The organism is Curtobacterium sp. MCBD17_034, assembly GCF_003234515.1.
Lineage (GTDB): Bacteria > Actinomycetota > Actinomycetes > Actinomycetales > Microbacteriaceae > Curtobacterium.
Map to the genome: position 1 here is coordinate 572,761 of NZ_QKTN01000001.1, position 55,879 is coordinate 628,639.

Here is a 55,879-nt window from a genome sequence, read left to right on the forward strand (position 1 = left end):
GACCCGCGCCCGACCTCAGGCGACCCGCTGGGTCACGTCGGCGAACCCCGACCTCAGTGCGCGGATCGGCGCTTGGCCTGCTCGACCGCGCTCCGGATGCCCCGGCGCCACTGGGGGCCGTGCCCGGGGAGCACGATCCGTGCCTCGGTGTCGACGAGCCGGTCGAGCGACTCCAGGGCGGCGCCGCTGTCCGCGGTGGCCGACCCGGCGACGATCTGCGGCCCGATCCCACCGGTGTACGGGTCGAGCGTGACGATCGCGTCGCCGGCGATGAGGGCGTCGCGGTCGGCGAAGTACAGCGCGACGTGGCCGTCGGTGTGCCCGGGCGTCTCGATGATCCACGGGGAGGCCTGCACGGCGTCCCGCTCGTCGAGCGGCTTCGTGTCGGTCACACCCTCGACCATGAGCGCTCCCGCGACCACCATCCGCGCGAGCTTCGGGAGGCCGGCGGGGTGTGTCAGCGGGTACACGAGCCGGTTCCGCTCCGTCCGGTACCGGTAGGGGTGAGCGGCCAGCTCCGCGTCCCGCGGGTGCACGAGCACGGGCACGTCCCACTCCCGACGCGCACGGGCCGCGGTGCCGACGTGGTCGAAGTGCCCGTGCGTGAGCGCGATGCCCTCGACGGCATCGGGGGTGTACCCGAGCTCGGCGATCGCGACGAGCAGGTGCGGCCACGCGGCGGGCAGACCGCTGTCGACGACGAGCAGTTGGTCGCCGGTCTCGACGAGGTAGAGGTTCGTGTGGGCGATCTCGAGGCGGTGGATCCCCTCGGCGACGTCTCGGAACAGCATGGCCGCAGGCTACTCGTCGGCGCCCGCGCGGGCCGTCGGGCGGCACGACGGTGTGCGCGACCGGGGGACGGCCGACGTCGGCGCCTGGGAGACCGGTGCGAGCCGCATGAGCGTCCACTCGACTCCGAGTAGGCACGGCGGTGGACGACTCCACACGAGAGGACCACCATGAAGAGACTGCTGTTCATCGCCGGCATCGCGCTGGGGTACGTGCTCGGAGCCCGAGCCGGACGCTCCTCGTACGAGCGCATCCGCACCCGGGCGCAGGGCGTGTGGTCGGACCCGAAGGTGCAGAAGGGCCTCCACGACGCCGAGGGCTTCGTCAAGGACAAGGCACCGGTCGTCGCGAGCAAGGTCAAGGACGCGGCGACGAGTGCCGCCGGCGCCGTGCAGAGCAAGGTGAAGTCGTCGGGCGACACCGACACCGACGCCTCGAGCACCGACACCGTGGCCGGCGGACCCGGAACCGCGGGTCCGAGCGCTGCGGGCAAGCCGGAGGCGCCGAGCGCCGCCACGTCGAGCGAGACCGACACGACCGGTACGGCAGGCACGCCGTCGCCGGACGCGGTGTAGGCCCGGTATGGCCGACAGCGGATCGCGCGACAGCATCCCGCAACTCGAACTCCAGAACGTGCGGACGCGCGAGGACCTGCGCCACACCGTGAACGAGGTCGTGCGGCGCTCGGACGTCCCCGCACAGTGGCGCTTGGCGGTCGCGAAGGCGCGTCAGCAGTTGCACCGGGACCCGACGCCCCTCGTGGCCATGGCCGTCACGGCCGGTGCGGGACTCGTGGCGATCGTCGGCGGCGTGGTCATCGGTCGGACGGACGCGGGGCGCCTCGACGCCGCGCGGGAGCCGATGCTGCTGCCCGTCTACAAGCCCGGCAAGACCAAGAAGAGCGGCAAGCGGAAGAAGGCCGCCTTCGCCCGCAAGCCCGACAAGCTGAACCCCGTCCAGAAGCGTCGCGACGCCGACGACCGGTGAGTCGCCACCCCGCGACCCGCTGACGACGTCGACCACAGGAGGAGCCACCGATGGCAAGGAACACCGCACCGGACCCGGACGACCCCCGCAAGCCGGACGACCCGACCGACCTGACGAAGCCCTCGTGGCAGTACACGCTCAAGAAGACGCTCCGCGAGTTCTCGAGTGACCAGTGCACCGACCTGGCAGCCGGCCTGACGTACCACGCCGTCCTGGCGGTGTTCCCGGCGATCCTCGCGATCGTCTCGATCCTCGGCCTGTTCGGCGAGGGGCAGGCGACGGTCGACCAGGTCATGAAGGTGCTCGGCAACGTCGGTTCGAACCAGGTCGTCGACCTGCTCAAGGGCCCGATCAACGGTCTCGTCCGGTCGCCCGCGGCCCCGCTCGCGTTCATCGTCGGTGTGCTCGGCGCGCTGTGGTCCGCGTCCGGGTACGTCGGGTCGTTCGGCCGTGCGATGAACCGCATCTACGGCATCCGTGAGGGGCGTCCGATCTGGAAGCTCCGCCCGACGATGCTCGGTGTGACGGTGTTCACGGTCGTCCTGCTCGTCATCGGCGCGCTCATGCTCGTGCTCTCCGGCCCGGTGGCCGAGGCGGTCGGCAACGCGATCGGACTCGGTTCCGTCGCGGTGACCGTGTGGGACTACGCCAAGCTCCCGATCCTCGCGGCGATCGCGGTCGTGATCATCGCGATCCTCTACTACTGGTCACCGAACGTCCGGCAGCCGAAGTTCCGCTGGATGAGCCTGGGCGCGCTCCTGGCGCTCCTCATCTGGATCATCGCCTCGATCGCGTTCGCGTTCTACGTCGCGAACTTCTCGCACTACAACAAGACGTACGGGTCGCTCGGCGGCGTGATCGTGTTCCTCCTGTGGATCTGGATCACGAACTGCGCTCTGCTGTTCGGCGCCGAGTTCGACGCCGAGGTCGAGCGCGGCCGCGAACTCCAGGCCGGCATCCACGCCGAGGAGGACATCCAGCTCCCCGAGCGCGACACCCGCCAGATCGACAAGCAGGACGAGAAGCACGCGAAGGACGTCCTCTCCGGCATCGAGATCCGCGAGAGCGCCGGTCGAGAGAAGTGAGCAGGGGCCTCCCGTCCGTCGCGCCGCGCGCGTCGCGGCCGGGAGGCCCGACTCGGCCCGGCACCGCAGCCGCGTTCCGTAGGCTGACACGGTGACCGACACCGTGCCTCCCGTCCGACCGACCGCACTCGTGACCGGGGCGACCCGGGGGATCGGACGCGCGATCGCGGCCGACCTCGGCCGCACACACCACGTGCTCGTCGGTGGGCGGTCCGCCGCTGCCGTCGCCGCCGTCGTCGACGCGCTGCCGTCCGCCGAGCCGTTCGTGGCCGACCTCGTCGCGGGCCCGCTGCCACCGCTGCCGGACCGGCTCGACGTGCTCGTGCACTCCGCCGGCATCGAGGAGGGCGGCCGCGTCGCCGACACCCCCCGCGAGGTGTGGGAGCGCGTCCTCGCCACGAACGTCGTCGCGGTCGCGGAACTCACCCGGCTGGCGCTGCCCGCGCTCCGGTCCGTCCGCGGCCTCGTCGTCACGATCAACAGCGGCTCGGGGTTCGTGAGCGGGCCCGGCGGCGGCGTCTACGGTGCGTCGAAGTTCGCCCTGCGGGCCTTCGCCGATGCCCTCCGCGAGGAGGAGCGCGAGCACGGGGTCCGCGTGTCCGGCGTCCACCCGGGGCGCGTCGACACCGACATGCAGGTCGCCCTCGCCACGAAGCTCGGCGAGGACTACGACACCCGCTACTACCTGGCGCCCGAGGACGTCGCCGCCGCGGTGCGGACCGTGGTCGACCTGCCGGAGCGCGGCACCGTCGAGCTGCTCAGCGTGCGGCCCACCCGCAAGCGCTGACCCCGGGGTACACCGCGGAGCGCCAGGCACGGAGGTGCGCGGCGCAGGATCGGGACATGGCCGACGACGAGCAGCAGACCCGCGAGGACTTCCACCGTGCCGTGAACATGACGGCGACCGAGCTGCGCCACTGGCTCGACACCGACGACTCGAAGGCCGTGGGGCAGAAGCCCGACGGCGGCGGCGAGTCCACCGGGCACGAGAGCGGCCGGCACATCGTCCGGATCCTCGAGGAGCGACAGGGCGAGTACACGGACGACGACTACGCGCACATGCGCAAGGTGGTCGGCTACGTCGCCCGGCACTCCGCGCAGCGCCCATCGGGCGACGACACGCACACGCGCTGGCGGTACTCCCTCATGAACTGGGGCCACGACCCCGAGAAGTGACCGGGCGCCTGCTCAGCGCAGGAGCACGGGACCCGCGTCGATCCGGAAGCGGAACAGCGAGTACGGGTACACGCGGAGGTCCTCGCCGCCCTGGTAGTCCGCCTGACGGTGCAGCTGGTTCGCGGTGACGTAGAGGTAGCCGTCCGTCGCGACGGACATCGTGTCGGTCCACAGCAGGCGCGGGTCGTGCACGAGGGTCTGGATCTCGCCGGTCGGCAGCCGCCGGGTGATCGACTCGTGCTCCCAGTTCGTGGCGTACAGGCGGCCCTGGTCGTCGGACTCCAGGCCGTCCGCGCCCCCGCCCTTGTCGCCCTCGTCGACGACGGTCCCAGCGACGGTCTCCTCCGAGATCGCCCGGTCGACGAGCGCCCCCACCGACACGCTGTACCAGCGGCGGCTGATGAGCGGGCAGTACCAGAGCCGCTCGCCGTCCGCCGAGATCGCGATGCCGTCCGCGCCCATCGTCACCGGTTTCGGGGCCGCACCCGGGGCGCGCTGTGCGAGCACCCGTCCCTCGGCCATCGGGACCATGTCCTGCGGCGGGCAGGCCTTGGTGGACGGATGGTCCTCGAGCCGCCGCCACGCCTCGCCGGTGGCGAGGTCCACGACGATGATCGCGTTCGGGCCCTCGGACGCCGAGTCCGTGACGAACGCGAACCCGGCCTCGCCGCGGCGGAGGTCGAACCGCACGTCGTTGAGGTACGTCGTCTCGTACGCGACGCTGCGCGGGAGGACGATCGTCTGCACGACGCGGTCCGTGCCGAGGTCGACGCACACGAGCTTCGGGCCGCCCTCCTTGGTCGGACCCATCATCGGGCTGCCCGTGTCGAGGATCCACAGGCGGTCGTCTGGCGCGACGACGATGCTCTGCACGCTGACGAGCCGCTCGGCGTCGTCGATCGACCGCGCCTGGTTGATCTCGACCGACGGGTAGGGCACCGCCTGCCCGTCCACGAGTTCGACGACCGTGGCCGGGACGTCGTCGCCCCACTTCGGGAAGTTCACGAACACCCGGCCGCCGCGGGAGACGCTCACGCCCGTGGGCATCGGGCCGTCGGTGAACTCGTGGACCACCTCGAGGTCGCCGCGTGGTTCGTCTTCGGGGGCGGTCGGGGCGGCGTGGTCGGCGTCGAAGTCGCTCATGCGGTGGACGGTAGGCGCGGGGCCTGGGGGTCGCCGGTGCGCGTCCCCCGGCGTCTGGCCGCGCATGTCGTCGTCGCGCGGACCGCGTCGGCCGTGCTGTCACGGTGCGCCGTGCGAGGCTGGTGCGTATGACCGACAACCTCCTCGGCGTGCCCGAGACCCGCCTGACCGATGACCCGGACGTCACCGCCGCCCTCGCCGCGGGCACTCCCGTGGCCGACGTCGCGACGGCACACCCGTCATCGAGCCTGGCGTGGGCGCTCCTCGCCGACGAGGCCTGGGACCGCGGCGCCGCGCTCGAGTCGTACGCCTACGCCCGCGTGGGGTACCACCGTGGCCTCGATGCCCTCCGGAAGGCCGGCTGGCGCGGGCAGGGCCCGATCCCGTGGGCGCACGAGCCGAACCGGGGCGTGCTCCGCTCGCTGTTCGCGCTGCGCCGGGCGGCCGACGGCATCGGCGAGGAGCCGGAGGTCGAGCGCCTGTCGACGTTCCTCCACGACGCCGACCCCGCCGCCGCGGAGGCGATCGCCGCCGAGCAGCGCTGACGCCGCCGGGGGCCCGTCGCGAGGTGCACCGCCTCCGTCCCGTCGAACACCCGGATCGCGGGGTTCGAACGGAAGGAACCGGTGCGACGCCGGCAGGCCCGGGTGCCCTACCCGAGCAGCACCTCCCACGCCCGCGCCGCCGGCCACAGCTGGTGCTCCGGCAGGACGTCGAGCCCGCACGCGCGCGACCCGAGCCCGTGCTGCGCCTCGTCGAGGTACAGGTACAGCGCGTCCGAGGCCGGCAGCTCGTGCGGGTGCCCGGCCGCGGTGATCTGCTGCGCGGTCCAGCGCGACAGCGTGAACCCCGCGCGGTGACCCGCGTGCGCGCCGTGCCCGGATCCCGCCGCGGGCACGGTCGTCACGCGGAGCGGCCCGAGCTCGAGCCACCGCAGGTCCGGCCGGTGCCCGGTCTCCTGGGGCCGTGAGTACCGGACGGACAGGTCGTCGACCTCGGCGGTGAACCGACCGACGCGGACGGCGTGGGACGAGTCGGCGTAGGACTCGTCGGGCCCCGTCCCGAGCCAGGTCACGTCCGAGTCGGCCAGCGAACCGGGCAGGCCGAACCGGACGCCGACCCGCGGCCAGGTGCAGTCCCACGCGCCGAAGGGGACGGCCTCGGTGCGGAGCAGCACGCCCTCGGCGGTCGCGGTCCACCGGTGCACGACGTCGACCCCGGCGCCGCTGTTCGCCGCGGACACCCGGACCCGCTGGACGAGCCCGTGCTCGGTGCGCTCGACGGCGACCAGCCGGTGCGTCAGGCGGTGCAGCCCGTGGGCCTCCCACCGCACGGCCGAGGCGGGAGCGATGCCGCCGACGCCCAGGGTGAGCGCGGGGTCGGCGACCTCGTACGAGCCCTGGGACGCACCGCGGTCGTTGTCGGTGGGCGCGCGCCAGAGCTCGAGGCGCGGCCCGGCGACGGGCAGGCCGTGCCACGTCGCCAGGTCGCCTCGGGCGTCGAACGTCGCGATCCCCAGGGCGTCGCCCTGCCACGACGGCCGGGAGGCCCGGTGCGTGCCCACCCCGCGAGCGTCGGTCGCCCGGCCGGTGGCGTCCGCCACGACGGGGACGGGCACCTGCGTGCGGGCGATGACGTGCCCGGTGTCGGCCCACGTGGTCGGCCCGGCGAGTTCGGCCGTCACGTCGAGGAACAACTCGCCCGCGACGCCCTCGGCGGCGACCGCGAGGACCTCGGGCGGGACCGGCACCGTGGCGGAGGCGCCGGCCGCGACCAGGCCCGGGGCGAGCCTCCCGGCCGCGACCGCGACGCCGTCGCGCTCGAGCGTCCAACAGAAGCGCAGTCCGGCGGTCGACGCGGAGTGGTACCGGTTCTCGACGAGCACCGTGCCCCCGGCGACCGTCGTGGAGACGCTGATCCGGATCGGCGCGACGACCGCGGCGAACTCGGCGAGTCCGGGCGTCGGGGTGTCGTCGGGCAGGACCAGACCGTCCATCACGAAGTTGCCGTCGTGCACGACCTCGCGGAAGTCGCCGCCGTACGCGTGGTAGGGGGTGCCGTCGGCCGTGTGGCTGAGCAGGCCGTGGTCGCGCCACTCCCACACGAACCCGCCGTGGAGGCGCGGGTACCGGTCCACGAGGGCCTCGTACTCCGCGATCTGGCCCGGTCCGTTGCCCATCGCGTGCACGTACTCGCAGTGCAGGAACGGCTTCGACCGCTGGCGTGCCGCCTCGGCCGGACCGCACCCGAGGAGCGGGGTCACGACGGGGCCGCCGCCGATCGACTCGGTCTCGACGAGCGAGGGGTACATGCGCGAGTAGACGTCCGTGTAGGAGCCCGTGTAGTCGCCCTCGTAGTGGACCGGGCGCGAGCGGTCACGGCGGTGGACCCAGTGCGACATCGCCGCGAGGTTCCGGCCCGTGCCGGACTCGTTGCCGAGGGACCACAGGACGATCGACGGGTGGTTCTTGTCCCGCTCCACGGTCCGGGCGATGCGGTCGAGGTATGCGTCCTGCCACGCCGGGTCGTCCGACGGGTTGCCGGCCCAGCCCAGGTGCTCGAACCCGTGCGTCTCGAGGTCGCACTCGAGGACCACCCAGAACCCGAGCTCGTCGGCGAGGTCGAGCACGCGGGGGTGCGGCGGGTAGTGCGAGGTTCGGATGGCGTTGACGTTCGCGCGCTTCATCATCGCCATGTCCGCGCGCGCGTGGGCCTCGTCGAACACGCGGCCCCGCTCCGGGTGCGTCTCGTGCCGGTTGACACCGTGGAACACGACGCGCTCGCCGTTGACGAGGAACCGGTCGCCGCGGATCTCGACCGTGCGGAACCCGAGTCGCAGCGTCACGGTCTCGCCAGCGCCCGTCCCGCCCGCGGCCGTCCCCGACGTCAGGGTCGCCTCGTACCGGCGGGGGACCTCGGCGCTCCAGGGCTCGACGGCCGGCAGCGTGACGGGCTGGACGTCCGCGGCGGTCGCCCACCGTTCCTCCAGGCCGAGCTCCGGGATCCGGAACACCACCGGGAACACGGCGTCGAGCTCGACCGTGACGGTACCGACGCCGGTGGCGGGGGCGCCGGACGCAGCGGTGCCGGCGGCGGCGGCCGACGCGAGCAGCGGAGCCCAGTCGGCGCGGACGAAGGCGTCCTCGATCGCGGCGACCGGGCGCGCGAGCAGCGTGACGTCGCGGAAGACCCCGGGCAACCACCACTGGTCCTGGTCCTCGAGGTAACTCGCGGCGGACCACTGGTGCACCCGGACCGCGACCGTGTTCGGGCCCGGGCGGAGCAGCGCCGTGACGTCGAACTCGGTCACGAGGCGCGACCCCGTCGACCAGCCGACCTCGACGCCGTTGAGCCAGACGCGGAAGTGCGACTCGACCCCGTCGAACCGCAGGACGACCCGGTCTGCGTCCGCGAACGACGCCGGGAGCTCGAACGTGCGGCGGTGGTCGCCCGTCGGGTTCTCCTCCGGCGGGTGCGGTGCGTCGATCGGGAACGGGTACTGCACGTTCGTGTAGATCGGCGCGCCGTGCCCGTGCAGCACCCAGTGCGACGGGACGGGCAGGGTCTGCCAGTCGGCGTCGTCGAACGTGTCGGCCGCGAAGTCCTCGGCGACCTCGGCGACGGGCGACCAGCGGAACCTCCAGTCCCCGTCGAGCGACAGCGACGGTGCGTCGGTGTGCAGGTGGGCGCGGGGGCGACGGCGCGAGGCCGAGCCGGGAGCGGTCGAGTGGAGGTCCGAGATCGCCCGGGGAGCGGGCGCGGTGGCGATGTCCGTCATTGGGTGCTGTCCTCGACCGCGAGGGTCGTCGTCGATCCTGGTCCGCCGGCCGGCGGGTGCCTCAACCCTAGCGAGCGTCCCCTGCGGCCCGGGCGTCCCGTCGGTACGGGGCGCCCGCCGGACGGGAGGCGCGGGACCGGCCCGCCCCGGCCCTCCCGACCTCGACGTCCGCCGTGAGCTGCGGACACACGCAGGCGCGGCCGCCGACCATGGCGGGACCGACGGAAGGAGATCGACATGATCGAACGGGGCAACACCACCCACAGCCCGGAGGTCGACGAGCAGATGGCGCACGAGGCGCAGAGCATCGTCCAGGGGCACGGCAGTTCGTCCCACGTGGAGGAGTTCCGGCAATCGGAACCCGTCACCGACGACACCGACGCCCCCGAGACCCTCGCGGCGTCCGGCTACGACGGCGAGTTCGTCGACGACGCGACGCACGCGCTGCCCGAGGACGACGCCGACGGCATCGACACGACCGTGTACACGACCGAGACGGACCAGGTCTCGGAGGGGAAGGTGGTGGACCATGGCGCCGACGACCGCTGAGCAGGTCTCGGAGGAACACCGGGGGCTCGCTGCCCTCCTCGCGCAGCCCGGCACCTGGTCGTGGGCCTACGTCGACGTCTCGGGCGACCGGGAGGACCCGCAGCACCTCGCCGCGCTCCAGGTCCGCGCCGCCCGCGACCAGCTCATGGCGCAGGGGGCACCGTCCGCCGACGTCGAGGCGATCGAACGCGAACTCGGTGAGGCACCCGGCGTGCCGGCCCCGGTCGCTCGGTTCGTCCTGGCGCGCGACGGCGAGCTCGTCGTCAGCGAGGTCCTGCCCGGGCACATGCACGGACCCGAGAGCGTCGGGTACGGCGCCGTCCCGGACCTCGTGCCGCTGCTCGCCCACCGGCCGCTCGACGTGCCGTTCCTCGTGGTCGAGGTCGGACGCGAGGGCGGCGGCTACCGCGCCTACCGGCTCGGGCACGCCGAGCCGAGCGGGCAGCAGGAGGAGGAGTACGTCGAGGGGCGTACGGACACCCTCCACAAGTTCCAGGGCGGCGGCTGGGCGCACCTGCGCTGGCAGCACCACACCGAGGAGATCTGGCGCGAGAACGAGGCACAGGTCGTCGAGGCCGTCGAACAGGCGGTCGACCGGCTGCGGCCGCGGCTCGTGGTCGTCGCCGGGGACATCCGCGCGCGCCAGCTGTTCATCGACCAGCTGAGCACCGCGACCCGGCCACTCGTGTCCGAGGTGCCGGTCGACACCCGGGCACCGGACGCATCCGAGAACGCCCTCGTCGAGCACGTCGAGATCGCCCTCGCGCGGGTGGTGGCCCAGCGCCGCCACGACGTGGAGGACCTGCTCCGCACGCACGTCGGCCGTGGCGACCGCGAGGCCGTCACCGGTGTCGGGCCGGTCGTGTCGGCGCTCCAGCAGGCGCAGGCGTCGATCGTCGTCGTCGACCCGGCCGCGTTCGAGGACCGCACGGTGCTCGCGCTCGACGCCGCGCCGTGGATCGCGACCGCGCCCGAGGAGGCCCTCGGCACCACCGTGCTCGGGTCCGTCCCGGCTGCGGTCGGCATCACCCGTGCGGCGCTCGTGACCGACGCGGAGGTCGTGCTCGTGAACGCGGCGTCCGTGCCGTCCGGGGCGCCGGTCGCCGCGTTGCTCCGCTGGCACGTCGGGCCGGACGTGCCCGGGGCGGGGCCCGCGGCCGGTGCGACCGGGCGGGGCGAGGGCCCCGACCGGGGCTGACCTCCCTTCCGCGAGATCGCAGGAGATGCCGTTCCGCGGGCCTCCAGAGCGGCAAATACTGCGATCTCGCGGAGGGAGGCGGCGGGAGGCGGAGGGTGAAGGGGGGCGGTCAGGCCGGGCGGTGCTCCCGGTCCCTCCGCGGGACGAGGGCCAGGGCGACGACGGGCAACGCCGCGACGACGAGGAAGCTCCCGGCGAACCCCACCGCGCCGACCAGGGCGCCGACCCCGGGTCCGACCGCCGACGCCGCCACGAACTGCCCCGTGTTCTGCGCCCCGAGCGCCCGACCCGACCAGTGCGGCCCCGCGGCCTCGGCGACGGAGGTGAACGCGAGCCCGTTGTCCGCCACGGTCACGGCGGTCGCCACGACGAGGAACACGGCGGCGGCGGCCAAGTGCGTCGCGTCGACGGCCGCGAGGACGCCCATCACGACGGCGGCGGACACGGCCACGACGCGTAGGGGTCCGACGCGGGACCCGGCACGGTCGCTCCACAGCCCGACGACGATCCGCCCGAGCGCACCGACGAACTGCGACGCGCCGACGAGCACCCCGGCGGCGAGCGCGCTCCAGCCGAGGTCCCGCGTCAGCCACACGAGGCCGTACGTCGAGAGCGTGAACTGGGGCACGACGAGCAACACGGACACGGCGTGGATGCGCCAGAGGAACGCGGACTCGCGGTAGGGGTTCGTCACGACCTCCGCGGCGTCCCGGCTCGGACGCGGCGGATCCACCACGGCGAGCGCACAGCAGACGGCGAGCAGGGCGGTGAGCGCGATCGGCAGCACGAGCGCCGCGCGGACCCCCGCGCTCCCGGCGATGGTCGGGACGGTCAGCGCCGCGAGCGTGACCCCGAGCGGCTGCGACATCTGACGGATCCCCATCGCGAGTCCGCGCCGGTGCTTCGGGAACCAGCCGACGACCACGCGGCCGCTGGCGGCGTTCGTCGAGGCGCTCGTCATCCCCGCGGCGAGGAACGCGACGCCGAGGAGGACCGGGTTCCCCGCGGCGAGCAGGGCGCCGGTCGTGGCGAGGGCGGTGAGCACCAGGCCCCCGGCGATGACGACGCGCTCGCCGTGTCGGTCGGTCACGGCGCCCCAGGCGATGAGGGTCAGGACCATGCCGAACGTCGGCGCGCCGGCCAGGAACCCCGCGGCCGTGAGCGGCATGCCCTGCCGGGTGAGGAGGGGGATGAGGAACGCGGGCGCCGAGACCACGAGCGTCCCCGTGGCCTGTGCGGCGACGCCGAGGGCGAGCATGACCCACGCCCTCGTCGTGGTGACCGTCGTCGTCGCCATGTCACCGCCTCCCGGGTCGTTGGTATACCAAGACGGTATACCATCGCGCGGGCCCCTCGGCTACGCTGACCGACCGTGACCGCACCGATCGACGCCGCGCCCGTGTCGCAGACCACCCTGCTCTACGACAACCTGCGGGCCGCGATCCTGTCGCTCGGCATCGCGCCCGGCGAGCGGATCTCGGAACGCGGTCTGGAGGCCCGGTTCCACGCCTCACGCACGCCCGTCCGGGCAGCGCTGTCCCGTCTCGAACGCGAGGGTCTCATCCTGCACGAGGGGCGGTCGTGGACCGTCACGCCGATCGACCTCGACGAGATCGCAGCGCTCGCCGAACTCCGCGTCGTGCTCGAGCCGGCCGCCGCCCGTCTGGCGGTGGAGCGCGCGACGGACGCGGCGCTCGCCGAGGTCCGGGCGCACCTCGAGACCCTCCGTCCGGCGCCCGACGAGGCCGCCGGCGTGCAGGCCGGCAGCACGTTCCACCTCGACCTCGCCACGCTCGGCGGCAACCGGTTCGTCACCGAGGCGATCGCCGACGCGATGACCCGCCTGGAACGGAGCCGGTGGCTCGAGGTGCGCACGCCCGAGGCCCGGGACGCCGCGTGGGACGAGCACAGCGCCATCCTCGACGCCGTCGCGAGGCGGGATGCGGACCGCGCCGCGGAGCTCCTCGCCGCCCACGTCTCCGGCACGAACGACCGCCTCATGGCGTTCATCGCGCAGGAGCGGCGCCGCCTGCGCGGCGCCGGCATGGCCGTGGTCGGGAGCAGCACGCTCGACTGACGCCGCGTCTCCGGGCCGACGCCGCGTCTCCGGGCCGACGCCGCGCCTCCAGGCCGACGCCGCGTCTCCGGGCCGACGTCGGACGGGAGGAGCAGCATGGGTCGCGTGCACCGCCTCCAGACTGTCCCGCCGTTCGGCGACCTGCCCACCCCCGACGGCGTCGACGTCGTCGGGGTCGACCTGCCCGTCGGTCGGCTGACCGCGTACCGCGGCCTGCCGGACGGCCCGAGCCGCGGCAGCGTCCTGCTCGTGCCCGGGTTCACCGGGTCCAAGGAGGACTTCCGCCCGCTCGTGCCGCTCCTGCGCGATGCGGGGTGGTCGGTGCTCGCGATGAGCAGGCGGGGGCAGGGGGACTCGGCGGCGCCCGCGGACCCGGCTGCGTACACGCTCGACGAGGAAGCGGCCGACGTCGTCCGGGTCGCGGCCCTGGTCGACGACGGCGCGCCCGTGCACCTGCTCGGGCACTCGCTGGGCGGTGTGATCGCGCGGGCGGCGGCCATCGCGAGCCCGAGCGCGTTCCGGTCCGTCACGATGTTGTGCTCCGGGCCGCACGGGTGGCCGAACCGGATGTTCCTGGCTCGGCGTCTGGCGGCGGAGCAGGGCAACCGGGCGCTGTTCGACGCCCAGAACCCGATCGCGATCGGCGTCGCGGACGCGGCCCTCGACCAGGCGACGCGGTTCGCCCGCATGCGGATGGACCGGTCGAGCACGGTCGGCATCACGACGACGGCCGCGATCCTCGAGCTGCCCGACGACACCACCGCGGCGCTCCGGGACACCGGGCTGCCGACCCTCGTCGCGCACGGCGAGGACGACGCAGCGTGGCCGCAGGTGTGGCAGCACGACATGGCCGAACGGCTCGGCGCGCGGTACGCGGTGATCCCGGACAGCGCGCACAGCCCGGCGATCGAGGCTCCGGAGGCGACCGCGAGGTTGCTCGACGGGTTCCTCGCGGACGCCTGAGCGCCGGACGCACGGAGCGCCGGTCCTTCCGGGTAGGTTCGGCAGCGACCCCACCCGAGGAGGCCACGTGTCCGGTGCCGCGATCGCCGTCGACGACTTCGTGATGCGGTTCGGTGACCGCACGGTGGTGGACGGCCTGTCGTTCCAGGTGGGTGCGGGTGAGACCTTCGGACTGCTCGGCAGCAACGGTTCGGGCAAGACGACCACGATCCGGGCGCTCCTCGGCATCACCGAGCCGACGTCCGGCTCCCTGACGATCGACGGTGCCCGCTACCGGGCCACGGCAGGCGGCGGGGTCGGGTACCTGCCCGAGGACCGCGGGCTCTACCGCAAGGAGACCGTCCTCGACGTCATGACGTACTTCGCGCGGCTCAAGGGGATGACGTCGCGGCACGCGAGCGTGTGGTCGCAGGCGTACCTCGAGCGCGTCGGGCTCGCCGACAAGGCGCGGCTCCGCGTCGACAAGCTGTCCGGCGGTCAGCAGCAGAAGGTCCAGCTCGGCATCACGATCATGGACCGGCCCCGGCTGCTCATCCTCGACGAGCCGACCAAGGGCCTGGACCCGGTGAACCGGCGGTTGCTGCTCGACCTCGTCGACGAACGCCGGGCCGACGGCGCGACCGTCATCCTGGTGACGCACCACATGGACGAGGTCGAGCGGCTCTGCGACCGGATCCTGCTCCTCCGTGACGGTGTCGCGGCGGCGTACGGGTCGATCCCCGAGGTGCAGGACCTGTTCGGCGGGGCCGTCGCCCGCGTGCACGCCGAGCGCGAGGTCCCCGTGAGCCCGCGCTACCGCGTCATCCGGCGCGAGGGCCACGTGACCGACCTGGCGCCGACCGAGCCGACCGACGGCGCGGACCTCCTGGCCTCGCTCGTCGCGGCAGGCATCGGTGTGACCGGGTTCGAGATGCGGCGCATCCCGCTCGACGAGATCTTCGTGCAGGTCTACGGGCACGACGCCGGTGTCGAGACGCCCGTGCCCACGCCGGTCGCGGCGGAGGCCCGGGCGTGAGCGGGCGGTTCGGCAGCGGCCGGTTGGGCACCGTCGTCCGGTTCGAGTTCGTCCGCACCATCAAGAAGCCGTCGTTCTGGATCGGCACGCTGGCGCTCCCCGTGCTCATCGTCGTCGTCGGGCTGCTCGTGGGCGCGGGCAACGCGGCCGGAGCCGACTCCGTCACGAGCATCGGTGCGGCGACGAAGGTCCCGTTCACGTACGTCGACCACTCGGGTCTCGTCTCGGAACGGGTCGCGGCACGGTGGGGAGGCACGCCCACGTCCGACGCGCGGGCGGCGGTCGCCCGCGTCCGTGCCGGCACGCTCGACGCCTTCGTCGAGTTCCCGGCCGACCCGGCGACGGGCACGATCGAGGTCGCGGCACGCGACGCCGGACTCTTCGGCAACCAGAAGTACGCGAACACGGCGACGAAGGTCCTGCACGCGAGCGTCGCCGCACGCGTGCACGACCCGGAGGCCGTCCGGCTCCTGCGGGGGACCCCCGCCACGAACGTCACCGCCTACGCGCACGGACACGTCGCCCCCGGATGGGCGTCCGCGCTCCCGCCGATGGTGTTCGCGGCGGCGTTCTTCGCGCTCGTGCTGCTGCTGGCGGCGCGCATGGTCACGGTCGTGGTCGAGGAGAAGGAGAACCGCATCTCCGAGATGATCCTGACGACGCTCGACGCGACCGTGCTCGTCCGCGGCAAGGTGATCGCGATGCTGCTCGTCGTGCTCGTGCAGCTCGCGGTGTTCCTCGTGCCGTCGCTCGCGACGATCGGGGTCGTCCTGCCCGTGCTGGCGGCGCGGTTCGGGCCGATCCCCGTCGACCCGTGGCGGATGCTCGTCGGGGCGCTGCTGCTCGTCGGCGGCGTGCTCCTGGCGTCGAGCCTGTTCGTGACGGTCGGCGCCGCGGTACCGACCATCAAGGACGCCAGTGCGCTGCAGTCGGTGGCGCTGTTCTCGGTGCTCATCCCCGTGTACGCGGTGTTCTTCGTGCTGACGAACCCGACGTCCCCGGTGACGGCGGTGTTCACGTACTTCCCGACGTTCACGCCGGTCACCGCGATGCTCCGGAACGCGATGGGGACCCTGGACCCGGTCGCGTCGGTGGTGTGCGTCCTCGAGCTCTACGTGGCGGCGTTCCTCGTCCTCCGCTTCGCGGTGTTCCTCTTCCGGCATTCCGTCGCGCAGTACGGCAGCAAGGTGACGCTGCGGCAGGTGCGGTCCTGGCGGTCCGCGCGCCGACCGACGGACTCGTCCTCGGCCTCCTGACCGAGCACACACGGACTTGCGTCGGATCGACGCAAGTTCCGGCACGTGGACTTGACGTCCAGCTGGTGGTGAGTAAAGTTGAGTCCAGCAGGCGCAAGTCCTGCGACGACTTCCATCGGTCCCGCCGTGACGGCAGGGCCAGCACCAACAGAAGGAGACCCAACACATGGGACGTGCAGTAGGCATCGACCTCGGAACGACCAACTCGGTCGTCTCGGTCCTCGAGGGTGGTGAGCCCACCGTCATCGCGAACGCCGAGGGCATGCGCACCACGCCGTCGATCGTGGCGTTCACGAAGGACGGCGAGGTCCTCGTCGGCGAGACCGCCAAGCGGCAGGCCGTCACGAACGTCGACCGCACCATCGCCTCGGTCAAGCGCCACATGGGCACGAACTGGAAGGTCGACGTCGACGGCAAGGGGTACACCCCGCAGGAGATCTCGGCGCGCATCCTCGGCAAGCTCAAGCGCGACGCGGAGCAGTACCTGGGCGAGGACGTCACCGACGCCGTCATCACGGTGCCGGCGTACTTCAACGACGCCGAGCGGCAGGCCACGAAGGAGGCCGGTGAGATCTCCGGCCTCAACGTGCTCCGCATCATCAACGAGCCCACCGCCGCGGCGCTCGCGTACGGCCTCGACAAGGGCAAGGAGGACGAGCTCATCCTCGTCTTCGACCTCGGTGGTGGCACCTTCGACGTCTCCCTGCTCGAGGTGGGCAAGGACGACGACTTCTCCACCATCCAGGTCCGCGCCACCGCCGGTGACAACCGCCTCGGTGGTGACGACTGGGACGCCCGGATCGTCGACCACCTCGTCAAGAAGTTCAAGGACGCCCACGGTGTCGACCTGTCCACGGACAAGATCGCGCGCCAGCGCCTCAAGGAGGCCGCGGAGCAGGCGAAGAAGGAGCTCAGCTCCCAGATGAGCGCGAGCATCCAGCTCCCGTACCTCACGCTGACGAGCGACGGCCCCCTCAACCTCGACGAGACCATCTCGCGCGCGCAGTTCGAGCAGATGACCTCCGACCTGCTCGACCGCACCAAGAAGCCGTTCAACGACGTCATCCGCGAGGCCGGGGTCAAGGTCTCCGACATCGCACACGTCGTGCTCGTCGGTGGCTCCACCCGCATGCCGGCCGTGGCCGACGTCGTGCGGCAGCTCACCGGTGGCAAGGAGCCGAACAAGGGCGTCAACCCGGACGAGGTCGTCGCCGTCGGCGCCGCGCTGCAGGCCGGTGTCCTCAAGGGCGAGCGCAAGGACGTCCTCCTCATCGACGTCACGCCGCTCTCGCTCGGCATCGAGACCAAGGGCGGCACGATGACCAAGCTCATCGACCGCAACACCGCGATCCCGACCAAGCGCAGCGAGACCTTCACGACCGCCGACGACAACCAGCCGTCGGTCGCGATCCAGGTGTTCCAGGGCGAGCGCGAGTTCACCCGCGACAACAAGGCGCTCGGCACGTTCGAGCTCACCGGCATCGCACCGGCCCCGCGCGGCATCCCGCAGATCGAGGTCACGTTCGACATCGACGCCAACGGCATCGTGCACGTGTCCGCGAAGGACAAGGGCACCGGCAAGGAGCAGTCGATGGTCATCTCGGGCGGCTCGTCGCTGTCCAAGGACGACATCGAGCGCATGGTCCGCGAGGCCGAGGAGCACGCGGCCGAGGACAAGGCGCGTCGTGAGGCCCAGGAGACCCGCAACTCGGCCGAGCAGCTCGCCTACTCGATCGAGAAGCTCATCAAGGAGAACGACGACAAGCTCCCCGCGGACGTCAAGTCCGAGGTCCAGGGTGACGTCGACGCGCTCAAGTCCGCGCTCAACGGCGACGACGACGCGGCGGTCAAGTCCGCGTTCGACAAGCTGAACGAGTCGCAGAGCAAGCTGGGCCAGGCGATCTACGCCCAGGGCCAGCAGGCCGACGCAGCCGGTGCCGCCGGTGCGACCGACGGTGCCGCGACCGGTGACGACGAGGACATCGTCGACGCCGAGGTCGTGGACGACGAGGACGACAAGAAGTAACCCATGACAGACGAGAACCGCAACGAGAACGAACACGAGGAGCCGATCGTCCGCGACAAGCGGCGGATCGACCCCGAGACGGGCGAGCTGCGGTCGGAGTCGGCGGCGGGGGCGGACGACGCCCCCGCCGGCACCCCCGGCCAGACGTCCGAGGACGGCGGCACGGCAGACGTCGACGGCACCGAGGACCTGGTGGACGCCGAGGACGCCGACGTCGAGCTGAGCCCGGAGGACCAGGCACTGCTCGACGACGCGGCCCGCGGCCTCCGCGAGGACACACTCACCGTCGACGAGCGCGACCTGGTCGCCGAGATGCGCGCGGACATGCTCCGGGCACAGGCCGAGCTGGTGAACTTCCGGAAGCGCGTCGAGCGCGACCGCGAGGCCAACCGCGACGCCGTGATCGCCGAGGTCGTGCGCGCGCTGCTCCCGGCACTCGACGACCTCAACCGCGCCGAGGCCCACGGCGACCTCGCCGAGGGCCCGATGCAGGTCATCGCGTCGAAGCTCCGCGGCGGGTTCGACCGCTTCGGCCTCACCCCGATCGGCGAGAAGGGCGAGAAGTTCGACCCGCAGGTCCACGAGGCGATCGTGCAGCTCCCGACGCAGGGTGCGACGGAACAGACCGTCGCCGACGTCGTCGAGCCGGGCTACAAGCTCGGCGAGCGGGTGCTCCGCGCCGCCAAGGTCGCGGTGTCGGTGCCCGCCTGACGATCGACCCCGGCGAGCGGGAGCCCGTGTGGGCTCCCGCTCGCCCCGGTTCCGGGTGCGACCCGCCCCGGGACCCCGAGACGACATGACGAAGGAGGTGTCGGTTGGCCAGTCAGGACTGGTTCGACAAGGACTTCTACGCGGTCCTCGGCGTCTCCAAGGACGCGTCGGACGCGGACATCAAGAAGACCTACCGCAAGCTCGCGCGGCAGTACCACCCGGACTCGAACCCGGGTAACGCCTCGGCTGAGGCGAAGTTCAAGGAGATCTCCGAGGCCTACTCCGTGCTCTCCGACAAGGAGCAGCGCGCCGAGTACGACCAGATCCGCGCCATGGGCTCCGGTGCGCGCTTCACGGCGGGTGCGCCGGGCGGTGCCGGTGGCTTCGAGGACGTCTTCGGCGGCATGTTCGGTGGGGGCGGCGGCGGTCAACGCGTCCGCTTCGGCCAGGGCGGCGGCGGTGGCTTCGAGGACATCCTCGGCGGCATGTTCGGCGGGGGCGGTGGCTTCGGCCAGTCCTCCGGCGGCTACCGCGGGTTCGGCGGTCCGACGAAGGGCCGCGACGTCACCGCGTCGACCACGCTCGACTTCACGACCGCCATCGCGGGCGACACGGTCAAGCTGACGCAGGGCTCCGGACGCCCCGTCAACGTCCGCATCCCCGCAGGTGTGGCCGACGGCCAGAAGATCCGGCTCAAGGGTCGGGGCGAGCCGAGCCCCGACGGTGGCGAGGCCGGCGACCTCGTCGTGACCGTGCAGGTCCGCAAGCACCCGGTGTTCGAGCGCGACGGGCTGAACCTCCGCGTTGACGTCCCCGTGACGTTCGTCGAGGCCGCGCTCGGCGCCACCATCGAGGTCCCGACGCTCGGCGGCGGCCCGGTCAAGCTCCGGGTGGCTCCGGGGACCCCGTCCGGACGCGTCCTGCGCGTCAAGGGCCGCGGCGTGACGACGAAGAACGGGACGGGCGACCTGCTCGCGACCGTCCAGGTCGCCGTGCCGTCCCACCTGACCCCGTCGGCACGCGAGGCGGTGGAGGCACTCGCCACGGCCCTCCCGGCCGAGAACCCGCGCGACGACCTGATCGCGCGCGCCCGGGAGTCCTGAGGCCATGGACGAGTACTCGCCGGTCCTCGCGATCGCGATGGCGGCGGAACTGGCGGGGCTCCACCCGCAGACGCTGCGGCAGTACGACCGGCTCGGGCTGGTCGTGCCGCAGCGGACGCGGGGTGGGTCCCGCCGGTACTCCATGCGCGACGTCACGCAGCTGCGCGAGGTCGCCCGGCTCGGCGCCGAGGGCGTCAGCCTCGAGGGCATCCGCCGCGTGATCGACCTCGAGAACGAGAACACCGCGCTCCGCGCCCGGGTCCGCGAGCTCGAGAGCGCACTCGCCGACGAGCTCATCAGCCGTCCCGGCGCACGGATCTTCGCGGCCACCATGACCGGAGGCGCGGTGCCGCTCCGTGCGGGGTCCCGGCCGGAGCGCAACACGGCCGTCGTGCTCTGGCGTCCCCGGGGGGACTGAGGCCCCGCGTTCCCAGCGCGGCCCGGTAGCCTCCCACGATGCCCTCGTTCGACTTCGTGGACCACTTCCGGCGTTTCCCGGAGGTCGAGGAGCCCGATCTCATGGCGATCGACGGCACCGACCGGTTCATGCTCGACGAGGCGCCGCTCATCCACGGCGACGCGCTCCGGCACCCCGGCGCCGTCACCGTCGTCGACGACCAGTTCGGGGTGCTCACCCTCGGTGTGATCGCGCTGCACGGCGCGAGCGAGGTCCGCGTCCTGCAGGACTCGCTCGTGGGGGAGCGGGCGCTCGCCGCCAACGCCGGCACGTTCGGCCGGGGCGGCTTCCAGCACCCGCAGAACGACGAGGAGGCGTTCGAGGACGCGCGCCTCGTGCTGTTCCGCCTGCCGAAGTCGCTCGACCGGCTCGACGAGATCGCCCGATCGGTGGCGCGGTTCGCCGCTCCCGACGTCGTGCTCCTGGCCGGGGGCCGGACGAAGTACATGACGCTGTCGCAGAACGACGTCCTTCGCCGCTCGTTCGGTGACGTCACGGCCAGCCGGGGACGCCACCGTTCCCGCCTGCTCGTCGCGACGGACCCGCTCCGTGCCGCGGCGAACCGGGCCTCGATCACGGACCCGTGGCCCCGACGGGTGTTCTCGGACGAACTCGGGTTCACCGTCGCCGCGCACGGCGGGGTGTTCGCTGGCACCGCGCTCGACCAGGGCACGCGGGTGTTGCTCGACGTGGTCGACGAAGCGGTGCCCGGCGCCCGGGACGTGGTCGACCTGGGGTGCGGCAGCGGTGTGATCGCGACCGCGGTCGCGCGCCGTCGGCGTGGGGTGCACGTCGTCGCGACCGACGTCGCCACGTCGGCCGTGACCTCGGCGCGGCTGACGGCGGACCTCGCGGGGGTCGGCGACCGGGTGACGACGGTGCGGTCCGACGCCGGCGACGAGCTCGACGACGAGAGCGCCGACCTCGTGCTGTGCAACCCGCCGTTCCACGACGAGACCGCGGTGACCACGGACGTCGCGGTGGAGATGTTCCGGCACGCGGCCACGGTCCTCCGCCCCGGCGGCGAGCTCTGGGTCGTCTGGAACTCGCACCTGCGCTACCGCCCGATCCTGGAGCGCCTCGTGGGGCCGACCCGGCAGGTCACGCGCACCCCGAAGTTCACGGTGACGGCCTCGACGCGCCGCTGAGCTCGTCGCTGATGCGCATGCGCACGACAACTGCGCATGCGGCCGCATGTCCCGTTGTCGTCCGCGCGCACACCGGCCTCATGCGGCGAGGGGAAGTCCGGCCCGACGGAACACCGCGGCCAACGCTGCCCGCCGGAAGAGCTGCGCCCAGCGGACCCGGACGAAGGAGTGGACCTCCGGCACGGCGCGGACCCAGTCCTCCCGGTACTTCTCGTCGATGACGACCTGCTCGAGGTCGCGGCCGGCGCGCATCGCCCGGTCCCGGTACTTGACCTCACCGTCGAACTCGACGACGACGCCCTGGTCCGGGAACCAGAAGTCCACCCGCGCCAGTGCTCCGTCCGGGGCGTGGAACTCGTGCTGCAGAACCGGCGGCGGGGCGCCGAGCTCGTGGAGCACGACGCGCGTCAAGGACTCGCCCACCGATTCAGAGCGACCGTCGGCGAATGCGAAGGCCCGGCGAGCACGGGCCGCGCCACGAGCGCCGGCCCCACTCGCGAGTTCCTCGGCGCGCTGCCGGTCGACGCCGGATCGCACCGCGTGGTCGAGCATCACGACGGCCTCCGGGAACGTCGCCGCGCGAGCGATGTCCGCCGCGACCACGGCGGGGTCGTGCACCGGGACGAGTGCCCCGAGCGCCTCGCGGAGCTCGTGGGCCTCCGCCGTCATGGGGTGCAGCGCGACGGATCGCGCCCGACGGTCGAGTCGGACACGCCCACGCTCGGCGAGGTCGACCTGCGAGGGCCAGCCATCCAGGACGGGCCAGCCGTGGAGCGCCGCTGCGGAACGGTGCGCGACGACGCGTCCCTCGCGGATCAGTGGTGCGATGGCGGCGATCCTGGCGATGTGACGAGTCCGGCGGTCCGCGGCCTCCCAGTCGTCCCGACGGACGTAGGCACCCGTCGCGAGCCGGAGCAGGCCCTCCCGCACCGGTGCCCCGCGGGCGTCGGACGCAGCACGCTGCCGACTCCGCGCGACGTCGTCGGGCGTGCGGGCGTCGACACGGAGGACCTCGAGCATCAGCAGATGCTGCCCGACGAACGGCCGTGTCCCGACGTTCTCCACAACCTTCTCGTCGCGATGCTCACGGGAACGACAAGTGCGCATGCGGGCGCATGCGCACTTGTCGTCTGCATGAGCAGCTGCGGGAGCGGAGCCGCGCGCGCCGGGCCTCAGGCGGGCACGTAGTCGAACGTGTCGGGGTCCGGCCCGGTCCGCTGCCCCTTGTCGAGCGACGTGATGTCGGTCATGTCCTCGCCCGAGAGCTCGAAGTCGAACAGGGCGAAGTTCTCCTCGACGCGGGATCGGGTGACCGACTTCGGGAACACGATGTCGCCGCGCTGGATGTGCCAGCGGAGCACGACCTGCGCGGGCGTCTTGTCGAGGGCCGAGGCGATGCGGGTGATCGTCGGGTCGTCGAGCACGAGGCCCTGCGCGATCGGGGACCACGCCTCGGTGGCGATCCCGAGCTCGCTGTCGGCCGCACGCAGCGGGTCCTGCACGAGGTAGGGGTGCACCTCGATCTGGTTCACCGCGGGGGTGACCGTGGTCTCGTCGCGCAGACGGTGCAGGTGGTGCGCCTGGAAGTTCGAGACGCCGATCGAGCGGGACGTCCCCGCGTGGTAGAGCTCCTCGAGCGCCTTCCACGTCGGCACGAAGTCGATCACGGTCGCCAGCGGCCAGTGGATGAGGAACAGGTCCATGTAGCCACCGAGCAGCTCGGCCGACTTCTTGCCGTTCTCGAGCGCGGCGTCGGGAGCGTGGAACCCGTTGTTGAGCTTCGAGGTGATGAAGATCTCCTCACGGGGGATCCCCGATGCGGCGACGGCCTCGCCGACCTCCTTCTCGTTGCCGTACATCTCGGCCGTGTCGATGTGGCGGTAGCCGACCTCGAGGGCGGTGAGCACCGCCTCCTTGGTCTGCTCCGCGGGGATCTGGAACACCCCGAAGCCGAGCTGCGGAATCGTGCGGCCGTCGTTCAGGGTGATGTCGGGAACGGTGCTGGTCACGGTGCTCCTTCGTCTGGGTGGTGGTGCCGTGCGGCACCCGTGCCGAGCGGCACCCGTCGAGTCAACACCCCGCTCCGAGCGGACGCTCCGGGAACGCCCGGCTGGGGTCGGCCCGGAGGCCCGGCACCCGTCCAGCGGGCGCGTCCGGCCGGGAGGCCCGCCTCCCGCCCGCGGCAGGTCCGGTCAGGTCCGGGAGGCTCGACACCCGCCCCGCGGGCCGATCCGGTCCGGGAGGCCCGCCTCCCCCCCCCGGTGATCGGGTCCGGTCCCTCAGATGGCCAGCGAGGCCGTGATGTAGGAGCGCAGCGCCTCGCCGTAGGCCGTCGCGGCGTCCGGCGCGGCGAAGGTCCGCTCGACGTCGTCGATGCGGCAGGTCACGGTGTGCACGACGCCCCGGTCCGCGGTCTCGATGCGCGTGAGCCCCACGAACGCCGGCCCGAGCAGCGTCCGGAGCTGGTCCTCGCGCGGGATCCAGAGTGCGTCGTCGGCCGCCACGGAGTCGAGCGCCCACTCGGTCGTGCCGTTGAAGCCGAGGATCGTGCCGCTCGGGTACTCGTGCTTCTCGATCGTCATCTCGGACACGGTGTAGACGTCGTCGTCGACCCCGGGCTTGTCGATGACGAAGCGGTCCCCGGTCTCGGGGTGCCACCGGAGTCCCGCCTCGCGCAGGGTCCGGGCCAGGTCGACGCTGATCATGGCTCCACCATGCCACGCGGTGGTGGATCCGGACTCGGGTGCCGCCGACCGCCGGTACACGGAGTCTGACGGAGTGTCGTGGACGCAGGGACTAACATTCCGTCGCAGCTCAAGGCGGCGTCCCCGGGAGGTCCGGGGACCGCGCCGCAAGGTGACGACGACCGGAGCGGTGGGGGCCCGACGCGGCCGATGCCGCACCGTGTCCCGACCGCCGGCACCGCAGCGCGGGGCCGAGAGAAGGACCCAGATGACCCTCGAACGCGAGGAACTGCGAACCGACTGGACCGCCATGCTCGCGGAGGACGCCGCGAGCGGGGTGCCCACGGGCCTCCCTGCGGGGGTCCGCGGCACGGCGATCCCGGCGACGGTGCCGGGGCAGATCCACACGGACCTGGAGCGTGTGGGCCTCGTGCCCGACCCGACGCGCAACCGCGACGAGGAGCTCGTGCGCTGGGTCGGCCAGGCCGACTGGGCGTACCGGCGGCGGATCGACGTCGACCCGCGCGGACACGACCGGGTCGACCTCGTCGCGGACGGTCTCGACACCGTGGCGTCGCTGTCCCTCGACGGCGTGTCGATCGGGTCGACACGGAACATGCACCGGCGCTACCGGTTCGACCTGCGGGACCGGACCGGGGGCACGAACGAACGCACGGACCGCGAGCTCGAGATCCTGTTCGAGTCGCCCTACCGCGAGACCGAGCGCATGGCGGACCGGTTCGGCAGCATGCCCGGCCCCTACGACGAGCCGTTCGCGTACGTGCGGAAGATGGCGTCGAACTTCGGCTGGGACTGGGGCCTGACGTGCGTGACGAGCGGACCCTGGCGCCCGATCGCGATCGAGCGCTGGTCGACCGCCCGGCTGCGCGACGTCCGTCCACTCGTCGACGTCGAGGCGGGCGAGGGCGTCCTCGACGCGCACATCGCGATCGAACGCTCCGGTCCGACGCCAGCCGGTGCGACGACGGCGGACCGTGACCACGACGGTGAGGACGACGACCTCGTGCTCGTCGTCACGGTGTCCGGGCACGACACGAAGCAGCGGTCGCGGGTGACGGTGACGCCGAAGGAGGACGAGGCCGTCGTGACGGTCCGGATCCCCGACGCGCGGCTCTGGTGGCCCCGGGGGTACGGCGAGCAGGCGCTGTACGACGTCGAGGTGCAGGTGCAGACCACCGACGGCGAGGTCCTCGACCGCGACGTGTTCCGGACGGGCTTCCGGTCCCTCCGGGTCGACACCGAGCCCGACGCCACCGGCCGCCCGTTCACGATCGTGGTGAACGGCGTGCCGATCGACGTGCGCGGGGTGAACTGGATCCCCGACGACGTCATCGTGTCCCGGGTCGACCGCGCCCGGTACGCCGCGCGGCTCGCCCAGGCGACGGCGTGCAACGCGAACCTCGTGCGGGTGTGGGGCGGCGGCGTGTACGAGTCGCGGGACTTCTACGAGGAGTGCGACGCCCGGGGCCTGCTCGTGTGGCAGGACTTCCTGTTCGCCTGCTCGGCGTACCCGGAGGGCGAGCCCATGCGCTCCGAGGTCATCGCCGAGGCCCGGGACAACGTGGCGCGCCTGAGCCGGCACCCGAGCCTGGTCGTCTGGAACGGCAACAACGAGAACATCTGGCTCCACGACGACATGGGCTGGGCGGCGGAGCTCGGTGACCGACCGTGGGGCCTCGACTACTACCTGGACCTGCTGCCGACCATCGTCGACGCGGTGGACCCGTCGCGCTTCTACACGGCGGCGAGCCCCTGGTCCGGCGACGAGCGCGTGTACGCGAACGACGTCGACCACGAGACCCACCACTCGTGGCAGGTCTGGAACCAGATCGGCGACGAGCACTACCGGGACAGCGTGCCGCGGTTCGTCAGCGAGTTCGGCTGGCAGGCACCCCCGCAGTGGCGGACGATCCGGGAGGCCGTCGACGACGAGCCGATGACCCCGACGTCGCCCGGCGTGGTGCACCACCAGAAGGCCGAGGACGGCATGGGCAAGCTCGCCCGTGGCCTCGCGCCGCGGTTCCCCGTGCCGCAGGGCGACACCGACGACGTGTTCGACCGCTGGCACTACCTGACGCAGCTGCAGCAGACCCGGGCGATCGCGACGGGTGTGGAGCATTGGCGCACCCACTGGCCGCACAACACGGGCGTCGTGGTGTGGCAGCTCAACGACCTGTGGCCGGTCGCGTCGTGGTCGGCCGTCGACGGCGCCGGACGTCCGAAGCCCCTGTTCCACGAGCTGCGCCGCCTGTACGACGACGTGCTCCTGGCGATCGTGCCGATCGAGCCACCCGCGGCGGGGGAGCGGGACCGGCCCCTCGACGGACGGGACCGTGCCGCCGACCCGGGAGGCGCGCACCCCGCGACCCTGTCCCTCCCCGTCCCCGGGGCGGCTGACCCCGCCACCGAGCCGGGCCGTCCGACGGCCGGCAGCGACGAGGAGGCCCTCGGGGACCTCGCGGACACCGCGGTCCTCGACCCCGGGACCGTGCGCGGTCGACGACGCGACCGGGAGGCGGACCGCCGCGTGCCCGTCGAGATCGCGATCCGGTCCTCCCGGCGGGGACTGACGACCACGGTGCGGGTGCGACGGATCGACCTGACCGGACGGATCCTGCAAGAGGTCGTCCTGCCGGTCGAGCTCGCCGGACCGGGCGTGCTGCGGCTCGCGGTGCCCGACCACGTCGGTGTCGTCGACGACCCCGCTGAGGAGCTCATCGTGGCGGACATGGACTGGCGCCGGGCGGTGTGGACGCCCCTGCCGGACCAGGAGATGCACTGGCGGCCGGCCGAGTACCGCGTGTGGGTCGAGGACGCCGCGTCGGGGTCGGTGCTCACGGTCGAGGCGCAGGGGCTCGTCCGCGACCTGCTCGTCCAGCCCGACCGGGTGAGTCCGACGGGCCGCGTCGACCGGGGGTTCATGACGCTGTTGCCGGGGGAGCGCGTGCCCTTCCGGCTCGACGGCGTCCGGGCCGACCGGAGCGCCGAGCTCGTGCGGGCGCCCGTGCTGCTCACGCTCGACCGGGTGCTCGCGGACGAGGCCGCGGCCGCCAGTACCCGCTAGCCCGGGCGGCACCGAGCCTGTCCTGAGAGCATCCCGGTGCCACTGGGCTTCCGGGCGAGGCGGCGTTAGCATGGAGCATCACGGACTCCCCGGGGTCGCTTCGACGGCGATGCGCTCCCGACGAGTTCCAGACAAGGAGTGGACATCATGTTCCAGGGCCTCACCGGCATCCACCTGATCATCATCCTCGGCATCATCGTGCTGCTGTTCGGTGCGACGAAGCTGCCGGCCCTCGCCAAGGGTCTGGGGCAGTCGATCACCATCTTCAAGAAGGAGATGGAGACCAACCACGACGCTCCGACCACGACGACCACGACCACGACGGCGGCGCCGCAGGCCGGCACCGTGCAGCCGACCGTGCAGCAGGAGCCGGTCCTCAACCCGGCCCCGTCGGTCCAGCCGCAGTCGGACCACCGCGTCTGAGACACCGCGTCCGGGTCGCCGCGCGCGCCCAGCTGCATGCCCCGCCGGCACCGCCGGAGGACTCCCAGCCCCGGGACCGAGACCGCCGCAGCCTCTGTGAGGCGCGGCGGTCTCGTCGTTCCCGGGGATAGCGTCGGTGGCGGTGCCCGACGCGTGGGCGCCGAGAGGAGGCCCCCATGGGCAAGGTGTGGTTCATCACGGGCACGTCCCGCGGACTCGGCCGTGAGTTCGCCCTCGCCGCCCTGGGGCGCGGTGACCGGGTCGCGGCGACGGCGCGCGACGCGGCGACGCTCGACGACGTGGTGGCCGCCTACGGCGACGCGGTCCTGCCGCTGACGCTCGACGTCACCGACCGCGCGCAGGTCGACGACGCGGTCCGCCGCGCGCACGAACGATTCGGACGCCTCGACGTGGTGGTCAACAACGCCGGGTACGGCCACTTCGGGTTCGTCGAGGAGCTCACCGACGCCGAGCTCCAGGACCAGCTCGACACGAACCTGTTCGGGGTGCTGCACGTGACGCAGGCGGTGCTCCCGATCCTGCGGGCGCAGGGCTCCGGTCACATCGTGCAGATCTCGACGATCGGCGGCATCGCGGCGTTCCCGATGATCGGGGCGTACCACGCGTCGAAGTGGGCGCTCGAGGGGCTGACCGAGGCCCTCGCCCAGGAGGTGCGCGGCTTCGGCGTCGACGTGACGCTCGTCGAGCCCGGCGGGTTCTCGACGGACTGGGCCGGGTCGAGCGCCCGGCACTCCGCGCCCCTGCCGGCGTACGACGGGCTCCGTGAGCAGGTCCTCGCGGGGCGGGCCGCCGCGAGTGCCGGCCGGGGTGACCCCACGGCGACCGGGGCGGCGCTGCTCCGCATCGTCGACGCCGACGACAAGCCCCTGCGGGTGCTGTTCGGGGAGCAGCCGACGCACCTCGTCAAGACGCTCTACGCCGACCGCCTGCGGACCTGGGTGGAGTGGGAGCCGGTGTCGCTCGCTGCGCAGGGCGGGACGCACGCCGGCGAGCCGGCCGCCGGATGACCGACGGGGCCGACGGATCCGGCGCCTCCGACGGATCCGGCGCGTCCGGCGCGTCCGGCGCGTCCGGCAGCGTCGACGCCGATCGGCCGGGAGGCCCGGCACCCCTCCACCGCGACCGTCGCGTCGTGCTCGTGGTCGCCGTCCTCGCCACGTTCGTCGTCGGCCTCGACAGCAGCGTCGTGAACGTCGCCCTGCCGTCGATCGGCCGGGAGCTCGGCGGCGGGATCGTCGTGCAGCAGTGGACGGTCGACGCCTACCTCGTGACCCTCGGGGCGCTCATCCTGGTCGCGGGCTCGGTGTCCGACCTCGTCGGGCGGGTCCGGGTCGTCACCTGGGGACTCGTCCTGTTCGGGCTCGCGTCGGTCGCGTGTGCGATCGCCCCGACGGGCGGCGTGCTCGTGGGCGCGAGGGCCGTGCAGGGCGTCGGGGGCGCGCTCGTGACGCCGAGTTCGCTCGCGCTCGTCATCGCCGCGTACCGGGGTGCGGCACGGGCCCGGGCGATCGGCACGTGGACGGCGTGGTCGAGCGCGTCGGTCATCGCCGGGCCCGTGATCGGTGGGGTCGTGGTGGACTCGATCGGCTGGCGCTGGGTGTTCGTCCTCACGGCGGCGCCGATCGCGGTGACGATCCCGCTCGTCCGTCGGGTCACCGGGGACGTGCGCGCGACGGACCGGCCCGCGATCGACGTCGTGGGTGCAGGCCTCGCCGTGCTCGGGGTGGGGGCGCTCGTCCTCGGTCTCATCGAGCAGGAACGCCTCGGATGGGCGTCGCCGCTCGTGGTCGTCGCACTCGCCGTCGGGGTGGGGGCGCTCGCCGTGTTCGTGCCGTGGGAGCGCCGGGTCCCGGACCCGCTGCTGCCCCTCGACCTGTTCCGAGCCCGGTCGTTCACGGTCGGGAACCTCACGACGCTCGCGGTGTACGGCGCGCTCGGCCTGTCCGGGTTCACGGTGACGCTGTTCCTGCAGGAGGTCTGGGGGCTCTCCGCCTGGCTCGCGGGCGTCGCGACCCTGCCGCCGACGCTCGTGCTGCTCGGGCTGTCCACGACCGTCGGGCGGTGGTCCGGCCGCACGGGGCCCCGGTGGTTCATGGCGGGTGGTCCGGTGCTCGCGGGGCTCGGCGTCCTGGTCATGCTCGGCGCCGGGGACCGCCCGCGGTACTTCGCGACCGTGTTCCCGGGCATGCTCCTCATGGGTGTCGGGTTGACCCTCATGGTGGCGCCGTTGACGAGCGCCGTGCTCGGGTCCGTCGCGGAGACGCGGGCGGGTGTCGGCTCGGCCGTGAACAACGCGGTCGCCCGGATCGCGAGCCTGGTGCTCGTGGCCCTGGCGGGGGTCGTGCTCGGCGCCGACGGCATGAGCGTGGCCGGCTTCCACCGCGCGGTCGTCGTCATGGCCGCGTTGCTCGTGGCGGGCGGCACCGTGTCGGCGATCGGCATCAGGAACCCGCGCCGCGATCGCCCGACGCTGGCGGACGCGGTGCCGTCGGAGTAAACTTGAGTCAACAGGACTCAAGGTGCCGGAACCACCGCACCAGGACATCAGGACCACAGGAAAGGACGCCCCCATGGCCAACCTGCAGGGCGCTCCCGCGTCGCAAGAGCAGCAGAAGACCGCACTCGAGCAGTACGGCGTCGACCTCACGGCGATCGCGCGGAGCGGCAAGCTCGACCCGGTGATCGGACGCGACTCGGAGATCCGCCGGATCTCGCAGGTGCTCACGCGCCGGACCAAGAACAACCCCGTGCTCATCGGCGAGCCCGGCGTCGGCAAGACCGCCGTCGTCGAGGGGCTCGCGCAGCGCATCGTCGCCGGTGACGTCGCCGACAGCCTCAAGGACAAGCGGCTCGTCTCGCTCGACCTCGCCGCGCTCGTCGCCGGGGCCAAGTACCGCGGCGAGTTCGAGGAGCGCCTCAAGGCCGTCCTCAAGGAGATCGACGACTCCGACGGACAGGTCATCACGTTCATCGACGAACTCCACACGCTCATGGGCGCCGGCGGGGGCGAGGGCTCCGTCGCCGCCGCGAACATGCTCAAGCCGATGCTCGCCCGCGGTGAGCTCCGCCTGATCGGGGCGACCACGCTCGACGAGTACCGCGAGTACATCGAGAAGGACGCCGCGCTCGAACGCCGGTTCCAGCAGGTGTACGTCGGGGAGCCGAGCGTCGAGGACACCGTCGCGATCCTCCGCGGGCTCAAGGAGCGCTACGAGGCGCACCACAAGGTCACGATCGCCGACTCCGCCCTCGTCGCCGCCGCGGCCCTGAGCGACCGCTACATCACCGGTCGGCAGCTGCCCGACAAGGCCATCGACCTCATCGACGAGGCCGCGTCGCGCCTCCGGATGGAGATCGACTCGAGCCCCGTCGAGATCGACGAGCTGAAGCGGAGCGTCGACCGCCTCATGCTCGAGGAGTTCGCGCTCAAGAAGGAGAAGGACGACGCCTCGAAGGACCGCCTCGAGAAGCTCCGCGCCGACCTCGTTGAGCGGCAGGAGCGCCTGACAGAACTGCAGCAGCGCTGGGAGCTCGAGCGGGCCTCCCTGAACCGCGTCGGTGAACTGAAGACCCGGCTCGACGACCTCCGCATGCAGGCCGAGCGCGCCCAGCGCGAAGGCAACCTGGAGCGGGCCTCCCGGCTGCTCTACGGCGAGATCCCGGTGATCGAGCGGGAACTCGCGGAGGCCGAGCGCAACGAGCCGGCCGGTCCGCAGATGGTGAACGACCGCGTCACCGACGAGGACATCGCCGCCGTCATCGCCGCGTGGACCGGCATCCCCATGGGGCGGCTGCTCCAGGGCGAGACCGAGAAGCTCCTGCACCTCGAGACCGAACTCGGCAAGCGGATCATCGGTCAGCGCGAGGCCGTCACGGCCGTGTCCGAGGCCGTCCGGCGTTCCCGGGCGGGCATCTCCGACCCCGACCGCCCGACCGGGTCGTTCCTGTTCCTCGGCCCGACCGGCGTCGGCAAGACGGAGCTCGCGAAGGCGCTCGCCGACTTCCTGTTCGACGACGAGAAGGCCCTCGTCCGCATCGACATGAGCGAGTACGGCGAGAAGCACTCGGTCGCGCGACTCATCGGCGCCCCGCCCGGGTACGTCGGGTACGAGGCCGGCGGCCAGCTCACCGAGGCCGTCCGTCGCCGCCCGTACTCCGTGATCCTGCTCGACGAGGTCGAGAAGGCGCACGCCGAGGTCTTCGACGTCCTGCTCCAGGTGCTCGACGACGGCCGGCTGACCGATGGTCAGGGCCGCACGGTGGACTTCCGGAACACGATCCTCGTGCTCACGTCGAACCTCGGGTCGCAGTTCCTGACCGACCCGTCGCTCGGTGCTGCGGAGCGCGAGGAGTCCGTCCGCGCCATGGTGCAGCAGGCGTTCCGGCCGGAGTTCGTCAACCGCCTCGACGACATCGTCGTGTTCCAGGCGCTGACGACCGACGACCTCGGTCAGATCGTGTCGCTCTCGGTCGACCGGCTCGCGACGCGGCTCACGGACCGTCGGCTCGAGCTCGCGGTCACGCCCTCGGCCCGGACCTGGCTTGCGGAGCGCGGGTACGACCCGGTGTACGGCGCGCGGCCGCTGCGTCGCCTCATGCAGCGGCAGATCGACGACCAGCTCGCCCGGGCACTGCTGGCGGGCGACGTCCGCGACGGCGACACCGTCCGCGTCGACGTCGCCGACGACGGGGAGTCGCTGACGGTCGAGCCGTTCGTGGTGCCGGAGTTCGTCGAGTAGCGCTGGGCGGGACGGACGGGAGGCGCGGGGTGCGGAGGACGCACGCCGCGCCTCCCGTCCGTGGTGCGGGTGACCGACACTGTGCCTCCCGGCGATCCGGCGGGTGAGACATCGCGTGGCCAGCGCCATGTCGTGTACGCGGAAGGTGCGGATCCCGGACCCGGGGCCCTACCCTCCACGGGATGCGGGTGCTGGTGGTGGATGACGAGCAGTCCCTCGCCGAGTTGATCGCCCGTGGGTTGGAACGGCAGGGGATGACCGTCGACGTGGTGTTCCGCGGCGACGAGGCGGACGAACTCCTGGCGGTGAACGACTACGACGTCGTCGTCCTGGACCGCGACCTGCCCGGCCTCCACGGCGACGAGGTCGCTCGTCGGTGCACCGCCCGTGGTGGGTGCACGCGGGTGCTCATGCTGACCGCCGCGACGACCCTGGCGGACCGCGTGGCCGGGCTCGAGCTCGGCGCCGACGACTACCTGCCCAAGCCCTTCGAGTACCCGGAGCTCGTCGCGCGGGTGCGGGCACTCGGCCGTCGGAGCGCCCCCGCTGCCCCACCGGTGCTCGGGCACGACGGGATCGTGCTCGACACGAACCGGCTCATGGCCACCCGCGACGGACGCCCGCTCGACCTGACGCCCAAGGAGTTCGGGCTGCTCGAGGTCCTCCTCCGGGCCGACGGCCGGTTGGTGAGCGCGGAGGAGCTGCTCGAGAAGGTGTGGGACGTCAACGTCGACCCGTTCACGTCCGCCGTGCGCGTGACGATGTCGAAGCTCCGCCGCAAGCTCGGTGAGCCCGATCCGATCAGGACGGTGCCGGGCAAGGGGTACGCGCTGTGACGACCGGGTCGGGGCGCGCCGACGGGCCGCGCCCCGGTCGAGGACCGCGGATGCGGTGGAGCATCCACACGCGCACCGCGGTGGCGTTCGGCGGCCTGTCGATGGTGCTCGCCGCGGCGGTCCTGGTGTTCGTGAACCTCATGACGCAGCGCGGGATCGTGACGGTGCTCGAACTCGACGACGGCGGAGCGTGTCCCCGCGCCGACGTCGCGGGGTGCGGCACGAGCGCGAGCCCGGTGTGGACCGTCCCCGAGGCGACCGCGTCGGCGCGCGCGGCGCTGCCGGGTGCGCCCCCTCCGGAGGGCCACACCGGCCCGAGCGGGTCCGTCGCCGGCGTCGCCCGTGTCGGGCAGCTGGTGGCGTCGCAGCAGTGGTTGTGGTCGGCGGTCGGCATCGGGACGGCCGGCCTGGTCGCCGCCGGTGCCGGCTGGCTGGTCGCCCGGGCCGTGCTCCGTCCGATCGGTGTGATCCGCGCGACCGCGGAGCGGATCTCGGCGACGACCCTGCACGAACGCATCGACCTCGGCGGCCCGGACGACGAGGTCCGACGGCTCGCGGACACGATCGACGCGTTGTTCGGACGGCTCGAGCAGGCGTTCGAGGGGCAACGCCGCTTCGTCGCCCAGGCCTCCCACGAGCTGCGGACGCCGCTCGCCCTGCAACGGGCCGCGATCCAGATCGGGCTCGAGGACGACGCCGACCCCGACACGATCCGCGCCGTCCGCCAGGAGCTCCTCGACGCGAACCGGCGGAACGAACAGTTGGTCGAGGGCCTGCTCGACCTGGCGGAGGCGGAACGGGGTGTCACCGGCCGGGCCCAGGAGGTCGACCTCGCGGACGTCGTCGAGGGCGCCGCGGACGCGTCCCGGACTCGTGCGCGGTCCGCGGGCCTGGACCTCCACGTCCAGCCGGGCGACGGCCTCCGGGTGGCGGGCGATCCGGTGCTCGTCCGGCACCTCGTCGAGAACCTCGTCGACAACGCGCTCGAGTACAACCGACCGGACGGGTTCGTGCGCATCGAGGTGACCCACGACGGGCTCGTCGTCGAGAACAGCGGGCCACTCGTGTCACCGGAGACCGCCCGCACCCTGACCGAGCCGTTCACGCGCGCGGAGCAGCAACACCCGGGCCGTCGACACAGCGGCATCGGGTTGTCGGTCGTCGACGCCGTCGTGCGGGCGCACGGGTGGCGCCTGGCGATCACGCCCCGGTCGGCGGGCGGCCTGGTGGTCCGCGTCCACGGTGTTTCGCCCGTGTGACCGTCGACCGGACGCCCGCGAAACGGCCCGCCCGCTGGACTGTCCGCATGGAACGAACCAGTGACACCGACCGGCCGCGGAGGAGGCCCCGTGCGGCGCTCCTCCTGTCCTCCACGATGGCGCTCGCGGTGAGCGTCGTCCTGTCCGGGTGCTCCGACGCGCCCGGATCCTCGTCCTCGCGCGGGGGCTCCAGCTCCGTCGGCGCCTCCGCGTGGGGCTCCTGCATGCGGGACGCGGGGTTCGACATCGAGGACCCGTCCGAGGCGGAGTGGTCCTCCGGAGTCGTCCGTGCTCCGTCCGGGGTGGACGGTGACGCGTTCCAGCGTGCGTCCGCGAGCTGCCGGGGGGACGACGCGCCCAGGGCCTCCGACGAGCAGAAGGCCATCTGGGACCAGGAGCTCCGCGACTTCTCGGCGTGCATGCGGGAGCACGGCCTCGACGACTTCCCGGAGCCGGAGCCGGAATCGGGGCTCGACTACGGCAAGTACGCCGAGGAACCGCTGCGCGACTCACCGACCGTCACGCAGGCCGACGAGGAGTGCAGCGATCGGTACCTCGCCGACTGGGGGACGACCGGATGACCCGGGAGACGCCGTTCACCGAACCCGGTCGCCGGGAGGCGGCGACCACGACGCACAGGAGGACCACCATGACCATGACCACGACCACGAGGTCGCTCCGCGATGACGGACGGCGCTCCGGACTCGGCGGGTCGGTACCGACCCACGGGGTCCGGGTGACGCTCGCCGTCGTCCTCGCCCTGCTCAGCGTGACCGGCGCGACCGGCTGCGCGGCTGAGAGCGGGCGGGACGAGGCGGGCCGCACCCGCTCGTCGGCACCGAGCACGGACGCGAACGCGTTCTCGGCGTGCATGCGGGACCGGGGGATCCCGATGGAGGACAGCGACCCGACGCAGGGGGGCGAACGTGCAGCGGTACCGGAAGGCGTCGACCCCGACGCCTACCAGCGTGCACTCGTGTCGTGCGCGGAGGAACGCGCCGGTGGTGCCGAGCCCGCGGAGGCGGTGGACGCCGATCCCGAGGTGTCCCGGTGCATGCGCGAGCACGGGATCACCGATTACCCCGACCCCGTGCACGGCCAGGTGGACTACGACCCCGGTGACCCGCCCTCGAGCGCGTTCCTCGCGGCCGAGGAGACGTGCTGGAAGCAGGTCCACGGCGCGGAGATCGCGAAGTGAGCCGCCGCGTACGGCCGGCGCGACGACCCACGCGGCCCACGCGGGTGCGCCGCGGGACGGCGGTCACCGTCGGCGCCGCGGTCGTGGTGGTGGTCGCGAGCGCCACGGTCGCGGTGACGACCGTCGTGCCCGAGGACGATCGCGCGGTCGCCGCGCCCGGCAAGGCCGCGTCCGCGAGCGCGACCCCGTCCTCCGGGGGCGGAGCCCCGAAGCGCACCGCGGACGGACGCCCCACGGCACCCGTCGTCCGGGGCGACCTCACGGAACGCCGCACGTTCGCGGGCACGCTCGGCCACGGGACGCCGAAGGACCTGCTCGGGTCCGGGAGCGGCACCCTGACCGGCCTGCCCGACTACGGACAGGTCGTGCACCGGGACGAGGCGCTGTACTGGCGCGACGAACGGCCGGTCCGGGCGATGCACGGCGCGGTCCCACTGTGGCGTCCGCTCGAACGGGGCCTGCGCGGGACCGACGTGGCGCAGCTCAACCGGAACCTCGCTGCCCTCGGGTACGACGTCGCGCAGGACGACCGCTTCGGCACTCGGACGGCCGCGGCGGTGCGTCAGTGGCAGCGGGACCGCGGGTTCGCGGTGACCGGACGGCTCACGGCGGACGACATCGCCTTCGTGGACGGGGACGTCCGCGTCGCCGAGCCGAAGGCCACGGTCGGTTCCCCGGCGAGTGGACCGCTCTACGGGTACACGAGCACCACCCGCACGGTGACGGTCCCGATCGACGAACTCGCGGCCGGCTCGTTCCCGGTCGGGTCCACCGTCTCGGTCGGCTTCTCCGGATCGACCGAGCACGTCGACGGCACGGTGCGCTCGGTGGGCGCGGACCCGTCGTCGGACGACGGCGGCCTGGTCGTCGAGATCGACCTCCGTGCCGCGGTCCCGTCGGGCGTGGCCGAGGCGGCTGGCGTGGACGTCCAGGTGGAGGGCGAGACGCGGAAGGGGGTGCTCTCGGTCCCGGTCGGGGCACTGCTGGCCGCGCGCGGCGACGGGTACGCCGTGGATCGTGTCCGGGCGTCGGGCGAGACCGAGCGGGTACCGGTCGAGGTCGGGTTCGCGGCCGACGGGCGCGTCGAGGTCAGCGGCGGGGTCCACGAGGGCGACCGGGTGGTGGTGCCGTCATGACCGCGGTCGCGACCGTCCCCCGGCGGACGACGGCGCCAGACGACCCGGAGGGCCGCGTCCTGGTCCTCGAGGGCGTCACGAAGCGGTACGGCGAGGTCGAGGCCCTGCGCGGGATCGACCTGCGGGTGTCGGCGGGCGAACTCGTCGCGGTCGTCGGGCCGAGTGGCTCCGGCAAGTCGACGATGCTCAACATCATCGGCACCCTCGACCTGCCGACCGAGGGCCGGGTCGTCATCGCCGGGCACGACGTCGGCTCGATGTCCGACGACGCGGTGTCGCGGCTCCGCGCGGACCACATCGGGTTCGTGTTCCAGCACTTCCACCTGGCGCAGGGCGCCACCGCCGTCGAGAACGTCGCCGACGGCCTGCTCTACACGGGCACCGGCCGCCGCGAGCGCACCGAACGGGCCGCGGAGGCGCTCCGCAGGGTCGGGCTCGGGCACCGGCTCGACCACCGTCCGCACGAACTCTCCGGCGGCGAGAAGCAGCGCGTCGCGATCGCCCGGGCCATCGTGGGCGACCCCACCGTGCTCCTCGCCGACGAGCCGACGGGCGCGCTCGACACCGCGTCGGGCGCAGCGGTGCTCGACCTGCTCCGTGAGCTCAACGCGGGGGGCACCACGGTGCTCGTGATCACCCACGACCTCGAGCTCGCGGCCTCGTTGCCCCGGCAGGTGCGCATGCGCGACGGCCGGATCGCCGACGAGACCCACGGCGGAGGCGACGGGCACGACGGACGCGGTGGGCGCATCGACGCCACGACGCTCGCCGACGCGATCCGGGCAGCGGGCACGGGGACGGAGGCGCGGGCATGACCGCGACCAGCCACGTCCACGCCGGCGACCTGGTGCGGCTCGGACTGTTCGGGCTGCGGACGCGTCCCACCCGGGTCGTCCTCTCGGCGCTCGGCATCGCGATCGGCATCGCCGCGATGGTCGCGGTGGTCGGCATCTCGAGCTCGAGCAAGGCGAAGCTCGACGCCCTGCTCGACGCGCTCGGGACGAACGTGCTCGCGGCACAGCAGGCCACCGGCTTCGGCGAGCCGGAACCGCTCCCCGTCGACGGGGTGTCGACGGCCGTCCGACAGTCCGACGTCCTCGACGCCGCCGGTGTCGGACGCGTCGAGGACGGACGGGTCTACCGGAGCGCCCGGGTCCCCGCGCTCGAGTCGAAGGGCATCGGCCTCGTGGCCGCGTTCGGCGACGTCCCGCGCGTGCTCGCCGGTCGGTTCGCCGCGGGGCACTGGCTCGTCGGCGCGGACGACGCATCCGCGCCGGAGCAGGCGGTCCTGGGCGCGGAAGCGGCGAAGCGCCTGGGGATCGACCGGGTCACGGACGACACCGCGATCTGGACGGACGGACATCGGCTGGCGGTCGTCGGGATCCTCGAGCCACTCGCCCTCGCGCCGCAGCTCGACACGCAGGTGTTCATCCCGCGCTCCACGGCCGCAGGGATGGGGTTCGACGGGCATCCGACGCAGATCCTCACGCGGGTGGACCCGGACGCGGTCGCCGAGGCCCGCGAACGGTTGCCCCGGTCGATCAGTCCCCTCCACCCGAAGGACGTCGCCGTGACCCGGCCCTCCGACGCGCTCGCCGCGCAGAACGCGTCGCAGGACTCGTTCACCGGCCTGCTCGTCGGTATCGGCGGTGTCGCGCTGCTCGTCGGCGGCATCGGCGTGGCGAACACCATGGTCATCACGGTGCTCGAGCGCCGAGCCGAGGTCGGGGTCCGCCGGTCGCTCGGGGCACGCCGACGGGACATCCGCGACCAGTTCCTCGTCGAGTCGCTGCTCCTGTCGCTCCTCGGCGGCGTGGCCGGCGTCACGATCGGGGTCGCCGTGACCGTCGGGTTCGCGCTCGCCCAGGGGTGGCCGGTCGCGATCCCGGCGTGGGCCGTCCTGGGCGGGGTCGGGGCGACCGTCCTCATCGGTGGCGTCTCGGGCATCTACCCAGCCGCGCGGGCGGCACGGATCCCGCCGACGTCGGCGCTCGCGGCCGCATGACCCGGGACGGGCGGGAGGCGCGGCACCGGACGGTCGCCGCGCCTCCCGTTCCCAGCTTCCTGCGTACCGGCCGGGAGGTCCGGGACCGACCCGAGCGGGCCTCCCGTCCGCCGACTACGGTCTGGGACAGCCGATCCGAGGGAGCGTCATGCGGGAGATCCGTGCACTGCAGAGTCTGACCAGCGCGATCGAGCACGCGAGCGTGCTCGACAAGCTCATCGACGTCGACGTGAAGGCCGTCAAGGCCCTCGTCCAGCCCGACGCCCTGAAGCAGCTGCTGCACGGCGTGCCGTTCGGGCACCCGCTGCACCCGCTCATGGTCCAGGTACCCCTCGGCGCGTGGCTGTCCTCGGCCCTGCTCGACCTGCTGCCGGGAACGCACCGGTCGTCCCGAACGCTCGTCGGCGTCGGCGTGGTGTCGGCCGGCGTCGCGACCACGGCCGGGCTCACCGACTGGTCGGAGCTCGACCGCGAGCAGCAGCGCACGGGGTACGTGCACGCCGTGGTGAACGGCACCGCGATGACGCTCTACGGGCTGTCGTGGTGGCAGCGGAAGCGCGGGAACCACCTGCGCGGCAAGGTCCTCGGCATGCTCGGACTCGTGGTCGTGTCCGGCGGCGGCTACCTCGGTGGGCACCTGTCCTACCGCCAGCGCGCGGGCGTGAGCGACCACGGCGAGGTGCCGTTCGAGCGTCCTCCCGTCGGCGCCTGAGACCGCTGCAGGGTGCCACCGGCGGGACTGGTCGCACACGGCCGGACGCGGTAGTGTCCGGGGGTCTCCGGCGTCAGGGGTGGCGCCGGGGTGGAGATGCCGGGGTGGCATCGGCGGGAGGCGGGCGTCCGACTGGGCGCCGCCTCCCGTTCCCACTCCGAGGGGGTGTCCGGCCACACGGCACCGCGTGTCCAGGCGCCGTCGGTACCGTGCGGGCATGACGATGACCGCCACCGCCCGCACCGACGGTCCGAGCGGGGTCGGCGGCCTCACGGGGTTCGTGCTCGAGGTGGTCGACCGCCTGGGCGAGTGGGGCGTCGGACTCCTGCTGTTCGCGGAGACCGTGTTCCCGCCGATCCCGAGCGAGGTCATCCTGCCCCTCGCCGGGTTCCTCGCCGGCGCGGGAGCGATGGACCTGGCGCTCGTCCTCGTCGCGGCGACCATCGGCTCGTGGCTCGGGGCGCTCGCCCTCTACGCGCTCGGGGCCCGGGTCGGCCTCGAGCGCTCGATCGGGTGGGCCGCGCGGTTGCCGCTCGTCGACGAGGACGACCTGCGTCGCGCCGCGCACTGGTTCGACCGGCACGGAGCGGCGGCGGTGTTCCTCGGGCGGCTCGTGCCCGGCGTGCGGAGCCTCGTCTCGCTGCCGGCCGGCGCCGGGCGGATGCACCTCGTGACGTTCTCGGTGTGCACCGTGCTCGGCAGCGTCGTGTGGAACACGGCGCTCGTCCTCGCGGGCGCGGCGCTCGGCTCGCGGTGGGAGCTGCTCGAGGGCTGGTCCGCGTGGATCGACCGCGGTGTGTACGCCGCGCTCGTGGCCGTCGTCGCCGTGTTCGTCGTGCGGCGCGTCCGGCGTCGGGGGCGGGAGCGCCGGCAGCGGGGCTGAGCCCCTCGAGCCCGACTGCGCGGCTCGTCGTGCGCGCTCGTCGTGCGCGGGTCGTGCGCGCGCGGACGACAACTGCGCTCGCGCGAGCACGCGCAGTTGTCGTCGACGCGCGCAGGTGCCGCCGGGATCACCGGTACGGCCGGGGAACTGCCCTCAGGACCGGAGCGCCGACTCCTTGTGCGCGGCCTTCTTGCCGGACTTGGCCGACTCGACGATCCAGTACGGGTCGTCGTCGGTGGGCTTGAAGTCCTGCCCGTCGAACGTGAAGTCCTTCGTCTTCTTCTCGCGCGCGGTGCCGGTCGTCTCGCCCTGCGAGGTGTTCCAGTGCACCTCGTCGCCCTCGTGGATCGCCATGCGCTGGACCGTACCCGGCGACCTGCGAGGACGTGCAGCGCTCGCGGTACATCCACCGGTCACAAGTGGATAACACGGCATGCGCGCCGGAGGTGCACGCGTAGCGTGGAAGGTGCGTCGCCCACCCAGCGACGCGCTGCGCACCCCCGGCGCCCCGAGAGGATCGACGAACCCGAATGAGTCTGGTCTCCAGCACGGTGACGGCCGACACCGTCCTCGCCGGGCGATACCGGCTGACGGAGGTGATCGGCACCGGCGGCATGGGGACCGTGTACCGCGCCCGTGACGAGCACACCTACCGCGACGTCGCCATCAAGCTGTTCGCGACGCCCCAGTCGATGACGCACGCGGACCGGGTCCGCCAGGAGCGCGAGATCCGGCTGCTGAGCATGTTGAGCCACCCCGGACTCATCCCGCTGTACGACGCCGGGACCCACGAACTCGTCGACGGGCCCCACCGGTTCATCGTCATGGAGCTCATCTCCGACCCGACGCTCCTGCGCCGCCTCGCCGACGGACCCCTGCACAACTACGAGGTCGCCTCGCTCGGGGCGCAGCTCGCCGACGCCCTGGCGTACGTGCACGCCCGCGGCATCGTGCACCGGGACGTCAAGCCGGCGAACATCCTCATCAACGACGAGGGGTCCGCCGGGTTCGCCCGCACCGTCAAGCTCACCGACTTCGGCGTCGCCCACTTCGTCGACGGCTCCCGCCTGACCGGCGACGGCACGATCATCGGTACCGCCGCGTACCTCAGCCCCGAGCAGGTCGCGGGCGAGTCCATCACGTTCGCGACCGACGTGTACTCCCTCGGCCTGGTGCTCCTCGAGGCCCTCACCGGCAAGCAGGAGTACTCGGGCACGGTCATCGAGGCCGCCCTCGCCCGGTTGCAGCACGACCCCGAGATCCCCGAGACGGTCGGCAGCGAGTGGCGTGACCTCCTCGTTGCGATGACGTCGCGTGAACCCGAGGAGCGGCCGAGCGCCGTCACCGTCGCCCGCGTCCTGCGTGGAGGCGCGTCCCGCGTCACGGGACCGGTCCCGCTCGGCCGGACCCGGGTCTCCCGTTCGTCGCACCGTGCCGAGCACCGGCTGCACCGCGCCGCACACCGGCACACCCGCCGGGGCACGTTCGACGCGGTGCGGCGGTGGCGCCGCCGGAACACGATCGTCGGCAGCCTGGCCGGCATCGGCGTCGTCGCGGCCTGTTTCGGGTCGTACCTGCTCGGCGCTGCCGTGCACTAGACGACGCCGAGGGTGCACGGCGCGTCGTGCACTCTCGCCCGGCGGGGTCGGCACGGGTCGAGCACCGAGGGCCACGGGAAACGCCCGGGGCGACGCCGACGGACCCGCGGCCGTGACAGCGCAGGTGCGGTCGGGCAGGATCGGAGCATGACCACCGACGCCCTCTGGATCAAGATCTGCGGACTGTCGACCCCCGAGACGGTGGACGCCGCGATCGACGCCGGAGCCGATGCGCTCGGCTTCGTGTTCGCGGCGGGGAGCCCCCGCACGGTCACGGCCGACCAGGCGAAGGAACTCGTCGAGCGGGTGCCGGAGGGCATCGACGCGGTCGGGGTGTTCCGCGACCAGGAGATCGACGAGATCGTCGGGGTCGCCTCGGCGGTGGGGCTCACGACGCTCCAGCTCCACGGCGACGAGACCCCCTCGGACTTCGCGCGCGCACGCGACGCCGGGTTCTTCACGATCCGGGCGGTGGCGGCCCAGGACTACCTCCGCGAGACGCCCGAGCAGCGCGCCGCGTACGACCACGACCTGCTCCTGCTCGACGCAGCGGAACCCGGGGCCGGCAAGCTCGTCGACCCGAGCACGATCGCCGGACGCGTCGACGAGGCGTGGATCCTCGCCGGTGGACTGACGCCCGCGAACGTCCGCGCCGCCGTGCAGCTGTTGGATCCGGACGGCGTGGACGTGTCGAGCGGGGTCGAGTCCTCGCGCGGCGTCAAGGACCCGGCGCGCATCCGGGCGTTCGTCGAGGCCGTCCGCAGCATCGCCTGACCCGCCGCGCGGAGGCGAGGGGCGGGCCGGGGTGTCGCGGGCGCGCGCGGACGACGAGCGGGCGCGCGCCGACGACAACTGCGCCGTCGTCTGCGGGCGCACTCGTCGTCCACGCGCGCACCTGCGCGGCCGGACAGGAGGGACGGGGCCGGGCCGGGCCTCCCGGCCAGCGCATCCGCGGGCCGGCGTCAGACGACGGGCGCGCGGAAGCGGGGGATGAGCTCGTCGAGGTAGTCGGCGGTGTCCGGCCAGCCCGTGACCGCGTGGCAGGGGACGCCGAGCGCCTTGACGGGGTAGTCGTTGCCCTCCGGGTCGAGGCGGTCGCCGACGAACAGCATGTCGTCGAGCGCGATGCCCGTGATCTGCGCGAGTTTCGTCATCCCGTACGCCTTGTCGATGCCCTTGCGGGTGATGTCGATCGACGTGGAGCCGCCCGAGCGGACCTCGAGGTCGGGGAGCTGCGCCTGCACGAGCCGCTTGAGGTGGTCCTTCTTGCTGCCGTCGGGGTCCCACGCCTTCTTCGCGTCGACCGGAGCGGCCTGTCCCAGCGCCGAGAACGTGATCTGCGAGCCGCGGTCCTCGATGATCGGCCCCCAGGTCTCGGTCTCCCACAGGCCGGCCTGCTTCGCCTGGTCCTCGACGGCGGCGATCGCTCGGGTACGCTCGTCCTCGGTCAGGTCCTCGGCGTACTCCAGGTGCCAGTCGGCGTCGAGCCAGCGGTAGTAGCGGGTACCGCAGGTCGGCATGAGGTGCAGGTCGTCGAGGCGGAGGCCGTCGCGGGCCCGGAGCGGGGCGACGAGCTGCTGGTCGAACTGGGCGAACTGGCCGCCGGAGATGACGGCGACGGGGACGGCGTCGAGCAGGCGGGCGAAGGTGTCGAGCATGCGGGGGTCGAGCGGGGACTTCGACGGGGCGAGGGTGTCGTCGAGGTCGAAGGCGACGAGACGGGGTACGGGCATGGCGACCATCCTGGCAGAGGCGCCGGGGCGGCAGGAGGGTCCGCGGGGACGAGGCCGGCCGCGCTGGCCAGGGGTCTCCTGAGGGTCGGTAGGGTGAGCGCGTGCTCATCGTCCTGGCGGGGCTGCCCGGTGTCGGCAAGTCGACGTTCGCGGCGGCGCTCGCGGCCCGGGTCGACGCGGTCGTGCTCGCCGTCGACCTCGTCGAGGACGCACTGCTCGCGGCCGGGCTGCCTGCCGGGTCCACCACGGGTGTCGCCGCCTACGGTGTGGTGGAACGCGTCGCGGAGGCGCAGCTCGCCGTGGGACGATCGGTCGTCGTCGACGCCGTGAACGACGACCCGCGCGCTCGCGAGCAGTGGATCGGGCTCGCCGAACGGTCGGGCGCCGAGACGCACTGGTTCGAGCTCCGGCTCGCGGACCCGGACCGGCACCGCGCCCGTCTGGAGGGCCGGGGTCAGCGCTTCACGCGCCTCCCGGAGCCGGGGTGGGACACCCTGGCTCGGCGTGCGGACGCCCTCGACGGATGGGCGGCGGAGCGCTGGGCGGCGGAGCGCACGGTGCTCGACGCGGCGGAGCCGGTCGAGGCCCTGGTGGCCGCGGCGCTCGGGGCGGTGCGGCCGCCGCGCCCCTGACGGGCCCGCCGGCCGCCCTTGCCGGGGCGCGCCCCGCCTTGCCGGCCCCAGCCCGCCCCCTCGCCGAGATCGCAGAAGATGCCGCTCTGACAGGGGTCGAAGCGGCATCTTCTGCGATCTCGGCGGAACAGGGGGCCGGGGTCCCGGGCCCCGGACCCGGGGTCAGTCGCGCGCGAGCACCAGCTCGTCGAGGGGCAGGCGCGTGCGGGGCGCGAGCTCGCGGGCGGCGGCCTGCTCGTCGAGCTGCGACGGGTCGGCGACCGTCCCGATCGCGGTCACCGTGACGGGCACGAAGCGCTCGGGCAACGCGAACGCGGTGCGGAGGCCGTCGACGTCGATGCCGCCGAGCTGGTGCACGTGCAGCCCCTCGGCGTGCGCCTGGACGGCGAGCGCGGCGATCGCCTGACCGAGGTCGTACTCCGCCCAGCGGCGGGGCTGACCGTCCTCGTCAGCGGTCTCGGCGATCGCGACGACGAGGGCGCTCGCGCGGTGGGCCCACGCCTGGTTGAAGCCCATGAGGTGCTCCATGATCACGTCGAACGTCGGGGTGCCGCGGCGGCCCACCACGAACCGGCGGGGCTGGGTGTTCGACGCGGACGGAGCCCAGCGCGCGGCCTCGAGCAGCGTGGTCACGGTGTCGTCGTCGATCGTCGCCGTCTCGTCGAACGAGCGGGGGCTCCAGCGCTCCTCGAGCAGCGGCACGAGCGGGCGGCTGGAGTCGGTGGAACGGGTCAGCGTGGTGGTGTCGGACGTTGCGGTCATGGTGCCTCCCAACGGTGTTCCATGCGAACGTATTCCCACGGGTGTCGTCGACTCCGACCGGCGCCCGATGTCGGATCAGACGGCCGTCCCTCCGTCGATGCGCTCGATGCCAGGATGGACCCGTGAGCGGAGTGCTGATCGGGTTCGCGATCATCGGCGCCGTGATCGCCACGGGGTACCTCGTCGGACGGCTCGGGGTCCTCGGCCCGCACGCGCAGTTCGTCATGAGCCGGCTCGTGTTCTTCGTCCTGACCCCGTGCCTGCTGTTCCACACGATCGCGACGGCGGACATCCACGTGCTGCTGTCCGAGATGCTCGTGGTGTCGCTCGTGACCGCGCTCGTCGTCGCGCTCGGGACCGCCGCCGTGTTCCGGTTCGTGCTGCGCCGCGACCTCGCCCAGACCACGGTCGGGGCGCTCGCCGCCGGGTACGTCAACTCGAACAACATCGGCCTGCCCGTCGCCGTCTACGTGCTCGGCCATCCGGCGTACGTGGTGCCGGTCATCCTGCTGCAGCTCGTCGTGCTCGCGCCGATCGCGCTGACGATCCTCGACACGGCGACGTCCTCGGGCGGGGGCCTGCGGCGGCGGATCCTCGGACCGGTGAGCAACCCGCTCATCATCGCGTCCCTCCTCGGCCTGGTCGTGTCGCTGACCGGCGTGCGGATCCCCGACCCGGTGATGGAGCCGTTCTCGCTCGTCGGCGCGGCCGCGGTACCCGTCGTCCTGCTGTCGTTCGGGATGAGCCTGCACGGCAACGCGCCCTTCCGTGACCCGGACACCCGGGTGGACGTGGTCGTGGCGAGTGCGCTCAAGCTGTTCGTGATGCCGGTGCTCGCCTACGTCATCGCGCGCTTCGTGTTCCACGTGTCGCACGAGCACCTGTTCGTCCTGACGGTGCTCGCCGGGTTGCCGACGGCGCAGAACGTCTTCAACTACGCGCAGCGGTACGACGCGGCCGTGCCCGTCGCGCGGGACGTCGTGCTCGTGTCGACGATCGGCGCGGTGCCCGTCCTCGTCGTCGTGGCGGCGCTGCTGCACTGACGCCACCGCCGGCCGGGAGGCGCGGGACCGGCCCGCCCCGGCCCTCCCGTCCGGCGGATGCCGCGTCAGAAGATCATCGGGCGGTCGTCGTCGAGGCTCGTGTCGAGGTCGAGGTCGACGCTCACCGGCACGTGGTCGCTCGGGGCGTCGCCCTTGCGCTCGTTGCGGTGGATGGCGGCTGCCGTGACGACCTCGGCGAATGCGGGGGACCCCATGACGAAGTCGATGCGCATGCCCTCGTTCCGCGGGAACCGCAGCTGCTTGTAGTCCCAGTAGGTGTACCCGGTGGGCACGAGCGGCCGGACGACGTCGGTCAGCCCGATGCCCTCGAACGCGCGGAACGCGGCCCGCTCCGGCTCGGACACGTGCGTGTGGCCCTCGAACAGCGCGCGGTCCCAGACGTCCTCGTCGAAGGGGGCGACGTTCCAGTCGCCCATGAGCGCGAGCGGCTGGTCCGGAGTGGCGGCGATCCACTCCTCGGTGCGGGCCGCCAGCCGCGCGAGCCAGTCGAGCTTGTACGTGTAGTGGGGGTCGCCGACCGCGCGGCCGTTCGGCACGTACAGGCTCCACAGCCGCACGCCGTCGACCGTCACACCCATCGCGCGGGCCTCCACGGGGACGTCGTCGCCCTCGTGCCCCTTGAGGAACCCGGGCTGCGTCGGGAAGTCGCGCGTCACGTCCTCCATCGGCAGCCGGCTGGCGAACGCGACGCCGTTCCACTGGTTCAGGCCGTGGGCCTCGACGGTGTAGCCCGCGGCCTCGAACAGGTCGACCGGGAACTGCTCGGGCTTGCACTTGATCTCCTGCATGCCGAGCACGTCGACGTCCTCACGCACGAGCCAGTCGACCACACGGGAGGCGCGGGATCGGATCGAGTTGACGTTCCACGAGGCGACACGCATGGTGACGAACCTACCGGCCGCCCCCGACGCCCGGCGGTCCCTGGGGGTCTCCCGACCGGGGCGGTCGGCCCCGCACCGCAGGGTGTTGGTTGGACGGCAGACCCGGCGCCCGCGGCGCACGGTCGCAGGACCTCCATCACGACATCGACGACGGGAGCGGACATGGCAACCACCACGAACGGCGCGGGCGGAGCGGCGACCCCCGGCCGCGCGGGCACGACCGGCGCGAGCACGACGCGGGTGACGACAGCGCGCACGACGGCCGGCGGGTCCTCGCGCGTCGACGGTTCGAGCGCGGTCGTCGCGGACCCCACCACGACCACCGAGGTCACGACGCACGGCCGGACCGTCATCGACGACGCGGTCGTCGCGAAGGTGGCCGGGATCGCGGCGCGCGAGGTCCCCGGCGTCTTCGCCCTCGGCGGCAACACCGCCCGCGCGTTCGGGGCCATCCGCGACGCCATCGGCTCGAGCGACCTCGGGCAGGGCGTCCGCGTCGAGGTCGGCGAGACCCAGGTCGCGGTGGACCTCACCATCGTGGTCGAGTACCCGATGCCGATGATGGAGGTCGCACAGGACGTCCGCTCGGCCGTCACCGCCGCCCTGACCACGCTCGTCGGCCTCGAGGTCACCGAGGTCAACGTCGCGATCAACGACGTCAACATCCCCGCGTTGAACGGCGAACCGACCGAGGCGCGGGTCCAGTGAACGCCACGGTGGTCGGCATGGGCGCCGGCGCGGTCCTCGCGATCGTGGCCGTGACGCTCGGGTTCTGGGCGTTCGTCGTGGTCGCGGTGTTCATGGCCGTCGGCGCCCTGGTCGGACGGCTCGTCAGCGGCGACATCGACGTCCGCCGGCTCGCCGACGTCCTGCGTGGACGCCGGAGTTCGTCGTGACGAGTGAGCCGAACGGGCCGGCCGGGTCGGTCGCGTCGGTCGGGTCGGTCGGGTCGGTCGCGTCGGCAGCCTCGGTCGGGTCGGCCGGGAGGCCCGTCCCCGGCTGGGACCGCATCGCCGCGCCCGCCCTCGTCCACACCGCGCAGGCCGCCGCCGCCGAGGCCCTGCACGTGCCCGTCCGCGAGGTCCGCGCGCGCGTCGCCGACGACGGCCGCGGTGCCCTGGCGATCGAGGTCCGCGGACCGCTCGCGCTGCCACAGCTCGGCTCGCACCGGGTGCCCGACGAGCCGGTCCTCGCCCGCACGCACCGCGCCCGCGGCGTCATCGCCGAACGGGTGCACACCGTGACCGGGCGCCACGTGTCCCGTGTGTCCGTGGTGTTCACGTCGTCGATCGTCGAGGTCCCGGGGCGGGTCCGATGAGCATGGAGACCGGCGACCGCGCCGGCTCGCCCGACGGTCCCCACGGTCCCGACGGTCCCGACGCCTCCCACGGCAGCGGATCGCGCCACGGTCTCGCCACCCCGCCCGGCTTCGGCGACCCCCGCGACCGGTCCACCGACGACCCCGCCGAGCACGACCGCGTGCACCATCGGCTCCTGCGGCGCGAGACGCACGTCTCCCGGTCCGTCGCCGTCTCCGTCACCATGGTCTGCGTCGTCCTCGTGGCCGCCGCCGTGGCGCTCGCCGCGGTCCTCGTCCTGCTCCACGAACGCCTCGCGGGGTTCGAACCGCGCACCGTCGTCGACGCGGCCATCGCAGCTCCGGCCGGGACGGTCCTCCCGGTCCTGGACGTGGTGGGCGGGCTCGTGGCGTTCCTCGGGCTCGTGCTCGTGCTGCTCGGTGTGCTGCCGAAGCGGCGCGCGCGGCACACGATGCCGTCACAGCGGCTCGCCGTCGTCGTCGACGACGAGGTGCTGGCCTCCGCCACCGCGCGCGCCGCCCGCAGCGTCACGCGCCTCGGCCCGGAGGGCGCGGTCGGCACCGTCGGGCGCCGAACCGCCGAGGTCGTGCTGCGGCCCGCCGCCGGCGTCGACGTCCCCGTCGTCGCCGTGACCGAGGCCGTGCGCGCCGAGGTCGACACGATCGACCCCACACCCGCGATCAGCGTGCGGGTGCGTGTGCAACCGGCCGGGAGGGTCGACGGATGACCGCGAGCAACCGCACCCTCGGCCGCGTGCTGCTCGTCCTCGTCGGCCTGGTGCTCCTGGCCGGTGGGCTCGCCGTGGTCGCGCTCGGCACCGTGCCGGGTGCCGCACGGACGTGGCACCGCATCGCGCCGGGCGCCCTCGCCGGGTTCGGCTCCGGTGCCGACCGTCCGGCGTCGGTCACGGCGTGGTCCATCGCGCTCGGTGTGGCCCTGCTCGTCGCGGTCCTCGCGCTCGTGGTGCTCGCCACCCGCGGTGGCGGTCGGGTCGCCACGGTGGTCGAGGACGAGGGCACCGCCGCCCCCGTCGACGGCCTCGTGACCATCGACTCCACCGCGGTGCAGCACGCGCTGTCCTCGGCCATCGGTGCGCTGCCCGAGGTCCACTCGCTCGCCGTGGACGTCTACCGCGTCCGGGGCGCCCGTGCCGTTCGGATCCGGGTCCGGCCCCGGCAGGGTTCGGCGCCGCGAGATCTCACGACGCGGATCGAGGACGTCGTCGGCGACCTCGACGCCGTGCTCGGGATGCGGCTGCCGGTCCTGCTGCACATCGCACGCGGGGGTGCGGCGGGGCAGCCGGTTCGGGTGCACTGAGGGGCGGCTGGCCGGGGGTGCGTCGGCCGGGGGTCCTGTCGCACCGGGTCCTTCCGGTCGAACCGCGGCATGTGGGTGTTCGAACGGAAGGACGCGGTTCGACGTGCGCCGGGCGCCGCTCAGTCGCGCGGCAGCGCCCCGTCGCCGAGGTTCCACAGCGCCCGGTACCACCGGGTGCGCTCGGGGTCGGGCGCGATGCCGTACGCGTCGAGGAACAGGGACTCCCACCCGTCGCCGAAGTTCCATCCGAGGGCCATGGTCGCCACGGCGATGTCCGCCCACCGATCCGCGATGCCGAGGGTGTCGAGGTCGACGTGGCCGACCCACTGCCCGTCCTCGCCCACGATCGTGTTCGGGGTGCACGGGTCTCCGTGGCACACCACGATCCGGTCCGGCTCCGGACGGGGACCGAGCGCCGCCACCGTGTCGTCGTCGGCACCAGAGCGGGCGATGCGCTGCGTGACCGACCACTCGAACGGACAGTCGGCCACCGGGAGGGCGTCGTGCAGGGCGCGGAGTCCATGGCCGGCGGCGATCACCGCGGGCCGGGGATCGGCCTGGAACCGAGGGTCGACCGCACTCCGACCCGGGAGCGCGACCGTCCGGAGCCAGCGGCCGTCCGGGTCCTCGCCGTGGTCGACCACGCGCGGCACCGGCGTGTACGACCCCGCCCACGAGAGCCGCGCGATCTCACCGAGCAGGTCGAGTCGCACACCGTGGGGTGCCCACTTGACGTACTCGGCCGCGGGCCCCTCGCCGAGCCGGAACGTGCGGCCGTCGAGGTCGTTGCGCCACACCGCGGTGATCGCCCGTCCGGCGGCCAGGGCCGAGACGCACTCGGGGACGTCGACGTGGCCCTGGGGGAGTCCGGCGATCGGCAGCACGGACCGATCCTCGTCGCTCTGGGCGGGCGACGCCAGCGCACCGGTCGAGGTCTACCCGCCGAACCCGCGCTCCTCGATGAACTCCTGTGCGGTCGAGACGACGTCGTGACGTAACGTCGCGGCGCCCGGTGTGCCGGCGTAGTCGTAGATGTCGTAGCCGGGGCAGTGCACGATCGCCGAGGGATCGCCGAGGGCGTCCTGCACCGGGGTGGTCCAGACGTCCTGCGACCCGATGACGACGTAGGTCGGACGGGCGTCGCGGTAGGCGGCGAGGTCCACGAGCCACGGGTAGGTCGTGAAGTCGTCGCGGACCTGGAGCAGTCGAACGCCTTCGTCCCCGTACGCGGCGAGCGGTCGGACCGTCCAGAACTGTCCGACGCCGACGACCCCGCGACCGCCGACCCACCGGTCCAGGCACGAGGCGGGCGCGTAGGAGGCGGTGACCACGGCCTCCACGGTCGACGGCGCGACCGCCCCGCCCACCGCGAGCAGCGCGACGGTGGCGGCCACGGCGATCAGACGGAGTCCGCGACTAGCGGTGTGGAGGCGCGTTCGCCGGATCGCCGTCCGGGCCAGCTCCGCGACCGCGACGAGCCCGATGAGCGGCGCGGTGACGATCGGCTCGAGGTAGCGCGGCGTGGACGAGCCCGCGAGCACGACGCCGACGGAGACGGCGACGACGGTCACCATGCCGAGCGCCGACGCCACGAGCACCGTCCGGGAGCTCCGGACGCGCCAGGCCCACACCGTGCCGCCGAGGGAGGCGAGGAACAGCACGAGCAGCAGCACGAGCTCGACCTCGCCGAGGCCCGCGCCGGCGCGCTCGTCCGTCAGCGCCGCGAAGTACGAGAGCGTCGTGCCCGCGCCACCCGGGTGGATGTACGTCGACGGGTCGAGCGACACGAACGGCGCGAGCGGGATCCGGAGCAGGTACCCCAGCGCGGACCCACCGGCCAGCGCGACGCCGAGCCCCGACACCACACGCCAGGGCAGACGCCGGGCCAGGGCGAGCAACCCCACCGTCACGATCACGGGCGCCGCGGACCACGGCACGTACAGCGGGTCCGACGCCGTGCTGGACGCCGCCACGAGCGTCGTGACGGCCAACGCGACCCACGACGTGCGCGGCACCGGCAGGGAGGCCGTGCGCACCACCCGCAATGCCAGCGCGGCCGTGCCGAGCATCGCGAGCACCGCGCCGTAGTAGTACGTCGTCGTCAGGAGGAGCGACGCGAGTTCGAGACTCGACGCCGTCCCGGAGGACTCCGTGAGGACGAGCAACGTCACGACGCCGAGGGCGCCGACCGCGACGGCGACGCGGACCGCACGGGGCGCCTCGGGCATCACCTGCGCGGCGACCGCCCGCACGAGGACGTACACCGCCACGACCACGAGCAGGCCGTTCAGCGCGAGTGCCTGTTGCGGCGTGGACGTCAACGCGGCGCACGCCAGGTACACCGGGATCTCGGGGAAGAAGAACAGCGTGGGCGACATCGCCCACTCGAACGACTGTCCCAGCCGGAGCGAGCGTTCGACCAGCGGGAGGAGCACCGAGTCGCCGTCGTACCAGAGCAGCCGGACGCGGTCGGTGGCGAGCACGTGCCGGAGTGCGGCGAGCGCGAGCGCGAGGGCCATCGCGGCACCGAGGGCCTCGGCCCCGAGCACACGCAGGAGCGCGCGGGGTCGGGTCGCCTGGGCCATGTCCGGAGCGTACCGGGAGGCGCTGACCCGCCAGGAGCGCTGTCCACAGGCCTCGTCGGTGGGCTGGGATCCCCGAGGGGGAGCGGATACTGTGGTGGATCGTGACCGACGCGCGTAGCCAGCTGATCGCCCACATCCGGGACGAGGCCGTGTTCCACGGCGACTTCACGTTGACCAGCGGCAAGAAGGCGACGTACTACATCGACCTGCGCAAGGTCAGCCTCGACCACCGGGTCGCGCCGCTCATCGGCCAGGTGATGACGGACCTCGTCGCCGAGGTCCCCGACGTCGTCGCGGTCGGCGGACTGACCATGGGCGCCGACCCGATCGCCACCGCGGTGCTGCACCAGGCCGCGGCCCGGGGCCAGGCCTACGACGCGTTCGTCGTCCGCAAGGAGCCGAAGGACCACGGCCGCGGCCGGCAGGTCGAGGGCCCCGACGTGCGGGGCAAGCGCGTCGTCGTGCTCGAGGACACCTCGACCACGGGCGGCTCCCCGCTCAAGGCCGCCGAGGCGCTCGAGCGCGAAGGCGCCATCATCGCCGCCGTCGCCGTCGTGGTCGACCGTGACACCGGCGCGAAGGAAGCCATCGAGCGTGCCGGGTACCCCTACTACGCGGCGATCGGACTGGCCGACCTCGGGCTGGCCCCGTGAGCGGACGTCCCACCGACGGCGAGCCCGAGGAACCGCGTCCGGACGATGCTGTCCGGTCGGATGACGACGCTCGCACCGCCGCGCGCCCCGTCCCGCCGAGTGGTCTCCGCAGCGCGTCGTCGATCTTCGGCGAGGCGAAGCTCCCCGACAACTGGCCGACCCGCCGCGAGCGCCGAGCCGCCGAGCGTGCCGCCGAGTCGGGCGAGGTGACGCCATTGCCGCCGACCGCGCAGGTCCCGCCGGAGCTGCCGCCCGTGGACCCGCCTGCTGCGCCGGAGCCGCCTGCTGCCCCAGAACCGCCTGCTGCGCCGGAGCCGCCCGCTGCACCTGCGACCCCTGCCCGGGCAGTGTCCCACCCGAGCTCCCTGCAGCTGCCCACGGCACGGTCCACTCGGGATCAGCGCGCCGAGGAGATCCGCGCGATCGACGAGGAGCGCCGTCGGGTCGACCCGCACGGCACCGGCCGAGAGGACGTCGACTGGCTCGGCCGAGCGACGGGGGTGGCCCCGAGCCTCCCGTCGGAGCGCGACGACGTGATCCCGCCCGCGGCCGCACCGACGGAGCCGCCCGTCGCGGGTGTCCGCGCCCGGTTGCCCCGCGGCGAGGAGCGGCCGAGCTTCACCGATCTGCTGCGCCTGCCGGGCGACGAGGCAGCGGGCGCCGGAACGTCCGACCACGACTCGCGCTTCGACTGGGCCGCGCTCGGTGGTGCCGACGACGAGGGCACGAACGCCGACCGCGACGCCGATGCCGGTGATGCCGACGGCGCTGACCGTGCTGGTGATGTCGACGCCGAGGCGAGCCGTGCCGCGGTCGTCGACGGACCTGCAGCTGCCCCTGCTGCCTCCGCTGCTCCCGTTCCTGCCGCTGCCGTCCCTGCCCCCGCAGCGGGCTCCCGGCCCACGCGTTGGTCCCTGTCCGACGACGATGCGGGATCGGACGCCGCCGAGGCGGGCTCCGCGCTGACCGCGCAGTCCGCGTACTCCGAGGTCACGGCGGCCATCCCGGCGCAGCACGACGCCCCCGAGGGCGTCCCTGCGGGATCCGACACCGCGGAGCCCGTCGTCGACACGGCAGACGCCGCCGAACGCGACACGGACGACTCCGGCGTCGACACCCCCACCGCTGCGCTGCCCTGGTGGGCGCAGCCCGAGACCGGCCCCGCAGTCGTGCCCGAGAGCCCCTCGCGCGCCGCCGATCCGCTCCCACCCACGGCCGCGCCGCCCCTGGTGTCGCCCGTGGATCCGGCCCACCCCGAGCAGGTCTACCCGGCCCACCTGCCTCCGGCCGTCGGCCAGGACCTCGACGCGTTGCTCGGCACCGACCGCTCGGCGCACGTGCCGGACGACCGCCGTCCCCGTCCCGAGCAAGAGCCGGAGGCGATGGCCTGGGCGCACGAGACCGGCCCCGAGACCGGCCCCGCGGACGTCGTCGAGACCGGACCCGCGGACGTCGTCGACCAGACCGAGTGGGACGGCCGCGAGACCAGTGACACCCGGGCGATCAACGCGCTGTTCGGGACGGGCGCACTCCGCGCCGTCGACGGGGTCGAGGACGACGTTGCCCTCGGCGACGACCACGCCGACTCCGCCGCCGGTCGCGCGGGGGACACGGGCACGCGGATGATGCCCGTCGTCGGTGCTCCCGGTGCTCCTCCGACCGGCGCTCCTGGTGCCGCTCCGGCCGGCGCCGGTCGTTCCTCCGGCTCGGCGCTCCCGGGTCAGAGCGCTCGTGGTGCCGTGCCGGTCGGGCGGGGGGACGGCCGCGGCGACAACCTCCTCAACGAGGGCTTCGGGCGCCTCGCCGCGCAGGGTCGTCGGGGCAAGCAGCTGCTCGTGTACGGCGCGATCGCGATCATCATCGTGTTGCTCGTGCTCGTGTTCCTCGTCGTGCGGTGGATCCTCGGCGGCGACCCGCAGAACCAGCCGGCGCCGGCTCCGTCCTCCACGTCGTCGTCGAAGCCGTCACGGTCGCCGGCAGCGGCGTCGTCCCGGACGGCGTCCTCGACGCCCGCGCCGGCTCCTTCGGCCACGGCGGTGTTCGCCACCACGGCGGCGTCGGTGGGGCAGCACTCGTGGCGCGACCTCGCGGGCGGCGAGTGCCTGTCACCGTACGAGAACGCGTGGGCACAGACCTTCACGGTCGTCGACTGCTCGGCCGCCCACGCTGCGCAGATGACGTTCCGCGGCACGTTGACCCAGTCCAGCTACCCCGGGCCCGACGCATTACGCGGCCAGATGACCGAACTGTGCAGCGCGACCAGTGCGATCGACCTCGGCGCCGCGGCCGCCTACACGGACCTACAGGTCCAGGGCGCCTACCCGGCGGACCAGAGCGAGTGGAACGCGGGCGACCGCTACTACTACTGCTTCACCTCGCGGTCGTCGGGACAGCCACTGACGAGTTCGCTCGCGCCCTCGGCCTGACCGCGGTCGCCGCCGCGCTGCCCCCGCGCGCCGGACGGGAGGCGCGGCACCCGCTCGCACCGACCCTCCGGACGTCCGACACGACGGACGGGAGGCGCGGCACCCGCTGGTACCGCGCCTCCCGTCCTCGTCCGATCGGTCCCGGGTCAGGCGGGCACGGCGGCTGACGCGTCGCTGAGCGCGGCGATCTCGTCGGCCGTCAGCACGAGCTCGGCGGACCGGAGGAGCGCCGGCAGCTGCTCGAGGTTCCGGGCGCTCGCGATCGGCGCGACGACGTCCGGTCGCGTCTGCAGCCAGGCGAGCGCGACCGACGCGATCGGGGCGTCGTGCGCCTCGGCGACCGAGGCGAGGGCGTCGACCACGCGCAACCCCTCGTCCGAGAAGTACCCCTCGAGCTGCCCCTGGCGGTCCTTGCCCGCGATGTCCTCGCGAGTGCGGTACTTGCCCGTCAGGAACCCGGCGGCGAG

56 protein-coding genes (1 of these 56 cut by a window edge) are annotated in these 55,879 nt (G+C 73.3%); 42 read left to right on the plus strand and 14 right to left on the minus strand.

Features of this window, described 5'->3' with window-relative positions; translation table 11 throughout:
- Positions 1-53: 53 nt before the first annotated feature.
- A complete protein-coding gene (locus DEI92_RS02740; protein ID WP_111012242.1) occupies positions 54-791 on the minus strand; it encodes an MBL fold metallo-hydrolase in 738 nt (245 codons plus the stop codon).
- Between the two features lie 168 nt (positions 792-959).
- Between DEI92_RS02740 and DEI92_RS02745 the strand changes: the two genes are divergently transcribed.
- From DEI92_RS02745 to DEI92_RS02765, 5 genes are all read left to right on the plus strand, one after another.
- The gene (locus tag DEI92_RS02745; RefSeq protein WP_111009691.1) at positions 960-1,364 is read left to right on the plus strand and encodes a YtxH domain-containing protein; all 405 of its coding nucleotides are present in this window, start codon (positions 960-962) and stop codon (positions 1,362-1,364) included.
- Positions 1,365-1,371: 7 nt separating this feature from the next.
- The gene (locus tag DEI92_RS02750; protein ID WP_111009690.1) at positions 1,372-1,776 is read left to right on the plus strand and encodes a hypothetical protein; all 405 of its coding nucleotides are present in this window, start codon (positions 1,372-1,374) and stop codon (positions 1,774-1,776) included.
- 50 nt (positions 1,777-1,826) lie between these two features.
- Positions 1,827-2,861, plus strand: coding sequence for a YihY/virulence factor BrkB family protein (locus tag DEI92_RS02755; RefSeq protein ID WP_111009689.1), 1,035 nt, complete (start codon positions 1,827-1,829; stop codon positions 2,859-2,861).
- Positions 2,862-2,952: 91 nt separating this feature from the next.
- Positions 2,953-3,648, plus strand: a complete 696-nt coding sequence (locus tag DEI92_RS02760) for an SDR family oxidoreductase (RefSeq protein ID WP_111009688.1) — start codon at positions 2,953-2,955, stop codon at positions 3,646-3,648.
- Positions 3,649-3,704: 56 nt separating this feature from the next.
- The gene (locus tag DEI92_RS02765; protein WP_111009687.1) at positions 3,705-4,037 is read left to right on the plus strand and encodes a DUF3140 domain-containing protein; all 333 of its coding nucleotides are present in this window, start codon (positions 3,705-3,707) and stop codon (positions 4,035-4,037) included.
- A 12-nt stretch (positions 4,038-4,049) separates the two neighbouring features.
- Here DEI92_RS02765 and DEI92_RS02770 read toward each other — a convergent pair whose 3' ends face one another.
- Positions 4,050-5,180 carry an L-dopachrome tautomerase-related protein gene (locus DEI92_RS02770; protein ID WP_111012243.1) on the minus strand — a complete coding sequence of 377 codons (1,131 nt, stop codon included), beginning with the start codon at positions 5,178-5,180 and terminating at the stop codon, positions 4,050-4,052.
- Positions 5,181-5,308: 128 nt separating this feature from the next.
- Here DEI92_RS02770 and DEI92_RS02775 point away from each other — a divergent pair, with 128 nt between their 5' ends.
- Positions 5,309-5,725: a DUF3151 domain-containing protein gene (locus DEI92_RS02775; RefSeq protein ID WP_220037437.1), complete on the plus strand. Its 417-nt coding sequence runs from the start codon at positions 5,309-5,311 to the stop codon at positions 5,723-5,725.
- Positions 5,726-5,832: 107 nt separating this feature from the next.
- On the opposite strand, the gene DEI92_RS02780 is transcribed toward DEI92_RS02775, so the two are convergent.
- Complete coding sequence (locus tag DEI92_RS02780) at positions 5,833-8,958, minus strand: glycoside hydrolase family 2 TIM barrel-domain containing protein (RefSeq protein ID WP_111012245.1); 3,126 nt, start codon at positions 8,956-8,958, stop codon at positions 5,833-5,835.
- A 237-nt stretch (positions 8,959-9,195) separates the two neighbouring features.
- Here DEI92_RS02780 and DEI92_RS02785 point away from each other — a divergent pair, with 237 nt between their 5' ends.
- On the plus strand, positions 9,196-9,507 hold the full coding sequence (locus DEI92_RS02785; protein ID WP_111009683.1) for a hypothetical protein: 312 nt from the start codon (positions 9,196-9,198) through the stop codon (positions 9,505-9,507).
- Positions 9,488-10,705, plus strand: a complete 1,218-nt coding sequence (locus DEI92_RS02790) for a Vms1/Ankzf1 family peptidyl-tRNA hydrolase (RefSeq protein WP_111012246.1) — start codon at positions 9,488-9,490, stop codon at positions 10,703-10,705. The genes DEI92_RS02785 and DEI92_RS02790 overlap by 20 nt, the downstream gene beginning before the upstream one ends.
- Before the next feature lie 109 nt (positions 10,706-10,814).
- Here the strand turns inward: DEI92_RS02790 and DEI92_RS02795 are convergent, their stop codons facing one another.
- Complete coding sequence (locus tag DEI92_RS02795; RefSeq protein ID WP_181434600.1) at positions 10,815-12,002, minus strand: MFS transporter; 1,188 nt, start codon at positions 12,000-12,002, stop codon at positions 10,815-10,817.
- A 75-nt stretch (positions 12,003-12,077) separates the two neighbouring features.
- Between DEI92_RS02795 and DEI92_RS02800 the strand changes: the two genes are divergently transcribed.
- From DEI92_RS02800 to DEI92_RS02840, 9 genes are all read left to right on the plus strand, one after another.
- Positions 12,078-12,782, plus strand: a complete 705-nt coding sequence (locus tag DEI92_RS02800) for a GntR family transcriptional regulator (RefSeq protein ID WP_111009680.1) — start codon at positions 12,078-12,080, stop codon at positions 12,780-12,782.
- 96 nt (positions 12,783-12,878) lie between these two features.
- On the plus strand, positions 12,879-13,745 hold the full coding sequence (locus DEI92_RS02805) for an alpha/beta fold hydrolase (protein ID WP_111012247.1): 867 nt from the start codon (positions 12,879-12,881) through the stop codon (positions 13,743-13,745).
- Positions 13,746-13,812: 67 nt separating this feature from the next.
- Entirely contained in the window at positions 13,813-14,760 is a 948-nt protein-coding gene (locus DEI92_RS02810) for an ABC transporter ATP-binding protein (protein ID WP_258369968.1), read from the plus strand.
- The gene (locus DEI92_RS02815; protein ID WP_111012248.1) at positions 14,757-16,016 is read left to right on the plus strand and encodes an ABC transporter permease; all 1,260 of its coding nucleotides are present in this window, start codon (positions 14,757-14,759) and stop codon (positions 16,014-16,016) included. Before DEI92_RS02810 ends, DEI92_RS02815 begins: the two co-directional genes overlap by 4 nt.
- 166 nt (positions 16,017-16,182) lie before the next feature.
- A complete protein-coding gene (dnaK, locus tag DEI92_RS02820; RefSeq protein WP_111009677.1) occupies positions 16,183-18,042 on the plus strand; it encodes a molecular chaperone DnaK in 1,860 nt (619 codons plus the stop codon).
- 3 nt (positions 18,043-18,045) lie between these two features.
- Positions 18,046-18,753 (plus strand): nucleotide exchange factor GrpE, encoded by a 708-nt coding sequence (locus DEI92_RS02825; protein ID WP_111012249.1) that lies wholly within the window; start codon positions 18,046-18,048, stop codon positions 18,751-18,753.
- A 104-nt stretch (positions 18,754-18,857) separates the two neighbouring features.
- A complete protein-coding gene (locus tag DEI92_RS02830) occupies positions 18,858-19,856 on the plus strand; it encodes a DnaJ C-terminal domain-containing protein (RefSeq protein ID WP_111009675.1) in 999 nt (332 codons plus the stop codon).
- Positions 19,857-19,860: 4 nt separating this feature from the next.
- The gene (locus DEI92_RS02835) at positions 19,861-20,274 is read left to right on the plus strand and encodes a heat shock protein transcriptional repressor HspR (protein ID WP_111009674.1); all 414 of its coding nucleotides are present in this window, start codon (positions 19,861-19,863) and stop codon (positions 20,272-20,274) included.
- 38 nt (positions 20,275-20,312) lie between these two features.
- On the plus strand, positions 20,313-21,461 hold the full coding sequence (locus DEI92_RS02840) for a class I SAM-dependent methyltransferase (RefSeq protein WP_111012250.1): 1,149 nt from the start codon (positions 20,313-20,315) through the stop codon (positions 21,459-21,461).
- A 78-nt stretch (positions 21,462-21,539) separates the two neighbouring features.
- Here DEI92_RS02840 and DEI92_RS02845 read toward each other — a convergent pair whose 3' ends face one another.
- The 3 genes from DEI92_RS02845 to DEI92_RS02855 all read right to left on the minus strand — a co-directional run bounded on the left by DEI92_RS02845 (position 21,540) and on the right by DEI92_RS02855 (position 24,166).
- Positions 21,540-22,481, minus strand: coding sequence for a hypothetical protein (locus DEI92_RS02845; RefSeq protein WP_146249084.1), 942 nt, complete (start codon positions 22,479-22,481; stop codon positions 21,540-21,542).
- A gap of 152 nt (positions 22,482-22,633) precedes the next feature.
- A complete protein-coding gene (locus DEI92_RS02850; protein ID WP_111009671.1) occupies positions 22,634-23,470 on the minus strand; it encodes an aldo/keto reductase in 837 nt (278 codons plus the stop codon).
- A 270-nt stretch (positions 23,471-23,740) separates the two neighbouring features.
- The gene (locus DEI92_RS02855) at positions 23,741-24,166 is read right to left on the minus strand and encodes a pilus assembly protein CpaE (protein ID WP_111012416.1); all 426 of its coding nucleotides are present in this window, start codon (positions 24,164-24,166) and stop codon (positions 23,741-23,743) included.
- A 247-nt stretch (positions 24,167-24,413) separates the two neighbouring features.
- On the opposite strand from DEI92_RS02855, the gene DEI92_RS02860 reads away from it, so the two are divergent.
- The 14 genes from DEI92_RS02860 (at position 24,414) to DEI92_RS02925 (ending at position 40,442) form a co-directional block, all read left to right on the plus strand.
- On the plus strand, positions 24,414-27,230 hold the full coding sequence (locus tag DEI92_RS02860; protein WP_181434601.1) for a glycoside hydrolase family 2 protein: 2,817 nt from the start codon (positions 24,414-24,416) through the stop codon (positions 27,228-27,230).
- Between the two features lie 147 nt (positions 27,231-27,377).
- Positions 27,378-27,653, plus strand: coding sequence for a twin-arginine translocase TatA/TatE family subunit (gene tatA / locus DEI92_RS02865; protein WP_111012417.1), 276 nt, complete (start codon positions 27,378-27,380; stop codon positions 27,651-27,653).
- 176 nt (positions 27,654-27,829) lie between these two features.
- Positions 27,830-28,681: an SDR family oxidoreductase gene (locus DEI92_RS02870; RefSeq protein ID WP_111009668.1), complete on the plus strand. Its 852-nt coding sequence runs from the start codon at positions 27,830-27,832 to the stop codon at positions 28,679-28,681.
- Positions 28,678-30,171 (plus strand): MFS transporter, encoded by a 1,494-nt coding sequence (locus tag DEI92_RS02875; RefSeq protein WP_111012418.1) that lies wholly within the window; start codon positions 28,678-28,680, stop codon positions 30,169-30,171. Before DEI92_RS02870 ends, DEI92_RS02875 begins: the two co-directional genes overlap by 4 nt.
- Positions 30,172-30,244: 73 nt before the next feature.
- A complete protein-coding gene (locus tag DEI92_RS02880; protein ID WP_111009667.1) occupies positions 30,245-32,413 on the plus strand; it encodes an ATP-dependent Clp protease ATP-binding subunit in 2,169 nt (722 codons plus the stop codon).
- A 182-nt stretch (positions 32,414-32,595) separates the two neighbouring features.
- A complete protein-coding gene (locus DEI92_RS02885; protein WP_111009666.1) occupies positions 32,596-33,249 on the plus strand; it encodes a response regulator transcription factor in 654 nt (217 codons plus the stop codon).
- Positions 33,250-33,299: 50 nt separating this feature from the next.
- Positions 33,300-34,508, plus strand: coding sequence for a HAMP domain-containing sensor histidine kinase (locus tag DEI92_RS02890; protein WP_111012253.1), 1,209 nt, complete (start codon positions 33,300-33,302; stop codon positions 34,506-34,508).
- A 47-nt stretch (positions 34,509-34,555) separates the two neighbouring features.
- Entirely contained in the window at positions 34,556-35,089 is a 534-nt protein-coding gene (locus tag DEI92_RS02895; RefSeq protein ID WP_146249085.1) for a hypothetical protein, read from the plus strand.
- Positions 35,090-35,157: 68 nt separating this feature from the next.
- On the plus strand, positions 35,158-35,706 hold the full coding sequence (locus tag DEI92_RS02900) for a hypothetical protein (RefSeq protein WP_146249086.1): 549 nt from the start codon (positions 35,158-35,160) through the stop codon (positions 35,704-35,706).
- Between the two features lie 44 nt (positions 35,707-35,750).
- Entirely contained in the window at positions 35,751-36,842 is a 1,092-nt protein-coding gene (locus DEI92_RS02905) for a peptidoglycan-binding protein (protein ID WP_111009662.1), read from the plus strand.
- Entirely contained in the window at positions 36,839-37,657 is an 819-nt protein-coding gene (locus DEI92_RS02910) for an ABC transporter ATP-binding protein (RefSeq protein ID WP_111012256.1), read from the plus strand. The genes DEI92_RS02905 and DEI92_RS02910 overlap by 4 nt, the downstream gene beginning before the upstream one ends.
- Positions 37,654-38,847 (plus strand): ABC transporter permease, encoded by a 1,194-nt coding sequence (locus DEI92_RS02915; protein ID WP_111012257.1) that lies wholly within the window; start codon positions 37,654-37,656, stop codon positions 38,845-38,847. Before DEI92_RS02910 ends, DEI92_RS02915 begins: the two co-directional genes overlap by 4 nt.
- Positions 38,848-38,995: 148 nt before the next feature.
- Positions 38,996-39,559: a DUF2231 domain-containing protein gene (locus tag DEI92_RS02920; protein ID WP_111009659.1), complete on the plus strand. Its 564-nt coding sequence runs from the start codon at positions 38,996-38,998 to the stop codon at positions 39,557-39,559.
- Between the two features lie 217 nt (positions 39,560-39,776).
- Positions 39,777-40,442 carry a DedA family protein gene (locus DEI92_RS02925; RefSeq protein WP_111012258.1) on the plus strand — a complete coding sequence of 222 codons (666 nt, stop codon included), beginning with the start codon at positions 39,777-39,779 and terminating at the stop codon, positions 40,440-40,442.
- A 153-nt stretch (positions 40,443-40,595) separates the two neighbouring features.
- On the opposite strand, the gene DEI92_RS02930 is transcribed toward DEI92_RS02925, so the two are convergent.
- The gene (locus DEI92_RS02930) at positions 40,596-40,796 is read right to left on the minus strand and encodes a DUF2945 domain-containing protein (RefSeq protein ID WP_111009884.1); all 201 of its coding nucleotides are present in this window, start codon (positions 40,794-40,796) and stop codon (positions 40,596-40,598) included.
- 176 nt (positions 40,797-40,972) lie between these two features.
- Between DEI92_RS02930 and DEI92_RS02935 the strand changes: the two genes are divergently transcribed.
- Positions 40,973-42,040 carry a serine/threonine-protein kinase gene (locus DEI92_RS02935; RefSeq protein ID WP_111012259.1) on the plus strand — a complete coding sequence of 356 codons (1,068 nt, stop codon included), beginning with the start codon at positions 40,973-40,975 and terminating at the stop codon, positions 42,038-42,040.
- A gap of 147 nt (positions 42,041-42,187) precedes the next feature.
- The gene (locus tag DEI92_RS02940; RefSeq protein WP_111009656.1) at positions 42,188-42,814 is read left to right on the plus strand and encodes a phosphoribosylanthranilate isomerase; all 627 of its coding nucleotides are present in this window, start codon (positions 42,188-42,190) and stop codon (positions 42,812-42,814) included.
- A 188-nt stretch (positions 42,815-43,002) separates the two neighbouring features.
- On the opposite strand, the gene DEI92_RS02945 is transcribed toward DEI92_RS02940, so the two are convergent.
- Positions 43,003-43,773: an HAD-IIB family hydrolase gene (locus DEI92_RS02945; RefSeq protein WP_111012419.1), complete on the minus strand. Its 771-nt coding sequence runs from the start codon at positions 43,771-43,773 to the stop codon at positions 43,003-43,005.
- A 101-nt stretch (positions 43,774-43,874) separates the two neighbouring features.
- Between DEI92_RS02945 and DEI92_RS02950 the strand changes: the two genes are divergently transcribed.
- On the plus strand, positions 43,875-44,405 hold the full coding sequence (locus tag DEI92_RS02950) for an AAA family ATPase (RefSeq protein WP_111012260.1): 531 nt from the start codon (positions 43,875-43,877) through the stop codon (positions 44,403-44,405).
- A 162-nt stretch (positions 44,406-44,567) separates the two neighbouring features.
- On the opposite strand, the gene DEI92_RS02955 is transcribed toward DEI92_RS02950, so the two are convergent.
- Entirely contained in the window at positions 44,568-45,167 is a 600-nt protein-coding gene (locus DEI92_RS02955) for a nitroreductase family protein (protein WP_111009653.1), read from the minus strand.
- A gap of 122 nt (positions 45,168-45,289) precedes the next feature.
- Here DEI92_RS02955 and DEI92_RS02960 point away from each other — a divergent pair, with 122 nt between their 5' ends.
- On the plus strand, positions 45,290-46,210 hold the full coding sequence (locus DEI92_RS02960; RefSeq protein WP_111012261.1) for an AEC family transporter: 921 nt from the start codon (positions 45,290-45,292) through the stop codon (positions 46,208-46,210).
- A gap of 65 nt (positions 46,211-46,275) precedes the next feature.
- Here the strand turns inward: DEI92_RS02960 and DEI92_RS02965 are convergent, their stop codons facing one another.
- Positions 46,276-47,112 carry an exodeoxyribonuclease III gene (locus DEI92_RS02965; protein WP_111012262.1) on the minus strand — a complete coding sequence of 279 codons (837 nt, stop codon included), beginning with the start codon at positions 47,110-47,112 and terminating at the stop codon, positions 46,276-46,278.
- Positions 47,113-47,274: 162 nt separating this feature from the next.
- Here DEI92_RS02965 and DEI92_RS02970 point away from each other — a divergent pair, with 162 nt between their 5' ends.
- From DEI92_RS02970 to DEI92_RS02990, 5 genes are read left to right on the plus strand one after another with little or no spacing between them, the layout of a single operon-like run.
- Complete coding sequence (locus tag DEI92_RS02970) at positions 47,275-47,820, plus strand: Asp23/Gls24 family envelope stress response protein (protein ID WP_111012263.1); 546 nt, start codon at positions 47,275-47,277, stop codon at positions 47,818-47,820.
- Entirely contained in the window at positions 47,817-48,008 is a 192-nt protein-coding gene (locus DEI92_RS02975; RefSeq protein WP_111009649.1) for a DUF2273 domain-containing protein, read from the plus strand. The genes DEI92_RS02970 and DEI92_RS02975 overlap by 4 nt, the downstream gene beginning before the upstream one ends.
- On the plus strand, positions 48,005-48,430 hold the full coding sequence (locus DEI92_RS02980) for a hypothetical protein (protein ID WP_111012264.1): 426 nt from the start codon (positions 48,005-48,007) through the stop codon (positions 48,428-48,430). Before DEI92_RS02975 ends, DEI92_RS02980 begins: the two co-directional genes overlap by 4 nt.
- Positions 48,427-49,158, plus strand: coding sequence for a hypothetical protein (locus DEI92_RS16430; RefSeq protein WP_181434602.1), 732 nt, complete (start codon positions 48,427-48,429; stop codon positions 49,156-49,158). Before DEI92_RS02980 ends, DEI92_RS16430 begins: the two co-directional genes overlap by 4 nt.
- Entirely contained in the window at positions 49,155-49,748 is a 594-nt protein-coding gene (locus DEI92_RS02990; protein ID WP_111012265.1) for a hypothetical protein, read from the plus strand. The genes DEI92_RS16430 and DEI92_RS02990 overlap by 4 nt, the downstream gene beginning before the upstream one ends.
- A 119-nt stretch (positions 49,749-49,867) precedes the next feature.
- Here DEI92_RS02990 and DEI92_RS02995 read toward each other — a convergent pair whose 3' ends face one another.
- Together DEI92_RS02995 and DEI92_RS03000 are read right to left on the minus strand one after the other, a co-directional pair.
- Positions 49,868-50,632, minus strand: coding sequence for an aminoglycoside 3'-phosphotransferase (locus tag DEI92_RS02995; protein WP_258369974.1), 765 nt, complete (start codon positions 50,630-50,632; stop codon positions 49,868-49,870).
- 51 nt (positions 50,633-50,683) lie between these two features.
- Positions 50,684-52,333 carry a hypothetical protein gene (locus tag DEI92_RS03000; protein ID WP_111012266.1) on the minus strand — a complete coding sequence of 550 codons (1,650 nt, stop codon included), beginning with the start codon at positions 52,331-52,333 and terminating at the stop codon, positions 50,684-50,686.
- Positions 52,334-52,434: 101 nt separating this feature from the next.
- On the opposite strand from DEI92_RS03000, the gene pyrE reads away from it, so the two are divergent.
- Entirely contained in the window at positions 52,435-52,986 is a 552-nt protein-coding gene (gene pyrE, locus DEI92_RS03005; RefSeq protein WP_111011661.1) for an orotate phosphoribosyltransferase, read from the plus strand.
- The gene (locus DEI92_RS03010) at positions 52,983-55,412 is read left to right on the plus strand and encodes a septum formation family protein (RefSeq protein WP_146249087.1); all 2,430 of its coding nucleotides are present in this window, start codon (positions 52,983-52,985) and stop codon (positions 55,410-55,412) included. Before pyrE ends, DEI92_RS03010 begins: the two co-directional genes overlap by 4 nt.
- A gap of 146 nt (positions 55,413-55,558) precedes the next feature.
- On the opposite strand, the gene DEI92_RS03015 is transcribed toward DEI92_RS03010, so the two are convergent.
- Positions 55,559-55,879: the 3' end of an aldo/keto reductase gene (locus tag DEI92_RS03015; protein WP_111012268.1), read on the minus strand. It continues 627 nt past the right edge of the window; only the last 321 of its 948 coding nucleotides appear in the window; its start codon lies off the right edge, out of view; its stop codon occupies positions 55,559-55,561.

What these genes read in the sequence shown, in the direction of transcription:
- DEI92_RS02870 (WP_111009668.1), top strand. Translation starts at nt 27,830, where the DNA reads ATGGGCAAGGTGTGGTTCATCACGGGCACGTCCCGCGGACTCGGCCGT.
- DEI92_RS02945 (WP_111012419.1), bottom strand. Translation starts at nt 43,773, where the DNA reads ATGCCCGTACCCCGTCTCGTCGCCTTCGACCTCGACGACACCCTCGCC.
- DEI92_RS03000 (WP_111012266.1), bottom strand. Translation starts at nt 52,333, where the DNA reads ATGGCCCAGGCGACCCGACCCCGCGCGCTCCTGCGTGTGCTCGGGGCC.
- tatA (WP_111012417.1), top strand. Translation starts at nt 27,378, where the DNA reads ATGTTCCAGGGCCTCACCGGCATCCACCTGATCATCATCCTCGGCATC.
- DEI92_RS02780 (WP_111012245.1), bottom strand. Translation starts at nt 8,958, where the DNA reads ATGACGGACATCGCCACCGCGCCCGCTCCCCGGGCGATCTCGGACCTC.
- DEI92_RS02755 (WP_111009689.1), top strand. Translation starts at nt 1,827, where the DNA reads ATGGCAAGGAACACCGCACCGGACCCGGACGACCCCCGCAAGCCGGAC.
- DEI92_RS02895 (WP_146249085.1), top strand. Translation starts at nt 34,556, where the DNA reads ATGGAACGAACCAGTGACACCGACCGGCCGCGGAGGAGGCCCCGTGCG.
- DEI92_RS02795 (WP_181434600.1), bottom strand. Translation starts at nt 12,002, where the DNA reads ATGGCGACGACGACGGTCACCACGACGAGGGCGTGGGTCATGCTCGCC.
- DEI92_RS02840 (WP_111012250.1), top strand. Translation starts at nt 20,313, where the DNA reads ATGCCCTCGTTCGACTTCGTGGACCACTTCCGGCGTTTCCCGGAGGTC.
- DEI92_RS02920 (WP_111009659.1), top strand. Translation starts at nt 38,996, where the DNA reads ATGCGGGAGATCCGTGCACTGCAGAGTCTGACCAGCGCGATCGAGCAC.
- DEI92_RS02750 (WP_111009690.1), top strand. Translation starts at nt 1,372, where the DNA reads ATGGCCGACAGCGGATCGCGCGACAGCATCCCGCAACTCGAACTCCAG.
- DEI92_RS02835 (WP_111009674.1), top strand. Translation starts at nt 19,861, where the DNA reads ATGGACGAGTACTCGCCGGTCCTCGCGATCGCGATGGCGGCGGAACTG.
- DEI92_RS02885 (WP_111009666.1), top strand. Translation starts at nt 32,596, where the DNA reads ATGCGGGTGCTGGTGGTGGATGACGAGCAGTCCCTCGCCGAGTTGATC.
- DEI92_RS02765 (WP_111009687.1), top strand. Translation starts at nt 3,705, where the DNA reads ATGGCCGACGACGAGCAGCAGACCCGCGAGGACTTCCACCGTGCCGTG.
- DEI92_RS02785 (WP_111009683.1), top strand. Translation starts at nt 9,196, where the DNA reads ATGATCGAACGGGGCAACACCACCCACAGCCCGGAGGTCGACGAGCAG.
- DEI92_RS02990 (WP_111012265.1), top strand. Translation starts at nt 49,155, where the DNA reads ATGACCGCGAGCAACCGCACCCTCGGCCGCGTGCTGCTCGTCCTCGTC.
- DEI92_RS16430 (WP_181434602.1), top strand. Translation starts at nt 48,427, where the DNA reads ATGAGCATGGAGACCGGCGACCGCGCCGGCTCGCCCGACGGTCCCCAC.
- DEI92_RS02925 (WP_111012258.1), top strand. Translation starts at nt 39,777, where the DNA reads ATGACGATGACCGCCACCGCCCGCACCGACGGTCCGAGCGGGGTCGGC.
- DEI92_RS02855 (WP_111012416.1), bottom strand. Translation starts at nt 24,166, where the DNA reads ATGATCAGCGTCGACCTGGCCCGGACCCTGCGCGAGGCGGGACTCCGG.
- DEI92_RS02910 (WP_111012256.1), top strand. Translation starts at nt 36,839, where the DNA reads ATGACCGCGGTCGCGACCGTCCCCCGGCGGACGACGGCGCCAGACGAC.
- DEI92_RS02770 (WP_111012243.1), bottom strand. Translation starts at nt 5,180, where the DNA reads ATGAGCGACTTCGACGCCGACCACGCCGCCCCGACCGCCCCCGAAGAC.
- DEI92_RS02965 (WP_111012262.1), bottom strand. Translation starts at nt 47,112, where the DNA reads ATGCGTGTCGCCTCGTGGAACGTCAACTCGATCCGATCCCGCGCCTCC.
- DEI92_RS02875 (WP_111012418.1), top strand. Translation starts at nt 28,678, where the DNA reads ATGACCGACGGGGCCGACGGATCCGGCGCCTCCGACGGATCCGGCGCG.
- DEI92_RS02940 (WP_111009656.1), top strand. Translation starts at nt 42,188, where the DNA reads ATGACCACCGACGCCCTCTGGATCAAGATCTGCGGACTGTCGACCCCC.
- DEI92_RS02935 (WP_111012259.1), top strand. Translation starts at nt 40,973, where the DNA reads ATGAGTCTGGTCTCCAGCACGGTGACGGCCGACACCGTCCTCGCCGGG.
- DEI92_RS02825 (WP_111012249.1), top strand. Translation starts at nt 18,046, where the DNA reads ATGACAGACGAGAACCGCAACGAGAACGAACACGAGGAGCCGATCGTC.
- DEI92_RS02970 (WP_111012263.1), top strand. Translation starts at nt 47,275, where the DNA reads ATGGCAACCACCACGAACGGCGCGGGCGGAGCGGCGACCCCCGGCCGC.
- DEI92_RS02740 (WP_111012242.1), bottom strand. Translation starts at nt 791, where the DNA reads ATGCTGTTCCGAGACGTCGCCGAGGGGATCCACCGCCTCGAGATCGCC.
- DEI92_RS02955 (WP_111009653.1), bottom strand. Translation starts at nt 45,167, where the DNA reads ATGACCGCAACGTCCGACACCACCACGCTGACCCGTTCCACCGACTCC.
- DEI92_RS02890 (WP_111012253.1), top strand. Translation starts at nt 33,300, where the DNA reads ATGCGGTGGAGCATCCACACGCGCACCGCGGTGGCGTTCGGCGGCCTG.
- DEI92_RS02860 (WP_181434601.1), top strand. Translation starts at nt 24,414, where the DNA reads ATGACCCTCGAACGCGAGGAACTGCGAACCGACTGGACCGCCATGCTC.
- DEI92_RS02745 (WP_111009691.1), top strand. Translation starts at nt 960, where the DNA reads ATGAAGAGACTGCTGTTCATCGCCGGCATCGCGCTGGGGTACGTGCTC.
- DEI92_RS02805 (WP_111012247.1), top strand. Translation starts at nt 12,879, where the DNA reads ATGGGTCGCGTGCACCGCCTCCAGACTGTCCCGCCGTTCGGCGACCTG.
- DEI92_RS02880 (WP_111009667.1), top strand. Translation starts at nt 30,245, where the DNA reads ATGGCCAACCTGCAGGGCGCTCCCGCGTCGCAAGAGCAGCAGAAGACC.
- DEI92_RS02775 (WP_220037437.1), top strand. Translation starts at nt 5,309, where the DNA reads ATGACCGACAACCTCCTCGGCGTGCCCGAGACCCGCCTGACCGATGAC.
- DEI92_RS02900 (WP_146249086.1), top strand. Translation starts at nt 35,158, where the DNA reads ATGACCATGACCACGACCACGAGGTCGCTCCGCGATGACGGACGGCGC.
- dnaK (WP_111009677.1), top strand. Translation starts at nt 16,183, where the DNA reads ATGGGACGTGCAGTAGGCATCGACCTCGGAACGACCAACTCGGTCGTC.
- DEI92_RS02845 (WP_146249084.1), bottom strand. Translation starts at nt 22,481, where the DNA reads ATGCTCGAGGTCCTCCGTGTCGACGCCCGCACGCCCGACGACGTCGCG.
- DEI92_RS02930 (WP_111009884.1), bottom strand. Translation starts at nt 40,796, where the DNA reads ATGGCGATCCACGAGGGCGACGAGGTGCACTGGAACACCTCGCAGGGC.
- DEI92_RS02790 (WP_111012246.1), top strand. Translation starts at nt 9,488, where the DNA reads ATGGCGCCGACGACCGCTGAGCAGGTCTCGGAGGAACACCGGGGGCTC.
- DEI92_RS02915 (WP_111012257.1), top strand. Translation starts at nt 37,654, where the DNA reads ATGACCGCGACCAGCCACGTCCACGCCGGCGACCTGGTGCGGCTCGGA.